General features: G+C 55.4%; 54 protein-coding genes (1 of these 54 running past the window's edge). 24 read left to right on the plus strand and 30 right to left on the minus strand.

Features of this window, described 5'->3' with window-relative positions; genetic code table 11:
- Positions 1–210 precede the first annotated feature (210 nt).
- The 4 genes from yqaB (at position 211) to luxS (ending at position 3,497) form a co-directional block, all read left to right on the plus strand.
- Positions 211–777 (plus strand): fructose-1-phosphate/6-phosphogluconate phosphatase, encoded by a 567-nt coding sequence (gene yqaB, locus OGX75_RS14495; protein ID WP_012134803.1) that lies wholly within the window; start codon positions 211–213, stop codon positions 775–777.
- On the plus strand, positions 774–1,202 hold the full coding sequence (locus OGX75_RS14500; protein ID WP_071257946.1) for a YqaA family protein: 429 nt from the start codon (positions 774–776) through the stop codon (positions 1,200–1,202). Before yqaB ends, OGX75_RS14500 begins: the two co-directional genes overlap by 4 nt.
- 73 nt (positions 1,203–1,275) lie before the next feature.
- Positions 1,276–2,832 carry a glutamate--cysteine ligase gene (gshA, locus tag OGX75_RS14505; protein WP_286451350.1) on the plus strand — a complete coding sequence of 519 codons (1,557 nt, stop codon included), beginning with the start codon at positions 1,276–1,278 and terminating at the stop codon, positions 2,830–2,832.
- A 149-nt stretch (positions 2,833–2,981) separates the two neighbouring features.
- Positions 2,982–3,497, plus strand: a complete 516-nt coding sequence (luxS, locus tag OGX75_RS14510) for an S-ribosylhomocysteine lyase (RefSeq protein ID WP_012134800.1) — start codon at positions 2,982–2,984, stop codon at positions 3,495–3,497.
- Here the strand turns inward: luxS and OGX75_RS14515 are convergent.
- From OGX75_RS14515 to OGX75_RS14585, 15 genes are all read right to left on the minus strand, one after another.
- The gene (locus tag OGX75_RS14515) at positions 3,494–3,847 is read right to left on the minus strand and encodes a hypothetical protein (protein ID WP_286451351.1); all 354 of its coding nucleotides are present in this window, start codon (positions 3,845–3,847) and stop codon (positions 3,494–3,496) included. The genes luxS and OGX75_RS14515 overlap by 4 nt on opposite strands.
- A 15-nt stretch (positions 3,848–3,862) precedes the next feature.
- Entirely contained in the window at positions 3,863–5,401 is a 1,539-nt protein-coding gene (gene emrB, locus OGX75_RS14520; RefSeq protein WP_012134799.1) for a multidrug efflux MFS transporter permease subunit EmrB, read from the minus strand.
- 16 nt (positions 5,402–5,417) lie between these two features.
- Entirely contained in the window at positions 5,418–6,590 is a 1,173-nt protein-coding gene (emrA, locus tag OGX75_RS14525) for a multidrug efflux MFS transporter periplasmic adaptor subunit EmrA (protein ID WP_024130884.1), read from the minus strand.
- A 128-nt stretch (positions 6,591–6,718) separates the two neighbouring features.
- Positions 6,719–7,249, minus strand: a complete 531-nt coding sequence (gene mprA / locus OGX75_RS14530) for a transcriptional repressor MprA (protein WP_012134797.1) — start codon at positions 7,247–7,249, stop codon at positions 6,719–6,721.
- A 90-nt stretch (positions 7,250–7,339) separates the two neighbouring features.
- Positions 7,340–7,675: an L-valine transporter subunit YgaH gene (gene ygaH / locus OGX75_RS14535; protein WP_047461737.1), complete on the minus strand. Its 336-nt coding sequence runs from the start codon at positions 7,673–7,675 to the stop codon at positions 7,340–7,342.
- Complete coding sequence (locus OGX75_RS14540; protein ID WP_286451352.1) at positions 7,665–8,402, minus strand: AzlC family ABC transporter permease; 738 nt, start codon at positions 8,400–8,402, stop codon at positions 7,665–7,667. Before OGX75_RS14540 ends, ygaH begins: the two co-directional genes overlap by 11 nt.
- Before the next feature lie 124 nt (positions 8,403–8,526).
- Positions 8,527–9,711, minus strand: a complete 1,185-nt coding sequence (locus tag OGX75_RS14545) for an MFS transporter (RefSeq protein WP_012134794.1) — start codon at positions 9,709–9,711, stop codon at positions 8,527–8,529.
- Positions 9,712–9,902: 191 nt separating this feature from the next.
- Positions 9,903–10,898, minus strand: coding sequence for a glycine betaine/L-proline ABC transporter substrate-binding protein ProX (gene proX, locus OGX75_RS14550; RefSeq protein ID WP_012134793.1), 996 nt, complete (start codon positions 10,896–10,898; stop codon positions 9,903–9,905).
- Between the two features lie 189 nt (positions 10,899–11,087).
- Positions 11,088–12,152, minus strand: a complete 1,065-nt coding sequence (proW, locus tag OGX75_RS14555; protein WP_115181240.1) for a glycine betaine/L-proline ABC transporter permease ProW — start codon at positions 12,150–12,152, stop codon at positions 11,088–11,090.
- Positions 12,145–13,347, minus strand: a complete 1,203-nt coding sequence (proV, locus tag OGX75_RS14560; RefSeq protein WP_012134791.1) for a glycine betaine/L-proline ABC transporter ATP-binding protein ProV — start codon at positions 13,345–13,347, stop codon at positions 12,145–12,147. Before proV ends, proW begins: the two co-directional genes overlap by 8 nt.
- Positions 13,348–13,701: 354 nt before the next feature.
- On the minus strand, positions 13,702–14,661 hold the full coding sequence (nrdF, locus tag OGX75_RS14565) for a class 1b ribonucleoside-diphosphate reductase subunit beta (protein WP_286451353.1): 960 nt from the start codon (positions 14,659–14,661) through the stop codon (positions 13,702–13,704).
- A gap of 10 nt (positions 14,662–14,671) precedes the next feature.
- Positions 14,672–16,816, minus strand: a complete 2,145-nt coding sequence (gene nrdE / locus OGX75_RS14570) for a class 1b ribonucleoside-diphosphate reductase subunit alpha (RefSeq protein ID WP_286451354.1) — start codon at positions 16,814–16,816, stop codon at positions 14,672–14,674.
- The gene (gene nrdI, locus OGX75_RS14575) at positions 16,789–17,199 is read right to left on the minus strand and encodes a class Ib ribonucleoside-diphosphate reductase assembly flavoprotein NrdI (protein WP_012134787.1); all 411 of its coding nucleotides are present in this window, start codon (positions 17,197–17,199) and stop codon (positions 16,789–16,791) included. Before nrdI ends, nrdE begins: the two co-directional genes overlap by 28 nt.
- Complete coding sequence (gene nrdH / locus OGX75_RS14580; RefSeq protein ID WP_024130882.1) at positions 17,196–17,441, minus strand: glutaredoxin-like protein NrdH; 246 nt, start codon at positions 17,439–17,441, stop codon at positions 17,196–17,198. The genes nrdI and nrdH overlap by 4 nt, the downstream gene beginning before the upstream one ends.
- A gap of 262 nt (positions 17,442–17,703) precedes the next feature.
- Positions 17,704–18,135, minus strand: a complete 432-nt coding sequence (locus tag OGX75_RS14585) for a carboxymuconolactone decarboxylase family protein (protein WP_024130881.1) — start codon at positions 18,133–18,135, stop codon at positions 17,704–17,706.
- 103 nt (positions 18,136–18,238) lie between these two features.
- Here OGX75_RS14585 and pdxR point away from each other — a divergent pair, with 103 nt between their 5' ends.
- Positions 18,239–19,591: a MocR-like pyridoxine biosynthesis transcription factor PdxR gene (gene pdxR, locus OGX75_RS14590; protein WP_199977582.1), complete on the plus strand. Its 1,353-nt coding sequence runs from the start codon at positions 18,239–18,241 to the stop codon at positions 19,589–19,591.
- Between the two features lie 33 nt (positions 19,592–19,624).
- On the opposite strand, the gene OGX75_RS14595 is transcribed toward pdxR, so the two are convergent.
- Positions 19,625–19,951, minus strand: a complete 327-nt coding sequence (locus OGX75_RS14595; RefSeq protein WP_024130880.1) for an ElaB/YgaM/YqjD family protein — start codon at positions 19,949–19,951, stop codon at positions 19,625–19,627.
- A 162-nt stretch (positions 19,952–20,113) separates the two neighbouring features.
- Here OGX75_RS14595 and OGX75_RS14600 point away from each other — a divergent pair, with 162 nt between their 5' ends.
- A complete protein-coding gene (locus OGX75_RS14600) occupies positions 20,114–20,470 on the plus strand; it encodes a DUF2002 family protein (RefSeq protein WP_012134782.1) in 357 nt (118 codons plus the stop codon).
- A gap of 39 nt (positions 20,471–20,509) precedes the next feature.
- On the opposite strand, the gene alaE is transcribed toward OGX75_RS14600, so the two are convergent.
- Positions 20,510–20,959, minus strand: a complete 450-nt coding sequence (alaE, locus tag OGX75_RS14605) for an L-alanine exporter AlaE (protein WP_024130879.1) — start codon at positions 20,957–20,959, stop codon at positions 20,510–20,512.
- 508 nt (positions 20,960–21,467) lie between these two features.
- Between alaE and stpA the strand changes: the two genes are divergently transcribed.
- Entirely contained in the window at positions 21,468–21,869 is a 402-nt protein-coding gene (gene stpA / locus OGX75_RS14610; RefSeq protein WP_130028078.1) for a DNA-binding protein StpA, read from the plus strand.
- Between the two features lie 107 nt (positions 21,870–21,976).
- Here the strand turns inward: stpA and OGX75_RS14615 are convergent, their stop codons facing one another.
- A complete protein-coding gene (locus OGX75_RS14615) occupies positions 21,977–22,504 on the minus strand; it encodes a rhodanese family protein (protein WP_115181245.1) in 528 nt (175 codons plus the stop codon).
- A gap of 190 nt (positions 22,505–22,694) precedes the next feature.
- Here OGX75_RS14615 and lysM point away from each other — a divergent pair, with 190 nt between their 5' ends.
- A complete protein-coding gene (gene lysM / locus OGX75_RS14620; protein WP_012134776.1) occupies positions 22,695–23,144 on the plus strand; it encodes a peptidoglycan-binding protein LysM in 450 nt (149 codons plus the stop codon).
- Positions 23,145–23,150: 6 nt separating this feature from the next.
- On the opposite strand, the gene csiR is transcribed toward lysM, so the two are convergent.
- The 6 genes from csiR to glaH all read right to left on the minus strand — a co-directional run bounded on the left by csiR (position 23,151) and on the right by glaH (position 30,483).
- Entirely contained in the window at positions 23,151–23,843 is a 693-nt protein-coding gene (gene csiR, locus OGX75_RS14625; RefSeq protein WP_012134775.1) for a DNA-binding transcriptional regulator CsiR, read from the minus strand.
- A gap of 56 nt (positions 23,844–23,899) precedes the next feature.
- Positions 23,900–25,300: a GABA permease gene (gabP, locus tag OGX75_RS14630; RefSeq protein WP_024130878.1), complete on the minus strand. Its 1,401-nt coding sequence runs from the start codon at positions 25,298–25,300 to the stop codon at positions 23,900–23,902.
- Positions 25,301–25,429: 129 nt separating this feature from the next.
- Positions 25,430–26,713, minus strand: coding sequence for a 4-aminobutyrate--2-oxoglutarate transaminase (gene gabT, locus OGX75_RS14635; protein ID WP_012134773.1), 1,284 nt, complete (start codon positions 26,711–26,713; stop codon positions 25,430–25,432).
- 24 nt (positions 26,714–26,737) lie between these two features.
- Positions 26,738–28,186, minus strand: coding sequence for an NADP-dependent succinate-semialdehyde dehydrogenase (gene gabD / locus OGX75_RS14640; protein WP_286451356.1), 1,449 nt, complete (start codon positions 28,184–28,186; stop codon positions 26,738–26,740).
- 23 nt (positions 28,187–28,209) lie between these two features.
- Positions 28,210–29,478, minus strand: coding sequence for an L-2-hydroxyglutarate dehydrogenase (lhgD, locus tag OGX75_RS14645; protein ID WP_134769130.1), 1,269 nt, complete (start codon positions 29,476–29,478; stop codon positions 28,210–28,212).
- A 27-nt stretch (positions 29,479–29,505) separates the two neighbouring features.
- Positions 29,506–30,483 (minus strand): glutarate dioxygenase GlaH, encoded by a 978-nt coding sequence (gene glaH / locus OGX75_RS14650; protein ID WP_058667993.1) that lies wholly within the window; start codon positions 30,481–30,483, stop codon positions 29,506–29,508.
- A 254-nt stretch (positions 30,484–30,737) separates the two neighbouring features.
- Here glaH and OGX75_RS14655 point away from each other — a divergent pair, with 254 nt between their 5' ends.
- Positions 30,738–32,213: an alpha/beta hydrolase gene (locus tag OGX75_RS14655; protein ID WP_225622018.1), complete on the plus strand. Its 1,476-nt coding sequence runs from the start codon at positions 30,738–30,740 to the stop codon at positions 32,211–32,213.
- 36 nt (positions 32,214–32,249) lie between these two features.
- Here the strand turns inward: OGX75_RS14655 and OGX75_RS14660 are convergent, their stop codons facing one another.
- From OGX75_RS14660 to OGX75_RS14670, 3 genes are read right to left on the minus strand one after another with little or no spacing between them, the layout of a single operon-like run.
- Positions 32,250–33,764 (minus strand): tripartite tricarboxylate transporter permease, encoded by a 1,515-nt coding sequence (locus OGX75_RS14660; protein WP_012134767.1) that lies wholly within the window; start codon positions 33,762–33,764, stop codon positions 32,250–32,252.
- Positions 33,765–33,774: 10 nt separating this feature from the next.
- Positions 33,775–34,209 carry a tripartite tricarboxylate transporter TctB family protein gene (locus OGX75_RS14665; protein ID WP_160880288.1) on the minus strand — a complete coding sequence of 145 codons (435 nt, stop codon included), beginning with the start codon at positions 34,207–34,209 and terminating at the stop codon, positions 33,775–33,777.
- Positions 34,210–34,220: 11 nt separating this feature from the next.
- On the minus strand, positions 34,221–35,198 hold the full coding sequence (locus OGX75_RS14670; RefSeq protein WP_012134765.1) for a Bug family tripartite tricarboxylate transporter substrate binding protein: 978 nt from the start codon (positions 35,196–35,198) through the stop codon (positions 34,221–34,223).
- A gap of 152 nt (positions 35,199–35,350) precedes the next feature.
- On the opposite strand from OGX75_RS14670, the gene tctD reads away from it, so the two are divergent.
- Both tctD and OGX75_RS14680 read left to right on the plus strand, forming a co-directional pair.
- Positions 35,351–36,025, plus strand: a complete 675-nt coding sequence (gene tctD, locus OGX75_RS14675; protein ID WP_012134764.1) for a transcriptional regulator TctD — start codon at positions 35,351–35,353, stop codon at positions 36,023–36,025.
- Positions 36,012–37,424, plus strand: a complete 1,413-nt coding sequence (locus OGX75_RS14680; RefSeq protein WP_286451357.1) for a sensor histidine kinase — start codon at positions 36,012–36,014, stop codon at positions 37,422–37,424. The genes tctD and OGX75_RS14680 overlap by 14 nt, the downstream gene beginning before the upstream one ends.
- Positions 37,425–37,515: 91 nt before the next feature.
- On the opposite strand, the gene OGX75_RS14685 is transcribed toward OGX75_RS14680, so the two are convergent.
- The gene (locus OGX75_RS14685; RefSeq protein WP_012134762.1) at positions 37,516–37,872 is read right to left on the minus strand and encodes a KPN_00521 family repetitive protein; all 357 of its coding nucleotides are present in this window, start codon (positions 37,870–37,872) and stop codon (positions 37,516–37,518) included.
- 273 nt (positions 37,873–38,145) lie between these two features.
- Between OGX75_RS14685 and OGX75_RS14690 the strand changes: the two genes are divergently transcribed.
- Together OGX75_RS14690 and OGX75_RS14695 are read left to right on the plus strand one after the other, a co-directional pair.
- Positions 38,146–39,447: an AAA family ATPase gene (locus tag OGX75_RS14690; RefSeq protein ID WP_012134761.1), complete on the plus strand. Its 1,302-nt coding sequence runs from the start codon at positions 38,146–38,148 to the stop codon at positions 39,445–39,447.
- 15 nt (positions 39,448–39,462) lie between these two features.
- Complete coding sequence (locus OGX75_RS14695) at positions 39,463–40,149, plus strand: RloB family protein (protein WP_047461777.1); 687 nt, start codon at positions 39,463–39,465, stop codon at positions 40,147–40,149.
- 126 nt (positions 40,150–40,275) lie between these two features.
- On the opposite strand, the gene OGX75_RS14700 is transcribed toward OGX75_RS14695, so the two are convergent.
- Positions 40,276–41,109, minus strand: a complete 834-nt coding sequence (locus OGX75_RS14700) for a MurR/RpiR family transcriptional regulator (RefSeq protein WP_047463948.1) — start codon at positions 41,107–41,109, stop codon at positions 40,276–40,278.
- A 213-nt stretch (positions 41,110–41,322) separates the two neighbouring features.
- Between OGX75_RS14700 and OGX75_RS14705 the strand changes: the two genes are divergently transcribed.
- The 10 genes from OGX75_RS14705 (at position 41,323) to iolB (ending at position 54,470) form a co-directional block, all read left to right on the plus strand.
- Entirely contained in the window at positions 41,323–42,828 is a 1,506-nt protein-coding gene (locus OGX75_RS14705; RefSeq protein WP_012134758.1) for a CoA-acylating methylmalonate-semialdehyde dehydrogenase, read from the plus strand.
- 11 nt (positions 42,829–42,839) lie between these two features.
- Positions 42,840–44,765 (plus strand): 3D-(3,5/4)-trihydroxycyclohexane-1,2-dione acylhydrolase (decyclizing), encoded by a 1,926-nt coding sequence (gene iolD / locus OGX75_RS14710; protein ID WP_286451358.1) that lies wholly within the window; start codon positions 42,840–42,842, stop codon positions 44,763–44,765.
- 315 nt (positions 44,766–45,080) lie between these two features.
- Positions 45,081–46,067 carry an inositol 2-dehydrogenase gene (gene iolG / locus OGX75_RS14715; RefSeq protein WP_286451359.1) on the plus strand — a complete coding sequence of 329 codons (987 nt, stop codon included), beginning with the start codon at positions 45,081–45,083 and terminating at the stop codon, positions 46,065–46,067.
- Positions 46,068–46,106: 39 nt separating this feature from the next.
- A complete protein-coding gene (locus OGX75_RS14720; RefSeq protein WP_115608930.1) occupies positions 46,107–47,036 on the plus strand; it encodes a substrate-binding domain-containing protein in 930 nt (309 codons plus the stop codon).
- 54 nt (positions 47,037–47,090) lie between these two features.
- Positions 47,091–48,638 carry a sugar ABC transporter ATP-binding protein gene (locus OGX75_RS14725; RefSeq protein ID WP_047461783.1) on the plus strand — a complete coding sequence of 516 codons (1,548 nt, stop codon included), beginning with the start codon at positions 47,091–47,093 and terminating at the stop codon, positions 48,636–48,638.
- A gap of 11 nt (positions 48,639–48,649) precedes the next feature.
- The gene (locus OGX75_RS14730; RefSeq protein ID WP_047461785.1) at positions 48,650–49,678 is read left to right on the plus strand and encodes an ABC transporter permease; all 1,029 of its coding nucleotides are present in this window, start codon (positions 48,650–48,652) and stop codon (positions 49,676–49,678) included.
- Between the two features lie 10 nt (positions 49,679–49,688).
- A complete protein-coding gene (locus OGX75_RS14735; RefSeq protein WP_047461787.1) occupies positions 49,689–50,822 on the plus strand; it encodes a Gfo/Idh/MocA family protein in 1,134 nt (377 codons plus the stop codon).
- A 12-nt stretch (positions 50,823–50,834) separates the two neighbouring features.
- Entirely contained in the window at positions 50,835–52,739 is a 1,905-nt protein-coding gene (locus OGX75_RS14740; protein ID WP_012134750.1) for a bifunctional 5-dehydro-2-deoxygluconokinase/5-dehydro-2-deoxyphosphogluconate aldolase, read from the plus strand.
- 15 nt (positions 52,740–52,754) lie between these two features.
- Positions 52,755–53,645, plus strand: coding sequence for a myo-inosose-2 dehydratase (gene iolE / locus OGX75_RS14745; protein ID WP_112001714.1), 891 nt, complete (start codon positions 52,755–52,757; stop codon positions 53,643–53,645).
- 9 nt (positions 53,646–53,654) lie between these two features.
- A complete protein-coding gene (gene iolB / locus OGX75_RS14750) occupies positions 53,655–54,470 on the plus strand; it encodes a 5-deoxy-glucuronate isomerase (protein WP_198448573.1) in 816 nt (271 codons plus the stop codon).
- A 57-nt stretch (positions 54,471–54,527) separates the two neighbouring features.
- On the opposite strand, the gene OGX75_RS14755 is transcribed toward iolB, so the two are convergent.
- Positions 54,528–56,069 (minus strand): methyl-accepting chemotaxis protein, encoded by a 1,542-nt coding sequence (locus OGX75_RS14755; RefSeq protein WP_071257965.1) that lies wholly within the window; start codon positions 56,067–56,069, stop codon positions 54,528–54,530.
- 504 nt (positions 56,070–56,573) lie between these two features.
- On the opposite strand from OGX75_RS14755, the gene OGX75_RS14760 reads away from it, so the two are divergent.
- A protein-coding gene (locus OGX75_RS14760; RefSeq protein WP_286451369.1) for a sugar ABC transporter ATP-binding protein crosses the window boundary here: on the plus strand, positions 56,574–57,671 show its 5' portion. The gene runs 405 nt beyond the window's last position; the window shows 1,098 of its 1,503 coding nt (coding positions 1–1,098); its start codon is at positions 56,574–56,576; the stop codon falls past the right edge of the window.

Here is a 57,671-nt window from a genome sequence, read left to right on the forward strand (position 1 = left end):
GCACCAGGGAGGATAACGTTGCTTCAGCAACGGCCCGTAGGGCGAGGCGCAGCCGAGTAATCCTCCCGGATGCACCATCTTCTTCTCCACCATCTTCTCCTGAATACCTCTATTACCTCTCTACCCTGAACAATCCTCATTTCTCTGCCAGCGACAAAATCAGTCAATTACGATAAAGTAACATCTGGTCATTTGGTTTGTGAGAACACGATGTACGAACGTTATGCGGGTTTGATTTTTGATATGGATGGCACCATCCTGGATACCGAGCCGACGCACCGTAAGGCGTGGGACGAGGTATTAGGGCGCTATGGCCTTCGCTTTGATCTGCAAGCGATGGTGGCGCTTAACGGTTCTCCAACCTGGCGTATCGCGCAGTCGATTATCGAACTGAATCACGCCGATCTTGACCCTCATGCGCTGGCGCAAGAAAAAACTGATGCAGTGAAAAGCATGTTGCTGGATAGCGTAGAGCCTCTGCCGCTGGTTGAGGTGGTCAAAGCCTGGTATGGCCGTCGACCTCTGTCGGTGGGAACGGGCAGCGAAAGCGCAATTGCCGAAGCGCTATTGACCCATCTGGGGCTGCGTCGTTATTTTGATGCGGTTGTCGCTGCGGATCATGTTCTGCACCACAAACCCGCGCCGGATACGTTCCTGCTGTGTGCGGAGCGTATGGGCGTTGTGCCGACGCAATGCGTCGTGTTTGAGGATGCGGATTTCGGCTTGCAGGCAGCACGCGCGGCGGGAATGGATGCCGTGGACGTTCGACTATTGTGAGTGACGGGCTGTCGCTCCTGTCACTGTTTGCCAGCAGTTTTCTCAGCGCCACGCTGTTGCCCGGTAATTCCGAAGTTGTTTTAGTTGCCATGTTAGTCTCCGGGGTAAGTCATCCCTGGGTCTTAGTCTTAACAGCAACAATGGGTAATAGCCTTGGAGGGTTAACTAACGTTATCCTTGGGCGTTTTTTTCCGTTGCGCAAAACATCGCGCTGGCAGGAAAAAGCCACTGGCTGGCTTAAGCGCTACGGTGCAGTCACACTATTATTAAGCTGGGCGCCGGTTATCGGTGATTTGCTGTGCCTGTTAGCGGGATGGATGCGCATCTCGTGGGGGCCAGTGCTCTTTTTTTTATGCCTTGGTAAAGCGTTGCGTTACGTTATCGTCGCAACCGCTACGGTTCAGGGCATTATGTGGTGGCACTAATTGTGGGATAGACATTTACCGTCACCATTACAATTATGCTAATTAAAACGATTTTGACAGGCGGGAGGTCAATTTGATCCCGGACGTATCACAGGCTCTGACCTGGCTGGAAAGGCATCCTCAGGCACTAAAGGGGATTCAACGCGGGCTGGAGCGCGAAACGCTGCGTGTTAACGCTGATGGCACGCTGGCAACCACAGGTCATCCTGACGCGTTAGGCTCGGCGCTGACGCACAAATGGGTCACGACAGATTTTGCTGAAGCCCTGCTGGAGTTTATTACCCCGGTAGACGGCGATATTCAGCATATGCTCACATTGATGCGCGACCTGCATCGCTATACGGCCAGAAATTTGGGTGATGAGCGGATGTGGCCGCTGAGTATGCCTTGCTATATTGCTGAAGGGCAGGATATTGAGCTGGCGCAGTACGGTACGTCAAATATTGGTCGTTTGAAAACGCTTTACCGGGAAGGGTTGAAAAATCGTTACGGCGCGTTGATGCAAACCATCTCCGGCGTACACTACAATTTTTCGCTGCCGATGGCATTCTGGCAGGCGAAGTGTGGCGTCGTGGACGGGGAAGATGCGAAAGAGAAAATTTCCGCAGGCTATTTCCGCCTGATCCGTAACTATTACCGTTTTGGGTGGGTCATTCCGTATCTGTTTGGCGCCTCTCCGGCTATTTGTTCCTCATTCTTGCAGGGCAAACCCACCACGCTGCCGTTTGAAAAAACGGACTGCGGTATGTACTACCTGCCGTATGCAACGTCGCTGCGTTTGAGCGACCTGGGTTATACCAATAAGTCGCAAAGCAATCTTGGAATTACGTTTAACGATCTGCATGAATATGTGGCAGGATTGAAGCGCGCGATCAAAACGCCGTCCACGGAGTATGCGGAGATCGGTCTGGAGAAGGACGGTAAACGCCTGCAAATCAACAGCAACGTGCTACAGATTGAGAACGAGCTGTATGCGCCGATCCGCCCTAAACGCGTGACGCATAGCGGAGAAACGCCGTCAGATGCGCTTCTGCGCGGCGGGATTGAATATATCGAAGTGCGTTCGCTGGATATTAACCCGTTCTCGCCTATTGGCGTGGACGAACAGCAGGTGCGTTTCCTGGATCTGTTTATGGTCTGGTGCGTACTGGCCGATGCGCCGGAAATGAGCAGCGACGAGCTGCTGTGCACGCGCACGAACTGGAATCGGGTGATTCTGGAAGGGCGTAAACCAGGGCTGACGTTAGGGATTGGCTGTGAAACCGCGCAGTTCCCGCTGCCGAAAGTGGGTAAAGATCTGTTCCGCGACCTGAAACGTGTGGCGCAAACGCTGGACAGCATCCACGGGGGAGAGGATTATCAGAAGGTATGTGATGAACTGGTTGCCTGTTTCGACAACCCGGAGCTGACGTTCTCAGCGCGTATTTTGCGCTCGATGATTGATACCGGGATTGGCGGCACTGGCAAAGCGCTGGGCGAGGCTTATCGCAATCTGCTGCGCGAAGAACCGCTGGAAATTTTGCGTGAAGAGGACTTCATTGCTGAGCGTGAGGCGTCAACGCGTCGTCAGCTTGAGGTTGAAGCGGCGGATACCGAACCGTTTGATGCGTGGCTGGAAAAGCACGCCTGACAGAAAAGAAAAAGGCCACTCGTGAGTGGCCAAAATTTCATCTCTGAAAACAGGGATGATGATAACAAATGCGCGTCTTTCACATACTCAGACTCGCCCCGGAACGAAGAGTTCAGTTTATTTTAAAAAATATTATCGGAGGTGGCTAAATGCCGTTGTTAGATAGCTTCACAGTCGATCATACCCGGATGGAAGCACCAGCAGTCCGGGTCGCGAAAACGATGAACACCCCGCATGGCGATACCATTACCGTGTTTGACCTGCGTTTCTGCATCCCGAATAAAGAAGTGATGCCTGAGAAGGGTATCCATACGCTGGAGCACCTGTTCGCTGGTTTTATGCGTAATCATCTGAACGGCAACGGTGTTGAGATTATCGATATCTCCCCGATGGGCTGCCGTACCGGTTTCTACATGAGCCTGATCGGTACGCCTGACGAACAACGTGTGGCAGACGCCTGGAAAGCCGCGATGGCTGACGTGCTGAAAGTGAAGGAGCAGAATCAGATCCCGGAGCTGAACGTTTATCAGTGCGGTACGTATCAGATGCACTCTCTGAGCGAAGCGCAGGATATTGCACGTCATATTCTGGAACACGACGTTCGCATCAACAGCAACGAAGAGCTGGCCCTGCCGAAAGATAAATTGCAGGAACTGCATATCTAGTCGAATGCAATGCCCGGTGGCACGATGCTTACCGGGCCTACAATGTGCGCGTTCTGTAGGCCGGATAAGGCGCCGCCGCCATCCGGCATTATGCCCGGTGGCGCGATGCTTACCGGGCCTACAATGTGTGTGCTCTGTAGGCCGGATAAGGCGCAGCCGCCATCCGGCGTTATGCCCGGTGGCGCGATGCTTACCGGGCCTACAATGTGTGTGCTCTGTAGGCCGGATAAGGCGCAGCCGCCATCCGGCGTTATGCCCGGTGGCGCAATGCTTACCGGGCCTACAATGTGCGTGTTCTGTAGGCCGGATAAGGCGCCGCCGCCATCCGGCAAAAAAAGCCAGTTCATCATGAACTGGCTTTTTTATTAATGCGCGCCTCCACCGCCGCCGCCCGCGCCGAAAGGTGGTTTGGCGAACCAGACCAGCCCAAGCAGCACGAGGAAGATCCCGGCCGACATCCAGAAGATCTCATTGGCGGAAATAATCAGCCCCTGATTGGTAATCTGCTGGGCGATCCAGCCTGACGCCTGCTGCTGCGTCATCCCCAGCCCCTGTAGCTGATCGTACATCGCCTGGGCATTGGGGTTGTACGGATTCACCGACTCGGTCAATTGCGAATGGTGCATCGCTTCACGGTTGGTCCACATGGTGGTGGTGATTGATGTACCAATTGACCCCGCCAGCGTTCGCGTAAAGTTAGACAGACTCGACGCCGCCGCCAGACGCTCAGGCGGCAAGCCGGAGAGCGTGATGGTGGTGAGCGGCATAAAGAAGCAGGCTACGGCGAAGCCCTGAATAAACTGCGGCCAGGCCGATGCGCCGAAATCCATACCCGGTTCAAACGTCCACGCACGCCAGTAAAAGCAGACGGCATACATGATAAAGCTGAACGTGACCAGCCTGCGCATATCCAGCTTGTGGGCGAAACGTCCGATAATCGGCGACAGGATCACCGGGATTACCCCGACCGGCGCTGAGGCCAGGCCGGCCCACGTCGCGGTATAACCGTATACCTCCTGCAACAGCTGCGGTAACAACACAATCGCGCCGAAATAGAGCATATAGGCGAGACTGATACACAAACAGCCAATCGTAAAGTTACGCGACTTGAACAAGGAGAGGTCAACGATTGGGTTATCGTCGGTCAGCTCCCAGACAATCAGGAAACTGATGGCAATGACGGCGACCACGGTCAGGATGATAATCTCTTGCGAGGCGAACCAGTCCAGCTCTTTCCCGCGGTCAAGCATGATCTGTAGACTGCCGATACCAATCACCAGCAGCGCCAGGCCGATAGCGTCGATACGTCGCTGCTCGGTGCGGGTCTCGCGACCGCGCAGGGTTTGCAGCGTCATCAGCACGACCGCAACCCCAATCGGCACGTTGATGAAGAAAATCCAGCCCCAGTGATAGTTATCGCTGATGTAGCCGCCCAGTATCGGGCCGCAGATCGGCGCGACAATCACCGTCATCGACCATAGCGCCAGCGCGATAGAACGTTTTGCGGGAGGATAGTTATTCAGCAACAGGCTCTGTGAGAGCGGGATTAACGGCCCTGCGACGACACCCTGAACCACGCGGAAGAAGATCAGCATGTTCAGACTGTTGGAGACCCCGCACGCCCATGACGCAATGGCAAAGGCGACGGTTGACCACATGAACAGCTTCACTTCCCCGACGCGTTTCGCCAGCCAGCCGGTAATCGGGATGGAGATCGCGTTCGCCACCCCGAATGAGGTGATAACCCATGTCCCCTGGCTCAACGATGAGCCAAGGTTCCCGGCGATGGTGGGGATCGCCACGTTAGCAATGGTGGAGTCCAGCACCTGCATGAATGTCGCCAGCGACAGCGCAATCGTCATAATGACCAGCTGCGCGCCTTCCAGCGGTTTTTGCTGTTGCATTACACGCACCTCAGGATTATCCCGCGTTGGCCTGCACAATCTCTTCGATCAGCTTATTGACCGGAGCGAGATTAATTTCTCGTGCGTTACTCTCAGAAACCGGGGTACTACGAACCTGGCTTGCCAGCACCTGTCCGTCGCGGTTCGACGTATCCACGGTGACGAGGGTTGATAAGCCGATACGCAGCGGATGCTGCGCCAGTTGCTGCGCATCCAGTTCAATACGTACAGGCAAGCGCTGCACGACCTTGATCCAGTTGCCGGTCGCGTTTTGCGCCGGAAGCAGGGAGAAGGCGCTGCCTGTCCCCATATCCAGGCCGACAACCTTACCGGTGTATTTCACGTCATCGCCGTAAATATCGCTGATGACCGTTGCCGGTTGGCCGATACGCATATGGGCGAGCTGCGTCTCTTTGAAGTTCGCGTCTACCCACAGGTTGGTGGCAGGCACGACCGCCATCAGCGGCGTGGTCGGGCTAATCTGCGCGCCAGGCTGTACGGCGCGGCGGGAGACGTAGCCGGTCATCGGGCTGACGATTTTGGTACGTTCCAGCGCCAGCCAGGCGTTGCGCACTTCCGTGGCCGCCTGTTGCACGGCAGGCTGATCTTCCAGCTTGCTGCCGAGGATCATCGCCTGGTTTGCGTTATATTGCTGAATTGCCACATCCAGCTGCGCCTGCGCGCTGGCGACGGCATCACGCGCGTGTTGCAGCTCTTCGCGACCGATCAGGTTCGCATTGCCCAGCGGCACGCGACGATTAAAGTCGCTTTGCGCCTGCGCCAGTGCGGTTTTCTGCACTTCAATGCTGGCCTGGAGCTGCTTGCTATTGATCATCAACTGGTGCGTCTGGCGAACGCTGGAGGCCAGCGCCGTTTTCGCTTTTTCGAATGCTTGTCTGGCATCCGTCTGGTCGAGCGTGACCAGCACGTCGCCCTGTTTTACAAAGTCAGTGTTATCAGCCCAGACTTTCGTCACGCTGCCTGATACCTGCGCCATGATTTGAACCTGGTTCCCTGCCACGTACGCATCATCCGTCTCTTCGATATGACGCAGTACTAAAAACCAATAAATCCCATATGCCACGGCAATTGCGATAAAGAGCAAGGTTAAAAGGATTAGCGCGCTTTTACGTTTGCCATTCTTCTTAACCGGTTGCTGCGGGGTTTGAGTCTCCGCATTTGCGCTCATGTTGTTCTCCACGATCTTATTTTTCATATCGGCTGGGCCGACGTTTTTGTCAGAAAGGCCAGCAGTATGACGTGCTGGCCTGTCAGTTTTTTCTTTTATAAATCTGGATGATTGAGCGTGTCGACGCGTTAGCGTAGCGCCTCAAGAACGGCGCCATCCTGATCCATCTGATCGAGACGCGTCAGGAGCTTACGAGTGATGTGCTCAAGTTGATCTTTTTCGGCGGTGCTGAGAGAGGACCATAGCTGGTGCAGGCAGTGATGCTGAGGCGGTAACACCTCGCGCAAAAACGCGTGACCTTTCTCCGTCAGTTGCAGATGCAGGCAGCGACGATCGTTATCGCTTTCACGACGTTCGATCCAACCGCGTTTCTCTAACTCATCTGCGATACGTGTTGCGTTGGTACGGGACGAGCCCAGCGCGCAACTCAGTTCAGATGGCTGAATACTGTGGTTTTCCTGAGACTCCAGCGTAATCAACGCCATAAACAACGTCTCGTTAATCCCTTGAGCTTTCAGCATCTTATTGCGGTTTTCCAGCAGTTTGCCTTGCATATGCATGCAAAGGCGGGTCAGAAGGATCTCCTGGTAAGGAAACTCTTCGTGGCGGCTGGCGCGAAATTTTAGCATTTGTTCAATGGGCGTAAACGAACTATCCATTTGGGCATGACCTCATTAATTTCAGCCGATATAGTAACGACAGTGACAAATAAAGTAAATGTATTATTAATTTAAAATGATTCTTTTGGGTTATAAAATGACCCCTATCTTCCAGGCGAGTCCATAGCCCAGAGCGCTCAGTAGCGTTGGGATGATGATGCTGCGCGTCTTGTAGAAACTGACGCCCAGGACGGCAAACCCGACCAGCGTCGGAATGAACCGGCTGGCGTCGTGCATCACTTCGGGAGCCGTAGACACCACCAACAGGGCGCAGATGGACGCGATGCCAATGGTGTCGAGCAACACGCCCGTTGCCCCGCGCCTGGCGGGACGGGTGTTTCCCATTCGCAGACGAAGCGGTAAATAACGAAAACAATAATTGGCGCAGCCAACCAGCAGCCCCAGCAGCAAAACCTCATAACTCATCGGGCGCTCCTTGCCAGAACGACTGGATCAAGGCGGTCAGACACCCGCTGGCGATACCCGCCAGGATAGCCGCAGGAATGGAAAATAGCGTGACGCCTGCCAGCGCGCCGATTAACGCCGCCGTGACGCACAGCGTTTGTTTGCGTTGAAAAGAGGCGAGCAAAAAGCTCATAAACAGGGCTGGCAGCATAAAACCTAATGCCGCCTCAACGGCGGGGAAGCCTTTCAGCAATCCGCTCCCGGAAAATGCGCCAATGACCGTGCCGAGCACCCAGGAGACCCAGGAGCAGAACGCGATGCCGATCATCCAGTTTTCACTCCAGCGACGGTTATCCCGCACCAGTTTGGCCGTGGCGGCAGCAAACACTTCATCGGTGAGGCCAAATGCCCACAGGGCGGTTTTAGGTTTACTGAGCCGTTGGCTGATGCGACTACGCAGGGAAGGGCCGTACAGCACATGACGTACGTCCATCGCCATTACGGTCAACGCGGCGACCCATAATGTGCTGCCCGCCGCGAGCATGGTGGTGATGACGAACTGGCTGGCGCCTGCGTAAATAATGCAGGAGAAAAAAACGCTTTCGAGGGGAGTAAAGCCCAGACGGGTGGCGTTGAGGCCAAACGCAAACGCCACCGGAATATAACTTATGACTATCGGTAAACTGTCTTTGAATCCTTCCGTTAAGGTTGCCGGACGGAGCTCAGACTGGGGTGCAGGGCTTTCCATAAGATTATCTGATTCGTCACCGATGTTAAAATAACCAGCATAAATGAATCATATAACCTTAACAGAGTGGGGGACGCCTTAACACCCTGGGGAGCTCAATCAAAGGTAAACGCTTGCCATCTGCTTAATTTGCGGCTTCTTGTCGGTGAAAACCTCGCCACCAGACCAGCAGATTGAGTGCGGCGACGGTGGTACCGGCCAGACAAACGCCGGCCCAGCCGGCATGCTGCCAGGCCGATGCCGAAATCAACGAACCGGCGGCGCCGCCGATAAAGTAGCTGGTCATATACCCGGCGGTGAGCCGGTTACGCGCATCCGGGTGGACGCGGTAAATCACCGTCTGATTGGTGATGTGTACGCCCTGCACGGTGAGATCCAGCACCAGGATGCCAATAATCAGCGCCAGCACGGAGCTGTGTCCGTACCAGATAGCCAGCCAGGAGAGCAACAGCAACAGCAGGCCGAAAGTCGTGGTGAGATGAGACTTCCCTTTATCGGCAAAACCGCCCGCTGGACGTGCGCCCAGCGCGCCAGCGGCTCCCGCCAGACCAAACAGCCCAATCATCCCTTCGGAATAGTTAAACGGCGGCGCGGCCAGTAAAAAGGCCATTGATGTCCAGAGAATGCTGAAGTTGGCGAACGTCAGGCAGCCTAACAACGCGCGGGTGCGCAGGAGGCCGTCGTGGATAAACAGGCTGAACACGGAACCCAATAGCTGCGGATAGTTAAGATGCGTTTCTGATTTCACCTTTGGTAAACCGCGCCACAGCGCGACGGCCATCAGCGCCATCAGCACAGAAGCGACCCAGAAGACGGTGCGCCAGCCGCCAAGATTCGCCAGCAATCCGGCAACGGTACGCGCCAGTAAAATCCCCAGCAGCAGGCCGCTCATGATGGTGCCGACCACTTTGCCGCGCTTATCCGGCGTGGCGAGCGTCGCCGCCAGCGGCACCAGGATTTGCGCCACGACGGAGAACAGCCCGGTGAGCGCCGTGCCGAGAATCATCATGCCGAGCGACTGACTGCTGGCGGTAATCAGCATGCCGCCTGCGGCCAGCAGCGTCATGGAGACGATGAGCGTCCGGCGCTCGAACATATCGCCCAGCGGCACCAGAAAGAGCAATCCGGCGGCATAGCCCAACTGAGCGGCGGTAACGATAAAGCCCGCCGAGCTGGCGGAAAGCGAGAAATTGTTTGCGATAGTATCGAGCAACGGCTGGGCGTAATAGTTACTGGCGACGGCCAGACCGGTTGCCACGGACATTAAAACAATCAGCGCCGGGCTAAGCCCGTGAGTGGATTTAGTCATTATTTTGAGTCAGATATGATTTCCTGGGGTATCAATCATAGCGGATGTTTATGAATGTGAGTGGTTTGTTGAGTGATGGATTGTGCGGTTGAGGTAGGGCGTATAGGCCGGATAAGGCGCATCGCGCCACCATCCGGCATTGGTGTGGTTACTGCGCCTGATGGCGCGCAGCTTTAAGGCCGACGAGTGGGTTATTTCTGCGCGGCCAGCGCTTCTTTTACCCAGCCGTCAAACTGCTGCTGGTGGGCTTTGATCCAGCCGTCAACGTGACCCTGAACATCGGCCTCGGAAGATTTGCCTTCATGCATCATCGCGTTCTGCGCGTTGATATCCGCCAGCGGCACCTTCATGATGGCGAACAGCTTCGCCGCCGCCGGGTTTTTCTCTGCCCAGGCTTTGTTGGCGACAATGTGCATGGTGTTCACCGGGAAGCCATAGTTCGCGCCGTTCGGCAGTTTGGTATCAATGTCTTTCTGCTCGCCCGGCAGGGAAGAGAACGGCACCTGTAACCAGACAACATCTTTACCCGGCTTCATCACGTCGCTCACCCAGTACGGCGTCCAGGTGTAGTACAGAATCGGCTTGCCTTCTTTGAAGCGGGTGATGGTGTCGGCCATCATCGCGGCATAGTTACCGTGGCTGACGTCGACGGTTTTTTCCAGATCGAACGCTTTGTTCTGGTGGTTAATCACCGCTTCACAACCCCAGCCTGGCGAACAACCCATCATGTCAGCTTTGCCGTCGCCGTTGGTATCAAAGATTTTGGCGATTTTCGGGTCTTTTAACTGGGCGAGGTTAGTGATCTTGTACTGCTCAGCGGTTTTCTTGTCGATCAGATAACCCTGAGCGGCGCCCGTCACGAATACCCCCTCGCGATAGAACTTTTTGTCTCCGCCCGCAGCGGCGTACATATCATCATGCAGCGGCTGCCAGTTCACGGCGGTAAAAGTTGCATCGCCAGAGGCAATGGAGGTGTAACCGACGTTGTAATCAACTTCGCTTGGCTTATTAACGGTATAACCCAGTTTCTCCAGCGCGCGGCTGACCAGCAGCGTCTGGAAGGTTTCTTCGGTGATGGTACTCTGCACCGGCTGTACGGTAACGCCTTTGCCCGGCAGGTCGGCAGCGAATGCGCTGGTAGAGACAAGGGTGGCAAACGCTGTGGCAAATAGAATGTTATGTCGCATCGTTGTTCCTTATTACACTTCATCTTTCAAGCTGCCTCTTTGTTGGCTGCACTCATGCACCCCGGTCACGTACTGCGTGTTCGCTCCTGGGGATACATTCGTTTGCCGCCGCGATGCAGATTGAACGATTTTGTGTAAGCTAATGAATTGTAGGCCCGGTAAGCAATGTGCCACCGGGCAACGGGTGAATTACTTAACGAAAGGGCGAGTGATAAGCCCAACGGGACCGGTGGTATACCAGCGGCGGTTGCCACGGCTGCGTGAGTCGCGACCAACGGCCTGGGTCAGGCGGTCCAGAATGATAGCGAGGATCACAATACCGACCCCGCCGACGGTCGCCAGCCCCATGTCGAGGCGGCCAATACCACGCAGCACCATCTGACCAAGCCCGCCGACGGCAATCATAGAGGCGATCACTACCATGGAGAGGGCAAGCATGAGCGTCTGGTTAACACCCGCCATAATGGTGGGCATGGCCAGCGGTAGCTGTACTTTGAACAGCATCTGACGCGGACTGGCGCCAAATGAGCGCGAGGCTTCGATCAAATCCGCCGGAACCTGGTTAATCCCCAGAATGGTCAGACGCACAATCGGCGGCAGGGCAAAGATAATGGTCACTACCACCCCCGGCACGTTACCGATACCGAACAGCATCACGATTGGCACCAGATAGACGAACGCAGGCGTCGTCTGCATCGCATCCAGCAGCGGGCGGACAATCTTCGCCGCACGCGGACTGCGCGCCAGCCATATCCCCAGCGGCAAACCGATGACCACGCAGAACAGCAGGGCGGTCAGCACCAGCGCCAGGGTAATCATCGCCTGTGACCAGGCGCCAATCGCGCCGATGGCAATCAGGGACACCAGCGTGGCGGCCCCCATCCCCAAACCGGAGATCTGCCAGGCGATCAGTGCGAAAATGATAATCGCCACCGGAGCTGGCATACCCAGCAACAGCTGCTGGAAGCCATTGAGAATGTAATCCACCGGTACACGGATGCCCTGGAAAACGGGGCGGAAATGCGTAACGACCCAGTCGATCCCTTCAGTGACCCAGCTGTCCAGCGGGATCAGCGTCTTATGGAACGGGTCCATAATATTAAAATGTTCTGGCGCAGGCGCGGGCGCGCTGGTCAGCCAGTCTGCGCCGCCGCCGTCGGCAGGCGCGCCCGAAGGCGCTCCCCAGGCGTCGGCGGATTGCGCGGCGCTATCCGCCGCTGGCGCGGTATCCCACGGATTAGTTTGTTCAGCCATTGTTTGCCCCCTCGCGATCTAAAGCCTGTAGCAGCATGCGTTTTGAAATAATGCCGACATACTGTTGTTCCTCGTCGACAACCGGCACCGCACAAGGCGCCTGGCCAACATGAGAGAGCAACTCGCTAAGAGGTGTTTGCGCATCCACCGCCAGTGACTCGTCAATAAGTGCTGCTTCAATACCTTGCGCCTGGCTTAATGCCGCTTTTAATGAGTCGATGGAAACAATGCCGACAAACTTATTACCGCGTTCAATCACATAACCAAACTCACGGTCTTCATCCTGCAATAATTTCAGTGCGGAACGCGGACCAAAACCTGGCGTTTTACGAATTAATCCCACCGGGCTGCGGCGGGCAATATCTTTGGCGCTGAACACCTGGCTAATATCGACCCCACGGAAGAAGGTGCGGACATAATCATTCGCCGGGTTATTCAGAATTTCATCTGGCGTTCCCACCTGAACGACTTCGCCGTTTTGCATAATGGCAATACGATCGCCAATACGCATCGCTTCATCGAGATCGTGGGAAATAAAAACGACGGTACGCTGATGTTTTGCCTGTAGTTTTACCAGCTCATCCTGCATCTCGGTACGAATTAAGGGATCGAGCGCCGAGAAGGCCTCATCCATTAACAGAATGTCAGGGTTGATCGCTAATGCGCGGGCCAGACCGACACGCTGACGCATACCGCCGGAGAGTTCATCCGGGTAGCCGTGCGCATAATTCTCCAGCCCCACCTGGCGTAAGGCATCCAGCGCTTTTTCACGGCGCTCTTCAGCGGCAACGCCGGCTAATTCCATGCCGAATGCCGTATTATCCAGTACGGTCATGTGCGGCATTAATGCAAATGACTGGAAAACCATCGCAATTTTCTTTCTGCGCACCTCGCGAAGTTCGGCGTCAGATATTTTTGCAATATCAACGCCGTCGATCAGCACTTGCCCGCGGGTGGGTTCAATCAGGCGATTGAGAAGGCGTACCATTGTGGATTTACCCGAACCGGATAATCCCATGATGACAAAAATCTCGCCTTCTTCAATGGCCAGACTGGCGTCTTTAACGCCAAGCGATAGCCCTGTTTTATCCAGAATTTGCTCTTTCGAAAGTCCTTTTTCAATATATTTGAAAGCTCGCTGCGGATGCTCACCAAATATCTTATAGAGATTCTTAACTTCTAATTTAATTGCCATGCAATAGAAAGATTCCTGTTATTTATTATGTCGATACGATACCTGATAGAAATAGTCACCTTTTTCTACCCTAACATACTGAGAATCTGAGACAACCCTGAATTTTCCTCAGACACAAATATTGCCGGAGGCCATTTGCCGGGATTTCCCATGATATAAGGGCTGAGGGGGAGTGGGGGGAGAGCGATATTTTTTGTAACGACCACCGAAAATGCGCCTGAATTGCTGAAATTCAGGCGAATAATGTGGCAGATATTGAGTGTAGATCACACGGAAATAATTGTGTGATAAAAACGTGATCCCGTTAAAATATTATCGCGGAAGTGTGATCGATATTTACCGCGATAATCGCCGTCAAAAATTCCAGTCTTCATCTTCGGTTTCAATGGCTTTTCCCATCACATAGGAGGAGCCTGAACCGGAGAAGAAATCATGGTTTTCATCCGCATTCGGTGACAGCGCAGCAAGTATGGCAGGATTGACCTCCGCCATTTCTGCGGGGAATAACGCTTCGTAGCCCAGGTTCATCAACGCTTTATTGGCGTTGTAACAGAGAAAGGCGTTAACGTCTGCCACCCAACCGGTTTCGGCATACAGTTCTTCCGTATAGCGAGACTCGTTGTCATACAGCTCCATCAGCAAATCAAGGGCGAAATGCTTCAATTCGTCGCGTTCGGATTCCGACAGTTTCTCCAGCCCTTTTTGGTATTTATAGCCGATGTAATAACCATGTACCGCTTCGTCACGAATAATCAGACGAATCAGGTCGGCGGTGTTGGTCAGCTTGCCCCGGCTGGAAAAATACATTGGCAGCCAGAAGCCGGAATAGAACAGGAAAGATTCCAGGAATACGCTGGCGATTTTCTTTTTCAGCGGATTGTCGGCGGTGTAATGTTGCAGGATAATCTGCGCCTTGCGTTGCAGCGGCGCATTTTCCTCACTCCAGGCATAGGCCGCGTCTACGTCTTTCGTCTGGCAAAGCGTAGAGAAAATCGAGCTGTACGAGCGGGCATGTACCGCTTCCATAAAGCTGATGTTTGACAGCACCGCCTCTTCATGCGGCGTCAGCGCGTCCTGCATCAACGCGGGGGCCCCGGCGATATTCTGAATGGTGTCGAGCAGCGTTAATCCGGTAAACACGCGGATGGTAAGCTGCTGCTCGGCGGCGCTCAGCGTCTGCCAGGCGGGGATATCATTGGAAAGCGGCACCTTTTCCGGCAGCCAGAAGTTGCTGGTCAGGCGGTTCCACACTTCCAGGTCTTTATCATCCTGAATCTTGTTCCAGTTGATGGCGCTCACGCGTGATGGTTTCATCCTGCTCTCCTTATAGCGCGCATGATACGCAGCCTTCTATTTCAGTACCTTCCAGCGCCAGCTGACGCAGACGGATGTAATACAGCGTTTTGATCCCTTTTCGCCACGCGTAAATCTGGGCTTTGTTGATATCGCGGGTTGTCGCGGTATCCGGGAAGAACAGCGTCAGCGACAGTCCCTGATCAACGTGGCGTGTGGCTTCGGCATAGGTATCAATGATTTTTTCCGGGCCAATTTCATAGGCGTCCTGGTACATGTCCAGGTTCTCATTGGTCATAAACGGGGCCGGGTAGTAAACGCGTCCGGTTTTTCCTTCTTTGCGGATCTCTATCTTCGACACGATCGGGTGAATGCTTGACGTCGCGTGGTTGATATAGGAAATGGAACCGGTCGGCGGCACCGCCTGTAAATTCTGGTTATAGATGCCGTAGCGTATCACCTCATCCCGCAGCCGCGCCCACATTTCGCGGCCCGGAAGCGTAATGCCGCTACGGGCAAAGAGCGCACGAACCGTGTCGGTTTTCGGCTGCCAGTCGCCCTGCAAATATTGTTCGAAATACTCGCCGCTGGCATAGCGCGATTGTTTGAATCCGGCGAAGGTTTTACCGCGTTCACGCGCCATCATCATTGAGGTATTCAGCGCGTGCCAGGTCACGGTGTAGAAATAGAGGTTGGTGAAATCCAGCGCCTCCGGGCTGCCGTAGGCAATGCCTTCTCGCGCCAGATAACCGTGCAGGTTCATCTGCCCCAGGCCAATCGCGTGTGACGCGGCGTTTCCGGCTTCAATTGACGGTACGCTGCGGATATGGCTCATATCCGATACCGCCGTCAGGCCGCGAATCGCCGTTTCCACCGTGCGGCCAAAATTCGGGGAGTCCATCGTATGGGCGATGTTCAGCGAACCGAGGTTGCAGGAGATATCATGCCCGACCTGCGCATAATCCAGATTTTCATCATAGGTGGAGGCGCTGTTGACCTGCAAAATCTCCGAGCACAGGTTGCTCATGTTGATGCGACCGGCAATCGGGTTTGCGCGGTTTACCGTATCCTCATACATGATGTAGGGATAGCCTGACTCAAACTGGATTTCCGCGAGCCGCTGGAAAAATTCGCGCGCGTTGATGTACTGCTTGCGTACGCGTTCGTCGGCGAGCAGCTCATCGTACCGTTCGCTAATGGCGATATCTCCGAACGGTTTGCCGTAAATGCGTTCGACATCGTAAGGCGAGAACAGCGCCATCTGCGCGTTTTCTTTCGCCAGACGGAACGTTACGTCCGGGATCACCACGCCCAGCGACAGCGTTTTAATGCGGATTTTTTCATCGGCGTTTTCGCGTTTCGTGTCGAGAAAACGCAGGATATCCGGGTGGTGCGCGTGCAGATACACGGCGCCCGCCCCCTGACGCGCCCCTAACTGATTGGCGTAAGAAAAGGCGTCTTCCAGCATCTTCATTACCGGGATCACGCCCGAGGACTGGTTCTCAATACGCTTGATCGGCGCGCCCGCTTCACGAAGATTCGAGAGCAAAAACGCCACGCCGCCGCCGCGCTTGGAAAGCTGTAGCGCCGAGTTAACCGCCCGACCAATGGACTCCATATTGTCTTCAATGCGTAACAGGAAGCAGGAGACCAGCTCGCCACGCTGTTGTTTGCCGCAGTTTAAGAAGGTCGGCGTGGCCGGCTGAAAGCGCCCGGAGAGGATTTCATCGGTAAGCTGCATCGCCAGCGCTTCATTACCCTGCGCCAGCGTCAGCGCCACCATTGTCACCCGGTCTTCAAAGTCTTCAAGGTAGCGTTTGCCGTCGAACGTTTTCAGCGTATAGCTGGTGTAATATTTCCACGCGCCAAGGAACGTCTGGAAGCGAAAACCGCTGGCGTGGGCGTGAGCAAACAGCTTCACCACGAAAGCGCGATCGTAGCGGGTTAAAACGCTTTCGTCGTAATAGCCTTCGCGAAGCAGATACTCCAGGCGCTCGTCCTGGCTGGCAAAGGCGACGGAATTGGGGCGGACATGGGTGGCAAAGAACACCTCCACCGCCTGCCGATCCTTGTCGAACTGAATATGGCCTGCTTTATCGTACAGATTCAGCATGGCATTCAGCGCGTGATAATCCATCGTTTCTTGCTTTACACGTTCTGCGGTTGTCGTTGCCAAAATTCGCTCACTCCTTTTCGGACGTTGTCGATGTCGCTTTGCGTTCCCATCAGTTCAAAGCGGTACAGCCAGGGGACGCCGCATTTTTGTGAAATGACCTCGCCAGCGCGACCGTAAGCCTCGCCAAAGTTACGGTTGCCGGAGGCGATCACGCCGCGAATTAATGCCCGGTTATGTTCATCATTTAAAAAGCGGATCACCTGTCGTGGAACCGCGCCTGCCGTACCGCCGCCGCCGTAAGAGGGGACGACCAGAATGTAAGGTTCGTCTACCCTGATTCGCTCGCGTTCATTAAGCGGAATGCGAATAGCGGGCAGCCCCAGACGCTGCATAAAGCGGTGCGTATTTTCGGAGCTGCTGGAAAAGTAGACGAGTTGGCTCATGCGCTGGCCACGCGCGCATCAGGATGCAGACGGTTGATCATATCCGGGCGGAAGCCTGACCAACTGGTATCGCCCGCGATGACCACCGGCAACTGGCGAAAACCTTTTTCCCGCAGGGTGTCTGCCGCGTCGGGAACCAGATCGACGTTCACCATCTCAAAGTCAAATCCACGGCTTTCCATCGCCCGTTTGGTGGCGTGGCACTGAACACAGTCGTTACGAGTGTAAATAGTAATGCGCATGATTCGTATTTCCATTTAAAATGAGAGAACGGCGCAATGATATGCGTCGGGTTGTGTGTGTCTTGATAGAGAGAATACTAGATGTAGATGAATAAAGTTTCAACCATACAAGATATGGGAAATATCGATTAATTTGCTTCTGCTGATTAGCTCAGCGGGAATGGGGGGGTATGGTTAAACGTCGTCCGATGGCGCTTACGCTAACCGGGCCTACGGTGTAGGCCGGATAAGGCGTTTACGCCGCCATCCGGCAATAGCGGGTTTACATCCGCATCCCAACGGCCAGTCGGTTGAAGCAGTTCATCAGACTGATAGCGAAGGTCAGATCGCTGATTTCACGGGCGCTGAAACTTTCGAGTAGCGGCAGATACGCGTCATCTTCGGCATGCGTTCTTGCGATATCCGTGACGGATTCCGCCCAGGCCAGCGCCGCACGCTCCTGTTCGCTGAAGTGATGGCTTACCCGCCACCCGGCCAGTGCATCCAGTTTGCTTTGCGCCACGCCGGATTTACGCAGGGCTTTGCTGTGCATCTCCAGACAAAATGCGCAACCGTTGATCTGTGAGATACGCAGATAAATCAGTTCCATCAGCGTGGTGTCCAGCGCGCTGTTTTCCAACGCTTTTTTGGCCTGGCCCAGCGCACTATAGACTTCAGGGCTAAGTTCGTAATAGGGCTGACGTAATGTCGTCATCATACTTCTCCTCGTTTAGACGTCAGCAATGTAGCACTATAATGGACTGCTAAAGAGAGCCATATTTTTATGAAAAAAGCAGACCATAAAGGATCGTTCACCTGTGCCACGCTACCAGCAAATCGCCCGTCAGTTAAAAAACGCCATTGAGCATGGCGAACTCAAGGCCGGGGCGCGTTTGCCGTCCAGCCGGACATGGTCGCAAGAGTTAGGCGTTTCACGCTCGACGGTCGAAAACGCGTACGGCGAGCTGGTGGCGCAAGGCTGGCTGGAGCGGCGCGGGCAGGCCGGTACGTTTGTCAGCGGGCATGTACGTCCAGAAAAAACGGTCGCTACGCCTGCCGTTTTCGCCGGAGAAAGCCAGACGCCCGATCCATTTCAAATGGGATTACCTGCGCTGGATCTTTTCCCGCGTGAGATTTGGGCGCGGGTGATGGGGCGTCGCCTGCGTACGCAGACCCGTTTTGATCTCGCGTTGGGCGACGTCTGCGGCGAAGCGATTTTGCGCGAGGCCATTGTCGATTATCTGCGGGTGTCGCGCAGTATTGAATGCCTGCCGGAACAGGTGTTTATCACTTCCGGCTATGCGTCCTCAATGACCCTTATCCTGCGCGCGCTGGCGAAACCAGGAGAAGGCATGTGGGTTGAAGATCCCGGGTTTCCCCTTATTCGCCCGGTGATTGCCCAGGAAAATATCGGGCTGATGCCGGTTCCGGTCGATGATCATGGATTGAATGTGGCGGCAGGCATTCACGATTACCCGCAGGCGCGTTTTGTGTTGTTAACGCCGGCCCACCAAAGCCCGCTCGGCGTGGCGCTCTCTTTAACCCGTCGCCGCCAGTTACTTGAATGGGCGGCGAGCGCGCAGGCATGGATTATCGAAGACGATTATGACAGTGAATTTCGTTACCACGGCAAGCCGCTTCCGCCGCTGAAAAGCCTCGATGCGCCGCAGCGGGTGATCTATGCCGGAACGTTCAGCAAGTCGCTGTTTCCGGCGCTGCGTACCGCATGGCTGGTGGTTCCGCTTAATCAGGTGGCGCGTTTTCGTCAACTGGCGGGGCTGATGGCCTGTAGTGTGCCGGTGCTGTGGCAGCAGACGCTGGCGGATTTTATCCGCGATGGTCATTTCTGGCGGCATTTGAAAAAGATGCGCCAGCATTACGCCAGGCGACGGCTTTGGATGGAAGAGGCGCTGCGTGAGCAGGGATTCGCCGTTGTCCCGCAGGAAGGCGGCATTCAGCTGGTTGTTGCAGTGGATGCTGATGACCGGTTGCTGACGGCGAAAGCCAATCAGGCCGGATTAGCGGTGCAGGCATTGAGCCGCTGGCGGCTTAAGTCAGAAGGAAGGGGAGGACTGCTGCTGTCGTTTACCAACATCACTTCAGCGGAAATGGCAAAACAGGTCGCACGTCAGCTACGGGAAGCCATAACCGACACGCCGTCGGCCGGATAAGACGCTCTGCGTCGCATCCGGCAAGATTCCCCGTTAACGGCGTAAACTTAACAGCGCCCCGACAACGATGCCGACAGCGGCGGCTGTCCCCATGCTGCACCAGGGTTTTTCTCGCACAAAGGTATCCGCGCATCCTACGGCATCACGCGCCGCCTGTTCTACTCGCGTGCGGCCATGCATACGGGCACGGGTTTCTTTCAGCAATGCCTGCGCTTTGCGCCGCGCGGTTTCCGCTTCATCTTTGGCATCGCTTCCCCATGATTTCAGCACGTCTTCAAGGGTATCGGCTAATTGACTGACATCGTTCTGAATATCCTGAACATTTTCATCGGCGTCTTTTCGGCTCGGTCGGTTAAACATATGATCCTCCATTGATTTCGATGTGAACTTCAGTGTAGTCCATATTTTTTATCTTCTGAGGCGCGTCACGGTATATTCGCGAGTTTATGGATTTTTCTGAAAGCGTTGCTAATGCTGGATCGGGTAAGGTAAGCCCGCAGTAAAGGATAACGAGGATAAAATATGTATTTACGACCCGATGAGGTGGCGCGCGTACTTGAAAAAGTGGGTTTTACCGTAGATGTGGTAACACAGAAAGCATACGGTTATCGACGTGGCGAAAATTATGTGTACGTTAATCGTGAAGCGCGTATGGGGCGTACCGCATTAGTGATTCATCCGACGCTAAAAGAACGCAGTTCTTCACTGGCAGAACCCGCTTCGGAAATTAAAACCTGCGATCATTATCATCAGTTCCCGCTTTATTTAGGCGGAGAAATTCACGAACATTACGGCATACCGCACGGCTTTAGTTCACGGATTGCGCTTGAGCGCTATTTGCATGGACTGTTTGGCGAAGCAAAACCAAATTCAAACTAATGAAGCGACTGGCCTTGCCAGTCGCGAAGAAAGCGGATCTCAGGCTTTGGCCTGGTGGTAGCTGCTGACTTTGAACAGGCGGCGGCAATAATCAAGGAAGTAGCCGTAAACCGCGCCCATCAGCATGGATATCACGATATTCGAACTGACTGCCGCTGTAATCTGGTGCCAGTCTGCGCCGACCGTCAACAAAATCGCGACATAAACCGGAGACTGGAAGGTGACGTAAGCCAGTACATCCGCCAGATTCTTCACCCAACTCGCCGGGCTCGCCTTACGCGCGACGCGCATAATCGCATCACGATACATTCCATAGGGCCACGCGATCAGAATATTGACCGGAATGGCGACCAGACGGGAAGACAGCGACTGTTCAAAGGTCATTCCAGAGAGGAATATCTCGATCAACATGTTCACGACAGAACAATAAACAACCATCGCGAACGTGTCTGCGACTGCATGACGCAAGCGTGACTGCGGTGAGAACATGTTAATGCTCCTTGTAAAAGGGTAAAAATCGCCATTGAACGTGTGGTTGTAGTGATTTAGCGTAGTACTTTCGCTAATGCATAGCGTATATCTCTACATAATAACTAGCAACTAGTGTAAAATTTTTATTTATTGCCTTTTTGTCGATAAAATACTCTGCCGATGTCTGTTTTTTGTTCGTTTCGGGATTTTCGTTGTCCGCCGTGACTAATGTTTTCCAAATCAATGGCTTAACTTTTATTGGTTTTTTCGGCGTTTTGCGCAAGCAAGGCGGGAGTGAAAGGGCATCGACGGTTGCTGTTGTGTACGCCAGGGAGGGGCCGCTTTTTTAATTTCGCAGGCGTGCGTTATTCAGGCTGAATATATAACGGCGAAGGCGAATAAATATAAGCGGCGGTGTGCAGGCCGGATATTGCTGTATATCCCACTCTCTGGAAATATAATCAATAATCGAATATACTTTCTGGCGTAATACTTGTTTTCCCCTGCGTTAAAAGGTTTTATTGTTATGACTTTGATGTTACAGAATTTAAATAATATCCGTACACTGCGCGCAATGGCCCGCGAATTCTCCATTGACGTTCTTGAAGAAATGCTCGAAAAATTCAGGGTTGTCACTAAAGAAAGACGCGAAGAAGAAGAAGAGCAACAGCGTCTGCGCGCTGAACAGCAAGAGAAAATTAATACCTTTCTGGAGATGATGAAAGCCGACGGCATCAATCCAGAAGACTTATTAAATATGGGGGCGGCAACGCCGCGTTCAGGTAAAAAACGTACACCGCGCCCGGCGAAATATCGTTTTACCGATTTTGATGGTGAGACGAAAACATGGACTGGTCAGGGGCGTACGCCTAAGCCGATTGCCCAGGCGCTGGCGGCGGGGAAATCTCTGGATGATTTTCTGATCTAATTTCGCGGTATCTTGCCGGATGAGACGGTGCTTATCCGGCTGATATCAACCTGGTCAGTACAAACCACCCGGCCCGCCGGGGACTGCGGCGATTCTGGCGCCACCGCTTAATGCGTTCGCCGGTTCCAGGGCATCTTTTCGAGCAGTCGCGCCATGCCGCAGAAACCCGTGAATCCCGCCAGCATTAACCCGGCGCCAACAAAGCCGCTGATCAGGAAGAAACCGCTACTGACGGTGTAACCCAGCGCAACGCCCAGTAAAACCAGTCCTCCGGCGGCAATTTGCACCTGACGCATCAGCGGCAGCGGCTGAGACTTATCTTCCGCCACGGGCAGGCCCGCAGCTTTCCAGCCTTCGATTCCCCCCTCCAGCAGCCAGACTTCTGCGGGGGCGGCGACCGCCTGGAGCGTTGCGGCATTGCCGCTGGTACGCCTGCCGGACTGACAGTGAAAGATGACGCGTTCAGCCCGTAACGCCGCCGGAAAAGCGCCGTGCTCAAGCGTGGAGAGCGGCGCCAGCTGCGCGTCGGGAATATGTTCGCGCAGGTATTCATCGGCGTCACGGATATCAATCAGCGTTGCCCCTTGTACTATCAGCGCCTGTGCTTCGCGCGGGGAAATCGTCCCGGTTGTCATGGTTTCTCCTGGTGGACAATACGGTGTATTTAGCAGCGTAAATCAGCTTCCTGGCAGCGTAAAGGGTGTAAATGAGGAATGTCTTGTTCGCCTTACAGTTTGCGCCAGCAATATGTCATGCCGTTTCCCTGTTAAGCCGCTTCCCTCTGCTACACTCTCTGGGTGTCTATTGTGTACAACCGAGGTAAATATGGGTCTCTTCAATTTTGTGAAAGATGCGGGCGAAAAGCTCTGGGATGCCGTAACCGGAAATCATGATAAAGATGATCTGGCGAAAAAGGTGCAGGAACACTTAAACAAAACCGGTATTCCTGATGCCGATAAAGTCAATGTGCAGGTGACGGACGGTAAAGCGACGGTAACGGGCGACGGTTTAAGTCAGGAAGCGAAAGAAAAAATCCTCATTGCGATCGGGAATATTTCCGGGATCGGCAGTGTGGAAGATCAGGTTAAAACGTCAGCGCCTGCGGCGGAGAGTCAATTTTATACGGTGAAATCAGGCGACACGTTGAGCGCTATTTCAAAACAGGTTTACGGTAATGCCAATCTGTACAACAAAATCTTTGAAGCGAATAAGCCGATGCTGAAAAGCCCGGATAAAATATATCCCGGGCAGGTTTTACGTATCCCGGAAGAGTAACCGGACTCAGCTCTGTTCCTGCTGAAGTTTACCGGCCATCGCCTGTTGAATAATCGGAATTGGCGTCAGTAAATGCTGGCGCATTAATTCGCTGGCGCGTGCGGCATCGCGCGCCAGAATAGCCTCCATAAGCGCCCGATGCTGAATATGTTTATCTTCGAGCATTTCAACGGACAGAACCGTTTTGCGCAGCCAGATAAAACGGTAGCGTGCCGCCAGATCGAAAAGTCGCTCGCGCATTTGCAGCAGATAATGTGAGCCGCAACCGGCAACAATGGCCGTATGAAATGCCTGATGGCGCTGATCCCACTCGTCCAGCATACGTTCGCTGGCATCGCTCGATTCCAGTTTGTTGAGCATATGCGCCCTGGCGAGAATATCGGCTTCCCACTCATCGCCGCCACGCGCAATAGCCAGTTGCACCAGCATGGCTTCCATATTGGCGCGGGCATCGAAAATATCGAGCAATTCCTGCTCCGACATTGACGCCACGCGATAGCCTTTCTGGTTCACCACCGTGACCAGCCGTTCCGCCACCAGTTGAGAAAGCGCCTCCCGCAACGGCCCCACGCCTAACTCATAGCGTGATGTTAACAGACTCATGCGCAGCTTCTCATCGGGCTGATAAACGCCGCGAATAATATCGTTTTTGAGCCATCGGTATCCATCTATGGCCGTCGGTTGGGCAGAGGCGGTCATGGTACAACTCCTGAATAGCATTGGGCTGATATCCCGGCGCGCGCCGGGACACAGGTCTAACGCGTATTTTGCAACGGCGTTTTTTGCCACAATACCAGTTTTTTCCAGCGGGACATAATCGGCACGGTGCAAATGATCCCCAGTCCTAACAGCCCGGTAGAAATCACCTCCAGCTGTTGCGCCGGTCGGAATAGCATCACCACCAGCACAAAGCAGATAAAAGCGATAACCAGCCAGGTCAGCCACGGATAGAGCCACATTTTCAGCTTAATTTCGCTCCCTTCCGCCAGCAGGATTTTCCGCATTCTGAGCTGGGAAACCGCAATCACCAGGTAGACGAGCAGGGCGATCGCGCCGGAGCTGTCGATCAGGAATTTAAACACTTTCGCCGGGGCGTAATAATTTACCACCACCGTGAGAAATGCCGCCCCCGTGGATAACAGCACCGCCACATACGGCGTCCTGCTGCGGTTGAGTTTGCCCATAACGGCGGGCGCATCGCCACGACGGCTGAGGGAGTAGAGCATTCTCGACGCCGTATACAGCGCGGAATTCAGGCAACTGGTGACTGACAATAAAATCACGCAGTCCATGATCGCTTTGGCATAAGGAATATTCAGCAATTCCAGTACCGAACGGTAGGAACCAACGTCTTTGAGTCCCGGCATGTTCCACGGGATGAGCGCGACCACCACGAAAATAGAGCACAGGTAGAAGATTGAAATACGCCAGATCACCGAGTTGGTGGCGCGCACGATATGCTTATCCGGCGTGTCGGACTCGGCGGCGGCAATCGTGACAATCTCTGCGCCCATAAATGAGAACATGGTGATCAGCATCGCGCTCAGTACCGCGCCGAAGCCATTGGGCATAAAGCCGCCATGATCCCACAAGCGTGAAACGCCGCTCACGTCTGCGTAGGGATAAAAGCCGCTAATTGCCGCCGCGCCCAGCGCGATAAACGCCAGAATGGCAATCACTTTGCACAGCGCCAGCCAGAATTCGAACTCGCCGTAATTTTTGACGCTCAGCAAATTACTGCCGGTTAATGCGATGGTGATCGCCAGAGAGAACAGCCAGATGGGGACGCCCGGTATCCATGAATGCAGGATGATGGCGGCAATATTGGCCTCCAGTGGGATAACCAGCACCCAGAACCACCAGTACAGCCAGCCGATGGTGTAGCCCGCCCAGGGGCCGATGGCTTTATCCGCATAAGTTGAGAAAGAGCCGGTATCCGGCGTGGCGACGGCCATTTCGGCCAGCATTCGCATAATCATAACGACCAGCAACCCGGCAAACAGGTAAGCCAGCAGTACCGCAGGCCCGGCTTGCGCAATCGCGACGCTGGAACCGACAAACAGACTGGCGCCAATGACGCCGGCGATAGACAGCATGGTGACGTGGCGGGATTTCAGTCCGCCACCTAAAGCATGTGATTCTGACAATTGCCCCATCTTCTTACCCCGTTATTGTTATTGAAGCTGTTGGCTGCTCTTGATGCGTAGGCCCGGTAAGCGGAGCGCCGCCGGGCATCACAACATTGCCGGATGGCAGCGCAAGCGCCTTATCCGGCCTACAACGACCTAACCTTGCTTCGCCTCATCAAAACACTGGGCGATGATGTCCAGCCCTTGCTGAATTTGCGCTTCTTCGATAGTCAGCGGCACCAGAATGCGCAGCACGTTGTAGTACGGCCCGCAGGAGAGCAGGATCAGCCCTTTATCACGGGCGCGGGCGACGATGTCGGCGGTCAGCTTCGCGTCCGGTTTGCTGCGATCGCCATTTTCAAACAGCTCAATGGCGATCATCGCTCCCGGGCCGCGCACGTCGCCAATCTCGCGGTGCGTTTCAGCAATATTCAGCAGCCCTTTACGCAGGGTTTGCCCCAGGTCTTTGGCTTTTTGCAGCAGGTTTTCCTGCTCGAAAATGTTCAGTACCGCCAGCGCGGCGGCGCAGGCGAGAGGATTACCGGCGTAGGTGCCGCCCAGACCGCCTGGCGGGATGGCGTCCATCACATCGGCGCGACCGGTTACTCCCGCCAGCGGAAAGCCGCCAGCAATCGATTTGGCGAAGGTGGTGAGGTCCGGCGCGACGCCCGTCTGCTCCATCGCAAAAAGCGTACCGGTACGCCCCGCGCCGCTTTGCACTTCATCGGCAATGAGCATGATCCCGTGTTCGTCGCAGAGTGCGCGCAGACGTTGCATAAAAGCGGGCGAAGCCGCATAAAAACCGCCTTCTCCCTGTACCGGTTCAATGATGATGGCGGCAATATCTTCCGGCGCGGCATCGTTTTTAAAGATGCGCTGGATGCTGGCAATCGCGTCATCATCACTGATGCCGTGCAGGGCGCAAGGGTAGAGCGCGCGGTAAACGTGGCCTGGCATCAGCCCCATTCCGGCAGAGTAGGGATTGACTTTTCCGGTCAGCGACAGGGTGTAGTGGGTACGGCCATGATAAGCGCCGCTAAAAGCGATGGCGCCGCTACGCTTTGTCGCCGCTCTGGCGATTTTCACCGCGTTTTCCACCGCTTCGGAACCGGTAGTCACCAGCAGGGTTTTCTTCGCGAAATCGCCTGGCACCTTCTGGTTCATGAGTTCGCACAGCTCCAGATACGGTTCGTAGGCGAGCACCTGAAAACAGGTATGCGACAGCTTTTTCAGTTGTGCTTCGACCGCCGAGACGATCTCCGGGTGCAGGTGCCCGGTATTCAACACCGCAATACCGCCTGCAAAATCGAGATACTCGCGGCCTTCCACATCCCAGACCCGGCAGTTTTCCGCGCGATCGGCAAAAATAGGGTGGATCTGTCCTACGCCGCGAGGGACGGCGTTACTGCGGCGATGCATTAATTCTTTATTGCTGCTCATCAGGTGTTCTCCAGTATTGTTTTTTTAAAGGCCGATGCACATGTATTTGATTTCTAAATAATCTTCGATGCCGTACTTAGAACCTTCGCGGCCTAGACCGGAGGCTTTAATCCCGCCGAATGGCGCGACTTCGTTGGAGATAATGCCGGTATTGATGCCGACAATGCCGTACTCCAGCGCTTCGCCGACGCGAAACACGCGGCTTAAATCGCGGGCGTAGAAATAGGCCGCCAGACCGAACTCGGTATCGTTCGCCTGCGCGATCGCGTCAGCTTCATCTTTAAAGCGGAATAGCGGGGCGAGGGGGCCGAACGTCTCTTCTTTAGCCACTTTCGCGTTATTGGGGACGTCCACCAGGATGGTGGGCTGGAAGAAGTTGCCGCCGAGCGCATGCGCCTTACCGCCGCAGAGCACTTTTGCGCCTTTCTCCAGCGCGTCGGCGATGTGCTCCTGCACTTTGGCTACCGCTTTTTCGTCAATCAGTGGCCCGGTGGTGACGTCTGCTTGCAGGCCGTCGCCGAGATGCAGCTTGCTCACCGCCTGCTGGAGTTTTTCCGCAAAGCGGTCATACACGCCGTCCTGTACATACAGGCGGTTAGCGCAGACGCAGGTCTGCCCGGCATTGCGAAACTTAGAGGCCAGCGCGCCTTCCACGGCGTTATCCAGATCGGCGTCATCAAAGACGATGAACGGCGCGTTGCCGCCCAGCTCCAGCGACACCTTTTTGATGTCTTTCGCACACTGTTCCATCAGTTGACGGCCAATTTCGGTTGAGCCGGTAAACGACAGTTTGCGCACCAGCGGGTTGCTGGTCAGTTCATTGCCGACCGCTCCCGCAGAACCGGTGATGACGTTAAAGACGCCTGCGGGAACCCCGGCGCGGTTCGCCAGTTCAGCCAGTGCCAGTGCGGAAAACGGCGTCTGGCTGGCGGGTTTCAGAACCATCGTACAACCGGCCGCCAGCGCCGGGCCGGCTTTGCGGGTAATCATCGCCGAGGGGAAATTCCACGGCGTGATGGCGGCGGTAACGCCAATCGGCTGCTTGATAACGATCAGGCGCTTATCGGCCTGGTGGCCTGGAATCGTGTCGCCATAGATGCGCTTACCTTCTTCGGCAAACCATTCAATAAAAGAGGCGGCATAGCTGATTTCTCCTTTTGCTTCCGCCAGCGGCTTCCCCTGTTCCAGCGTCATCAGGCGGGCGAGATCGTCCTGGTGCTCCATCATCAAATTGAACCAGCGACGCAGAATATTCGCCCGCGCTTTGGCGGTGAGCGCGCGCCAGGCGGGCAGCGCGCGGTTAGCGGCGTCAATGGCTTCGCGGGTCTCTTCTGCCCCCATTTTCGGTACGCTGCCTAACGGCTGGCCGTTCGCTGGGTTGGTTACGGCGATTGTGTCGCCGCTTCTGGCGTCGTGCCATTGCCCCTCAATAAACGCCTGCTGGCGGAACAAGGTGGGATCGTTAAGTTGCATGATTGCTTCCTGTCTTAAAAGGGTTAACGGGTGAATGCGGCGTTTAATGAGTCCACGCGACGCGCCGCACGTAGCGTGCGTCCGGGATGACTCTGGCTTGCCAGCAGCGTCTGCACTTTGCTGACGATATGCGCCCCGATGGGAATGGCTGATGTGGCCGCCGGAGAGGGCGCATTGCAGGTGTGAATGGATCGTGGCGTGGTAACAAACAGGAAATCGTCGATCAGCTTGCCATCCGGCGACACCGCCTGCGCCCGCACGCCAGCAGGCCACGGCTGCAAATCTTTTAAGGTCAGGCTGGGGCAATATTTTTGCACCAGCCGCAGATAGCCGCTTTTGCACAGTGAGTTCTTCATCTCGCCAAGCCCTGAGCGCAGATTGTTTTGCAGCACGCGGCGGATGCCGGACGAACCGAAAATTTCCAGCGTATCGGATAATGAAAAATCGCCTTTCCGGTAGCCTTCTCGTTTAAAAGCCAGCACGGCGTTAGGCCCGACGGTAACGCTGCCGTCGATCATCCGGGTGAGGTGGACGCCCAAAAACGGCATCGCCGGATCGGGAATGGGGTAGATCAAATGGTTAACGATTTGATTATGCTGCGACGCCAGGCGGAAATATTCGCCACGGAACGGGCAGATGATAAAACCGGGATCGACCCCCAGCATTTTAACCAGCCGGTCGGCCATCAGCCCGGAACAGCTAATCAGGGTTGAGGCTTCGTATATCTGCCCGCTCCGGGTTGTGATCACCACGCCCGCCGCATGTTCCTTCAGCGCGCTGACCTCCGCGTTGTAGACAATCTCACCACCTTTGGCCTGGAAGATTTTCGCCATTGCCGCCGTCACGTCCCGGTAGCTGACAATCCCGCTGGAGGGGACAAAAATCCCGCCCAGACCGGTGATGTTCGGCTCCCGCTCCCGCAGTTCCGCCGCGCTTAACCACTCGCGTTCCAGACCGTTTGCCGCCGTGCGATCCCACAGCGCCCGCATCCGCGCCATTTCCAGTTCGGATGTCGCCACCAGCATTTTCCCGCAGGTGTCGTAGCGAATGCCGTTTTGATCGCAAAAGGCTTTGGTGGCGCGATTTCCGGCGAGGCAAAACTGCGCTTTGAGGCTACCGGGAGTGTAGTAGACCCCGGCATGGATCACGCCGCTGTTGTGACCCGTCTGATGACAGGCCGGTTCGGACTCTTTTTCCAGCAGGGCGATGCTGGCGTCTGGATACACATCAATAAGCTGCATGGCGGTCGACATGCCGATAATGCCGCCGCCAATAATTACAAAATCATACATCCGCTCAATTCCTTCGTCTGACCGCGCTTATTGATGAGTCTGGTAGCAATGGGTGGAATAAGCGAAATAACCGCGCTGGCGCATCAGTTCACGGCGCAGATCCGGGTGTGGCGTAAAACGATCGCGCCCGTGCAGCCAGAACAGGTTGTTAATCAACAGGAATTTACCGACCGGCACCGGAACAGAGAGGATGTTTTTGCTGGTTTCCAGCGCATCGGAGAGATCGCTGAGCCAGACGCCCTCTTCAAAATCTTTTGGCTGGACGAACTGGTCGATATAGCGCATGACCGGGCGCCCCTGCTGGTCAACGTCAAATACCGGATGATAAACATCGTGGCTGACGTTTTTGCTCGGCGGCGCGGCAAAACGCATGGAGCGACGTGCCAGCGGGTGGCTGAAAAAGCGCTCCAGATGTTCCCAGTCATCAAGGTGTAGCAACAGTGAGTTTCCGCCCGCCATATTTTGTTCGTCGATTTTCATCATCAGCACGTAGTCGGTAACTTCCTCAACGTAGGTGCCGTCGTTATGCAGCTCCATCACGCGGTGCGGTTGTCGCAGGTAGCTGTCTGAATTATCGACGTTCTTCACCACAAAGCGCGCGTAGTACTGGCCGCTCATCGCATCGTAATTAGAGCGCCCGATAAGGTGCGCCACCGCCGTCGCCAGCTTGACCATCTCGTCAGCCTGTTCTACGTTGTCGATCCCTTCGGCGTTGATCAGCAGTGCGCCTTCGGCGCGATCCAGCAGCGTTTTAATAAGCAGCGGCTGTAGCTGGTTGCCACATAGGGCGTCGAGGATCTGACCGACCTTAAAACGTAAAAAGGATTTGTATTCCAGCGCCTGTACCGGCCACTGTTCCACCTGCTGCAAAAATTGCGCCGTCGTTTTTGCGCTAAAGGTCAGTTCCAGCAGACGCGGCGACTGTACGGAAGGGGCGAAGGTAAATCCGGCGTCGCTGCGGGTGACACTATCAGCATTTGTTTTTACGGCGGTCAGTGCATTCATCAGAATCGATCCTCTCAGTAAATGGTCAGGGAGACATGGCGATGCTCATTTCGTAGCCATAAACTAAAAATATCTACATTTTTGATAAACGCATACAAAACTGACGATTTGTTTAATTTTTGTGATCAAAAGCAACAAATATTTAACATTATAAATATCAGGGATTAAGAAATGAGACAGGATTTACATCCGCAGCCTAAACTGATTCTGTTTGTGAAATAGCAGATGAGCGGGAGACAGGGATTAAGCCATTGATAAAAAATCTATTCCGACGCCTTAAATGGATGAGTACCGGACTGGCATCGCTCATCAGGCATGTGGCGTTGACGCTGCTTGTGGTTCTGATCGTTTTTCTTGGCGTGCGGGTTTACCAGACAGAAAGCGGGCCCGATCTTCATCTCTGGCATACCTGGACCGGTAGCGAAATGTCTGCCAACGCGCTGGATAAGGCCACTTTTTCGCAGTACCTGGCGCGGGAAGAGGCGCTGTTTAGCCATCTGAAAACCGGGGTGACGGATAAGCTGAAGCCGGATGAGCAGACGCCCATCAACCGTTTTTACCATAACAGCCGGGTCTGGCCGCCGCAGTTTTCGCCCAACGGCAATCGCTCGTACGTACTCATGCCGCAGGGTAAACCGCGTGGCGTCGCCGTGTTACTGCATGGCTTAACGGATTCGCCCTACAGCATGAAATACGTTGCTAAGGATTATCAGCAGCGTGGCTTTATCGCCGTTGTGCCGCGTTTGCCTGGGCACGGCACTGCGCCCGGCGCGTTAACGGCGGTGGAGTGGGAACAGTGGCTTGCCGCCTCGCGGCTGGCGGTTCGGGAAGCGACGCGGCTTGCGGGGCGAGATGTGCCATTGCATCTGGTGGGCTACTCAAACGGCGGGGCGCTGGCGCTCAAGTACACGCTGGACGCGCTGGAAGACAACACGTTGCGGCGTCCTCAGCAGCTTATCCTGCTGTCGCCGATGATCGGCGTGACGGCATTCGCCCGTTTTGCCGGACTGGCGGGTTTACCTGCGCTCTTTCCAGCGTTTGCCAAAGCGGCGTGGTTGAACGTCACGCCAGAATATAATCCGTTCAAATATAACTCGTTTCCGGTTAACGCCGCGCGTCAGTCTTATCTGCTGACAAAAGCATTACAACAGCAGATTTCGCGGGATGCGCGAAGCTCCCGCCTTAACGAACTGCCGCCGGTGTTGACCTTCCAGTCAATTATGGATTCCACGGTGAGCACCCGTGCAGTGGTGGATTCGTTTTATCGTTATCTTGGCAATAACGGCAGTGAGCTGGTGCTGTTCGATATCAATCAGGCCGCCAGTCTGCGTCCGCTGTTGCGCACCTCATCGTATACCGCCATTACTCAGTTGTTACCGCCTGCGCCGCGCAACTATCGCACGACAATTATCACGAATGCGACGCCGGAAACGCTGAATGTCGTGGCGCGCGATACCCCGGCCGGGGAGCATGTGGAGCAGGTTCAGCCGTTACCGTTGGCCTGGCCGCAGGAGATGTATTCGCTGTCGCATGTGGCGGTGCCGTTTCCGCTCAGCGATTCGCTGTATGGTCTGCAACCGGACGAACTGAACCGCTATGGAATCAGTATCGGGACTATCGCGCTGCGCGGGGAAACGTCCACGCTGGCGGTGGGGCTGGATACGCTGATGCGCGTGACGTCGAATCCTTTCTTCCCGTATATGCTACAGCGGATTGAAGCGCGACAGTGATGATTGCCGGATGGCGCAACACCATCCGGCAATCCGTTAGCCGATATCCACCTGTGGCTTATTGTTGCGTTTGCGGAGCAGGCGCAGCAGCGGCGGGATGATAATCACCGCTATCGCCATCGTCAGCAGCGCTTTCGTCACACCGCTCTCCCACAAAATCGCCATATTGCCGTTGCTGATAGAGAGCGCGCGGCGCAGGTTCTGCTCCAGCATTTCGCCCAGCACAAAGCCGAGGATCAGCGGCGACATGGGGAAGTGCATTTTGCGCAGAATGTAGCCCAGTATGCCGAGCGCCACCATCAGCACCAGATCGAACGTGGTGCTGTGTACCGCGTACACGCCGACCGCAGACACGGCGGCAATCGCCGGGACAAGGAACCACAGCGGGATGGTCAGCATACGGGTGAACATGCCAATCAGCGGGATGTTCATGACCAGCAGCATCACGTTGGCGATCAACAGCGCGGCGATCAGCCCCCAGACGATATCCGGCTGTTCGGTGAACATCGCAGGCCCTGGCGTGATGTTATACAGCGTCAGCGCTCCCATCATTACCGCCGTGGTGCCGGAACCCGGTACGCCGAGGGTCAGCATGGGGATGAATGAACCGCAGGCCGACGCGTTGTTAGCGGCTTCCGGTGCCGCCACGCCACGGATATCGCCTTTACCGAAGCTGTCGCTGTTGCCGCTGATCTTCTTCTCGGTCATGTAGGTGATGGCGCTGGCGATGGTGGCGCCTGCGCCCGGCAGCACGCCGACGAAGAAGCCAATCACCGATGAGCGTAACGTTGCGCCCACGCACTGCGCTCCTTCTTTGGCGTTAAATAACATGCGCCCGGTTTTGCGTACCAGTTTCTGGCCGCTGCTGGTATGTTCCAGCATTAATAGAATTTCTGAGACAGAGAACAAACCGATCACCACCACGATGAACTGCACACCGTCGGAGAGATGTACGCTGTCAAAAGTAAAGCGATAAACCCCGGTGTTGGCGTCTACGCCGACGGTCGCCAGACCCAGACCGATCAGCGCTGCCAGAAATGATTTCAGTGGATTTTGCGCCATCATGCTGCCGAGGCAGGCGATGGCAAAGACCATCAGCGCAAAGTATTCCGCCGGGCCAAACGCCAGCGACCATTGCGCCAGCAACGGCGCGAACAGGATGATCCCGCCGATGGCGATAAGCGATCCAAAAAATGAACTGACCGCCGAGATGGAAAGCGCGACGCCGCCGCGCCCCTGTTGCGCCATCGGATAACCGTCGAGCGCGGTCATGATCGCCGCCGCATCGCCGGGCACGTTGAGCAGAATCGACGAAATACGCCCGCCGTATTCACAGCCGATATAAACCGTAGCCAGCAGGATCAGCGCGGACTCCGCAGGCAGATGCAGAGCGAAAGCCAGCGGCAGTAAAATCGCCACGCCGTTAATCGGGCCAAGACCCGGCAGCAGGCCGACAATGGTGCCGACGAAGCAGCCGATCAGCGCGATCACCAGGTTTTCCGGCGTCATTGCCACCGCAAAACCCTGAGAAAGATATATCCAGGTATCCATCGTTTCTCCGTTAACTCAGCCAGGCGCCGAGAGGTAAGGTGACGTCAAGCAGACGGTCGAAGGCATACCACAGCAGGATGCCGAGAACCGCGCCGGAAATGCCCGCAGCCGGGATTGTTGCGCCGAACAGAATGCCGATGACCAGGGTGAGAATGGCGGTGGCAACCGGGAAGCCCAGCCACTCAAATCCCCAGGCGTACATCAGCAGGACAATCACCATCGTGAGCAGCTTTTGCAGCACATGGTGGTGAGGCCAGCTAACGGTATCGGGATGACGCAATAACAGCGCCAGCGCGCAGAGCGCCATCAGACCGATAATGCCCAGCGGAAACGGGCGAGGGCCGACCGGTTCGTAGCTGTATTCACTCTGAATCTGCCAGGCGATGAACAGCCCGGCAACGCAGAGCAACAGCCAGATACCTGCAAAAATACGATCGCTCATGATTGCCTCCAGGTTTATTTCGCGAGGCCGAAGGCTTTCGCCTGCTCGCGGTAATCGGCGACCTGCTTTTTGACGTAGTCGTCAAGCTGCTTGCCGGTCATGTCGAATGCAAACAGGCCGCGCAGCTCACGCTGCTTTTTAAACTCGTCGGTCTGCTGGAGCTTTTGGAAGGTCTCTACCCACCACTGGTAGTCGGCATCGCTGACTTTTGGCCCCACGTAGAAGCCGCGAATGATCGGCCAGACCAGGTCGTATCCTTGCTCTTTGGCGGTCGGGACGTTGGCTAACTGACCCGGCAGGCGTTCTTCAGAAAATACCGCCAGCACGCGAATTTTATCGCCGCTCAGGTAAGGCACCATTTCACTGAGATCGCCGGAAACTACCTGCACATGGTTGCCCATCAGCGCAGTGACCGGCTCGCCGCCGCCTTCAAACGCCACGTAGCGCATCTTGTGCGGATCGACATTGGCTTTTTGCGCCAGCAGCGCCGACTTCATCCAGTCCTGGCTGCCAATCGATGCGCCAGCGCCAATCACCACGCTGTCAGGATTTTTCTCCATCGCGGCGAGCAGATCTTTTAGCGACTTCCACGGGGAGTCGGCGCGCACGGCGATCATGCCGTAATCAGTACCGGCGCTCGCCAGCCAGCGCACGTCATCCACGCCGTAACGACCAAATTTCCCCTGCGACAGATTAAGCAGCGAGCCGCCGGAGAAGGCGACGACCGTCCCCGGTTCGCCAGGTCGCTGGGCGACGATAGCGTTATAGGCGACCGCGCCGACGCCGCCCGGCATGTAGGTGACGCGCATCGGTTTTTCGATAGCGCCGGTTTCCATCATGCTCACCTGAATCAGCTTACAGGTGAGGTCAAACCCGCCGCCGGGTTTGGCCGGGGCGATACACTCAGTACGCGACGGCGCGTCCTGCGCCAGTACAGCGGTGCTCATCAGTAAAACGCTTGCAGTAAGGGCACGAAGTAATTGTTTTTTCATTGTTTATCCTCACGCGGACGTCCGAGTTTTCAGATACGGAAGAAGATTTTTGTGATTATGTGAGCCGACATGTAGCAGTTCGGTTGCGTGATTGTTAAAACAATAACCTTTCAATTCCCTTTCAATGCGGCAGAAACTTTACAGGATGTGATATGCGTCTCTTATTAGCGGAAGATAACCGTGAACTGGCTCACTGGCTGGAAAAAGCGCTGGTGCAGAACGGTTTTGCCGTGGACTGCGTATTTGATGGCCAGGCGGCCGATCATCTTCTGCACACTGAGACCTATGCGCTGGCGGTGCTCGACATCAACATGCCGGGGCTGGACGGACTGGAAGTAGTGCAGCGCCTGCGCAAGCGTGGACAAACGCTGCCGGTGCTGCTGCTGACGGCGCGCAGCGCGGTGGCGGATCGGGTGAAAGGGCTGAACGTCGGAGCGGATGACTATCTGCCAAAACCGTTTGAGATTGAAGAACTTGATGCGCGGCTGCGGGCATTACTGCGGCGCAGCGCGGGTCAGGTGCAGGAGTTGCAGCAGCTTGGCGATCTGGCGTTTCACGATGAGGGTTACTTTTTGCTTCAGGCGCAGCCGCTGGCGCTGACCCCGCGTGAGCAGGCGTTGCTGACGGTATTGATGTACCGCAGAACGCGACCGGTGTCGCGCCAGCAGCTGTTTGAACAGGTCTTCAGCCTGAGCGATGAGGTCAGCCCGGAGAGCATCGAACTCTATATCCATCGTCTGCGGAAAAAATTGCAGGGCAGTAACGTGCGGATCACCACCCTGCGTGGGCTGGGTTACGTGCTGGAGTGCGGCGATGAGGTGGGCTAAACCCCAGTCGCTGTACCTGCAACTGTTGCTGTTCCTCGGATTGCCGCTGGTGCTGCTGTGGGGATTGTCGGCATTTAACAGCTACGTTAGCGCGCTACAGGCGGCGACGCAGGCCTACGACAGGACGCTGCTCTCTTCTGCGAGAACGGTGGCGGAACGGCTGGTGGTGCGCCACGACAAACTGGAGGTGAATGTCCCCTGGGTGGTGCTCGACAGCTTTGAACTCAACATGAACGACCGTCTCTATTACAAAATCGTAGACCCGGGCGGCAAGGTGATCTCCGGTTATGACGATCTGCCCGCGATGCCGCCTTCCACCTCGCGAACCCGGCTCTACCCGGCGCTGGCGTGGTTTTATCACACCCAGTATCGCGGACAGGCGATCCGCGTGGCGCGTCTGCTCCAGCCGGTAAATGAAGGGGCGATATTCGGGATGGCGGAGATCTACGTTGCCGAGACGCTACAGTCCCGGCGCTATCTGGCCGGGCAACTGCTGTTCTCCTCATGGGTGTCGCAAGGGCTGCTGGTGCTGCTGACATTGATTCTCGTTGGCTGGCTGCTGCGACGCATTCTGAAGCCGATGCGCCAGCTCTCCTCGCTGATGGTGCGTCGTGAACCGGGCCTGCTGACGCCCTTGCCGGAACTGCTGCCCTGGTCAGAGACCCGGCTGCTGATCGTCGCCTTTAACCGCTACATTGATCGCCTGCGCGCGCTGATCTCCCGTCAGGAACGCTTTAGCGCCGATGCGTCCCATCAGTTAAAAACGCCGCTGGCTGTGTTGAAAACGCAGGCGGCGGTGGCGTTAGCCAGTCAACAGCCGCAGCAGTGGCACGAAAGTTTGCGGGCGATGAGCGCGACGCTGGATAGCACGATTTTGCTGACGGAGCGGCTGTTGCAACTGTCGGCGGTGAAACGTAAAGAGCAGGGGGAGCGACTGTTCTTGCCGGTTAATCTGTATGAGGTGGTGCAGATGAGCTGTTTTAGCCGTCTGGCGCAGGCGCGCAGCAAGGCTATCGATCTGGGGTATGAAGGTGAGCAAGAGGCGGTGTGGATTGAAGGGGATGACGTTTTGCTCGGCGAGCTGTGCGCGAATTTGCTGGATAATGCGCTGAAATATACGCCGTCGCAGGGAACGGTAACGGCACGGCTATTGCGGGATGGCGAGGCTGTTGTGCTGGTGGTGGAAGACAGTGGGCCAGGGATTGACGCTGAGCAGATCCCGCAGGCGCTGATGCCGTTTCATCGGCTTGCTAACGTGGGGAATGAGAGCGGGGCGGGGATCGGTCTGGCGCTGGTCAACGACATCGCCCGCCTGCACCGTACCCATCCGCAGCTGTCGCGCAGTGAAACGCTGGGCGGTCTGCGTGTGCGGGTGCGGTTTTTAACGACGGCGCAGTAAATAAAAATGTCATCATCGCAGGCTGGATAAAGGGTGATTCGCGGGAATAAAAAAAGCCGCATTAGCGGCTTTTTTCTCATGTCAGGCAAAATTATTCGCTGACTTTTTTCTCAAGTTCTGCTGCGCCTTCTTTGGTTTTGTTCCAGCCTTTCTCAGCACCTTCTTTCGTGGCATTCCAGCCTTTTTCGGTGCCTTCTTTGGTCTTATTCCAGGCCTTCTGCGAGCCTTCACTCACTTTACTGCTCAGGTTGTCGCTTTTACCTTCAGCGGCATGTTCAGATTTCAGTTTCAGCTCTTCACCCTGATTCTGCGCCTGGTGCAGTTTCTCTTTGGCGGTATTTGCGCTTTCATGAGCCGCTGCAACGTCGTTATCGGTCGCGTGTGTGGTCGCAGCAAAAACAGGGGAAGCCAGCAGAAGTGCAGATAAGGCGATCATTGTTTTTTTCATAAGAACCTCGCTTAACGTTATCAGTTATATGCGTGGTTAAGCATGACACGGCAGAAAGGCGGTGGCTTTAGGAATAAACTGTAATTGAATCAATGAGGTCTGGATGTGGGAGAGACGGGGGCTCCGTAGGGGGTCGTGAATATTGTAGAAACTGTCGTGATAAGCGGTCATATGGGTTGACAATCAGACAACGTTGATCTGGCAATCGGGAAGGTTGCGTGATAGGCTTTAACCGGAAAATTTGTGATTTTTTCACAAAAAAAGGAGTTATAAATGCTTATTGAATTTTCAGTGCAGAATTTTAAAGTTTTTAGCCAAAAACAAACTTTATCGATGGCTGCTAAAAAATCTTATAAAGAGCATCCAGAGACGACGGCAACAGCTGAGCATTTTGATGATCTGCTGATTAATAAGGTCGCAGTAATTTATGGTGCTAACGGCGCGGGCAAAAGTAGTTTTGTTGAAGCTTTAGATTTTCTGCAATCCTATATCCTTAGAGGGTTTGCTGATAGTTCACAGAATGATTCAATAAGAACGCGGTTTATCGACAGAGAAATACCTAAATTTATTTTTGATGAGGAACAGTTAACCGCGCCTACTGATTTTGAGATCAGTTTTATCGGCACGACCGGTGAACGGTATCAGTATACGTTATCTATCGGTACAGACGCGATAGAAGCTGAAGGTTTATGGGTTTACTCAAAAAAAGGGGTAAGACCAAAGACGATTATCTCCAGAGTATATAATGCTGAAACCAATGAGTTCGAATACTACTGCCCATCGTTGCAGATAGATAAAAAAACGTATGAAGTGGCGATAGAAAAAGCCAATAACAGCAAACGCTCGCCATTCGTATCCATTCTGCATGCTTATGATGTCTCACAACTGGATGAGTTTATTAACTGGTTCAGAGGCGATTTAATTGTATCCAGTAATCGCAATGATGATGTTTTTCGAATGGCATCCAGATACTCTTTTTTAGACGATCTGGCTGATGGCGATGAACAGAAAAAAAATAAAATACTTGAGTTTTTAAACAAGTTTGATCTTTCTATTTCTGATATTTCGGTAACGAAAAAGAATGTGACGTTACCTGATGAGATGCCAGAAGAAATGAAAAAAATGATATTGAGCGATGTCGGTTTTCAAATTGTTTTAGAACATACGACGTCCAGCGGTATCAAGAAAAACATCCCTTATGAAAGATTATCTTCGGGAACGAAGAAGTTATTCGATCTATCAGGCATTCTTTTACTGTGCTGTGAGGCCGGTGAAAAAAGCGTACTGGTTCTTGATGAGTTTGAATCATCGCTCCACCCTTATATCGTCAGAGCGATTTTTGAGTTAATGGTCAAACACTCTGAACGTCTTTTGCAGCTGATTCTCACAACGCATTCAAACGTTCTATTAGATACGGAAAAACTCGTCAGACGGGATCAAATATGGTTCCTGGAGAAAAATAGCGAGCTTGAAACCGTGCTTTATCCACTGAGCGATTTTGCCCCCAGGTTTGAGGACTCTATTATAAAAGGCTGGGATTTGGGTAAATTTGGTGGCGTTCCTTTTTTGGGGTGAATGATGGCCAGGAAAATGAAAGAGTTAATTTCTCCTTCTGCATTGAAAAAACGAGGCAGCGGTAAAGTTAAATCTGAGCGCAAGAAAACCCTGATCGTTTGCGAAGGTACGGAGACCGAACCAACCTATTTTAAGGATATGGTTAAAGACCTTAAAATAGCGAATACAGACGTTTATATTGAACCTGGGCGCCATTCAAACCCAAGTAGCGTTGTACGCACCGCCATTGATCTTTATGAGCAGGATCTTGAATTTGAGCTGATTTATTGCCTAATTGATACGGATGAGTTTGGGAAAGATATTGACCTGGCATCCAGTATGTTAAAAGAACATACTTTTTCACGGCGTAAAAAGTCCCTTGGTGGCGACCGGTATCCTCAGGCGAAGATCCTGCGTTCTGATCCCTGCATCGAGGTCTGGTTTTTACTCCATTATGAAGTATTAAGGCGGCCATTTGTTAAAGCAAATAAAAGCGCGGCACAGAACTGCAAGGAATACCTTAAAAATACGCATTTGAAAGATTATAGCGAAAAGTATAATGGACTCTATAGCCTAATAAAGCAAAATGGTCTTAAGGCGTGTGAGGAAAGCGCCAGGCTCAGAGCATGGCTTGAGAAGAACGATTGTATCAATCCGTTTACGCAGATTGATGAGTTATATCTGGATTTACATGAAAAAGTTTTCGCGCCAGCGAAAAGATAAATAAAGAGTAACACTGCACACGAAAAGCATTGCGTTTGTGCCCCTGTAAAGGGGCATTTTGAATTAACGCATGATCAAAAAATAACGCTATTTTAAGCAATATTATCTTCGTCCACGCCTTAACGATTATTTATGACTGTTTCCCTGCCTGTAAGCCAGAGCGACAACCAATGACTGCACCAGACAAAGCGTTGCGGACTGTGAGCGAAAAGCGTCTACCTGCGCTTCTTTGACTACAAAGCAGAGATCGCTGAAGGTCGCCAGTGGGCTTATCTGACTGTCGGTAATGACAATTTGCTTTGCGCCGACGCTGGCTGCGGTTTCGCTGACCATGACCGTCTCTTCTGCGTAAGGGGAAAAGCTGATGGAGATAACGATATCGCGACTCTTGATTCGGCTGATTTGCTCTCGCAGCATACCCCCCATGCCATCAAGCAGTATTGGGCGGCATTCAAGGTGGCTGAGCGCGTAAGTCAGATAGGCGGCCACGCTAAAAGAGCGCCGCAGGCCAGCGATATAAATCGTGTCGGCCTCCGCCAGTAATTGAACGGCGCGTTGCAGCATGTCGGGATCGGTACGCGACGCCAGCTGTTGCAGCGCCTGAGCATTCGAACGGGCAAATTCTTGCAGGATGTCTAACGGCGTTTCCGGTACGGATTCGCTCTCCATCTCTCTGAACAGCCGCGCGCGATCGCTGTAGCTGGCCGTTTCTTCCACCAGGTTCATACGAAACAGTTGTTTCATTTCGTTGAAACCGGTGAAGTCAAACGCGTTGGCGAAACGGATAAGCGTCGATGGCGGCACGTCCGCCCGCTCGGCGATGACGGCGACGGTATCGAACGCTACGCTGTTAGTGTTATCCAGCACATAGCGGGACACCTGCTGCAATCGTTTACTGAGACTATCGTAACGGTCGCGAATTTGCTGCTGTAGCTCGCTCAGACTGGATGCTGTCGTCATGTTATCCCCCATACTTAGTTTTCTGATTCTAAACGCAAAACCGTACATTTTAAATGTTAGCGATACATCCAGCCTGACGATGTAGCCTGTTAACATAAAAATCCATTCCTGATCACAATAATCAATATTTATTTTATTTCAACTTAAAATAGAATGTTTGTTTCATATACAGTGTTCGGGTAACAGTCACGTATTAACAGCGAGAGGTTCAGGATGGAGACGGTAGCGAATTTTATTCACGGCGAATGTGTTACGGGCTCAGGCCAGCGCATTCAGGCGATCTTCAACCCCGCCACGGGCGAGCAAATTCGTCAGGTGGTGATGAGCACGGCGCAGGAAACGGAGCGAGCCATTGCCGCTGCGCAGCAGGCGTTTGCCGCCTGGTCAAGGCAGTCGCCGCTGAAACGCGCGCGAGTGCTGTTTCGTTTTAAAGCGCTGCTGGAGCAGAACATGGATTCGCTCGCCCGGCTGGTCAGTGAAGAACATGGCAAAGTGTATTCTGATGCGGTGGGCGAACTGACGCGCGGTCTGGAAGTGGTCGAGTTTGCCTGCGGCATTCCACACCTGCAAAAAGGCGAACATTCGGCGAATGTCGGCACCGGCGTTGACAGCCATTCACTGATGCAGCCTCTGGGCGTGTGCGCCGGGATCACCCCGTTCAACTTCCCGGCGATGGTGCCGATGTGGATGTTCCCCATCGCGCTGGCTACCGGCAATACCTTTGTGCTTAAGCCGTCGGAAAAAGATCCCTCGCTGCCGCTTGCGCTGGCAAAACTGCTGAAAGAGGCCGGTCTGCCGGATGGCGTTTTTAACGTCGTGCAGGGCGATAAAGAAGCGGTGGATGTTCTGCTGACCGATCCGCGCGTTCAGGCCGTCAGCTTTGTCGGCTCGACGCCGATTGCAGAATATATTTATCAGACGGCGTCGGCGCACGGCAAACGCTGTCAGGCGTTGGGCGGGGCGAAAAACCACTGCATTCTGATGCCAGACGCAGACATGAATATGGCGACCAATGCGATTATGGGCGCGGCGTATGGTGCGGCGGGCGAGCGCTGTATGGCACTCTCCGTGGTGCTGGCGGTGGGGGATAACACGGCGGACGAACTTTGCGCGCGGCTGGAAACGCAGATCGCCGCGTTACGCGTTGGGCCGGGGCTTGATCAAACGCCGGAAAATGAGATGGGCCCGCTGATCTCCGCCGCACATCGCAGTAAAGTGCTGGGCTATATCGACAGCGGCGAGGCGCAGGGCGCGCGGCTGCGGGTGGATGGTCGCGGCTTTAGCGTGAAGCGCCACGAACAGGGCTTTTTCGTCGGGCCGACCTTGTTTGATAACGTCACGCCTGAGATGACGATTTACAAAGAAGAGATCTTTGGCCCGGTACTCTCCGTGGTGCGGGTGAAGGATTACGCCAGCGCGGTGGATCTGATTAATCGCCACGAATATGGCAACGGGACGGCGATCTTTACCCGCGACGGCGGCTGCGCGCGTCGTTTCTGTGAAGAGGTGCAGGCCGGGATGGTTGGCGTTAACGTGCCGATTCCGGTGCCGATGGCGTTCCACAGCTTCGGCGGCTGGAAACGGTCTATTTTTGGTCCGCTTAACGTTCATGGTAATGACGGCGTGCGTTTTTATACCCGCATGAAAACCGTTACCGCCCGCTGGCCGGAGATGCAGCAGGATAGCGGCGCCGCGTTCTCCATGCCAACGCTGGGCTGACGGAGGGACTTATGACAACCGTACGTATGACCATGGCGCAGGCGCTGGTCAAGTTTCTCAATCAACAGTACGTCGATGTAGACGGGCAGGAGATGCCGTTCATTGAAGGCGTGGCGACCATCTTCGGCCACGGCAACGTACTCGGCATCGGGCAGGCGCTGGAGCAGGACGCCGGGCATTTGCGGGTGCATCAGGGCTGTAATGAACAGGGAATGGCGCACATGGCGACAGGGTTCGCGAAACAGCACTGTCGCCAGCGCATTTACGCCGTCACCTCTTCGGTAGGGCCCGGCGCGGCTAATATGGTGACGGCGGCGGCCACGGCGACGGCGAACCGTATTCCTCTGCTGCTGTTGCCGGGCGATATCTACGCCAGCCGCCAGCCGGACCCGGTATTACAGCAAATCGAGCAGTACCACGATCTCAGTATCAGCACCAACGACTGCTTTCGCCCGGTTTCGCGCTACTGGGATCGTATCAACCGCCCGGAACAGTTGATGAGCGCGATGCTTAACGCCATGCGCACCCTGACCGATCCGGCTGATACCGGCGCGGTGACGATCTGTTTACCGCAGGATGTGCAGGGCGAAGCCTGGGATTACCCGCAGAGTTTCTTTGTCCGTCGCGTTCACCATATTGAAAGACGACCGCCGGACCCACACCGGCTGGCGCAGGCGCGGGCGCTGATTGCCCGTAAACGCCGCCCGCTGGTGGTTTGCGGCGGCGGGGTGCGTTATTCCGGCGCGCACGACGCGTTTCGTCAGTTTGTGGAAAACCTGCACCTGCCGTTTGCGGAAACCCAGGCCGGGAAAGGCGCGCTGGTCAGCGACCATCCGCTGAATCTGGGCGGTATTGGCGTTACCGGCGGGCTGGCGGCAAACCAGCTGGCGCCACAGGCCGATCTGGTTATCGGCGTCGGCACGCGTCTGACCGATTTCACCACCGGTTCGAAAGCGCTGTTTGCACACCCGGACGTAGAATTTCTCCTGCTGAATGTCGCCGAGTTCGACGCCCTCAAACTGGACGCCACGGCGCTGGTGGCCGATGCCCGCGCCGGTCTGACGGCGCTGACGGAAGGGCTTCAGGATTATCGCAGCGGCTGGGGAGACGAGGTGGCGCAGGCGAAATCGGCCTGGGACGAGGAGTGCCGCCGGCTGTGGTCTCGCCAGTGGCGCCCGGATGACGCGCCGGAAATTGCCGGGCACCTTGATGCGCAACTGGCGGAATACAGTGAAGCGCTGAACACGCGGCTGACTCAGACTCGCGTTCTGGGGATTATCAACCAGCACATTGAGGATGACGCCATTGTGGTCGGCGCGGCGGGATCGCTGCCGGGCGATTTGCAGCGTCTCTGGCAGGTGAAAACGCCCGACAGCTACCACCTGGAGTACGGCTATTCCTGTATGGGGTATGAAATTGCGGCCGCGCTTGGGGCGAAACTCGCGAAGCCGCAGCAGCCGGTCTATGCGATGGTGGGCGACGGTTCGTACATGATGCTGCATTCTGAGCTGCAAACGGCGGTGCAGGAGGGGATAAAAATCACCATCCTGCTGTTTGATAACGGCGGGTTTGGCTGCATCAATAACCTGCAAATGGGGCATGGGATGGGCAGTTTTGGCACCGAGAATCGCGCCCGTCAACCACAATCCGGCCAGCTGGACGGCCCGCTGGTGGCGGTTGATTTCGCCCAAAATGCGCAAAGCTACGGCTGCCGGGCGTGGCGGGTGCATGATGAGCAGAGCCTGCTGACGGCGCTGGAGGCGGCGCGCGCGCATCCGGGGCCGACGCTGCTGGATATTAAAGTGCTGCCAAAAACGATGACTCACGATTACGCCTCATGGTGGCGCACCGGCGATGCGCAGGTGGCCGATTCACCGTCGGTGCGAAAAGCCGCCGAGCAGACGTTCGATCAGGTGAAAAAGGCGCGTCAGTATTGAGTGAGTAATGCCGGATGGCGCTAACCCGTAGGCCGGATAAGGCGTTCGCGCCGCCATCCGGCAACCTGCGACAACGAAATTTTCATTTCATTTTTCCTGTTTTTTCATTCCTCGCCCTCTTTCTGAATGAAAGGGGGCCAATCCCTGCATCTTCTCCATCGTTGTGTTGTGAGATTGATAACAAAATTTACCTCAATCATCACAAGAATGTTAACTTGCGCGCAAAAACATAATTTTCACTATTTATAAAAATGAAATAAATGTTTTATTTAAGGGGTCGTTAGTTCACCGCATTCACCAACACCGGGAGCCGTTATGTTTAACATTGCTTTACTGGGAGCTGGCCGAATTGGTCAGGTACATGCCGCTAACATCGCAACCCACAAAGAGACTACCCTGTGGTCTGTCGTTGATCCGAATGAGACCTTTGCCTCCCGCCTGGCTACGCAATATCAGGCCCGTCAGCAAAGTCTTGATGAGGCGATGACCGATCCTGATGTTCATGCCGTGCTGATTGCCTCCGCCACGGATACCCACGCTGATTTGATTGAACTGGCCGCCCGCCACGGCAAAGCCATTTTCTGTGAAAAGCCCGTACATCTTGATCTTGCCCGCGTGCGCGACTGCCTGAAAGTGGTCAAAGAGTTCGACGTGCCGCTGTTTATCGGTTTTAACCGTCGTTTCGACCCACAGTTCCGCCGCGTTAAAACCGAGGCGCAGAGCGGGCGCATCGGCAAGCCGGAATCATTGCTGATTATCTCCCGCGATCCTTCTCCGCCGACTGCGGAATATGTGCGCGTCTCCGGCGGGATGTTCCGCGATATGACCATCCACGATTTCGATATGGCGCGTTTCATCATGGGGGAAGAGCCTGTTTCGGTCTACGCCCAGGGAAGCAATCTGGTCGATCCGGCAATTGGCGCGGCAGGCGATATCGACACCGCGTTTATCGTGCTCAAGTATGCCTCCGGCGCGCTGGCGACCATCGTTAACAGCCGTCGCTCGTCTTATGGCTATGATCAGCGTCTGGAACTGCACGGTTCCGAAGGTCTGCTTACGGCGGGCAATATTCTCGAAAACCAGGTGCAGCACTTTGGCCAGAACGGCTGCACCAGCGCGCTGCCTGAGCATTTCTTCCTGCAACGTTATCAGGCTGCCTATGCCGCCGAGTGGGAGCACTTTGTCGCCATCTTGCGCGGCGAGGCAGTGCCGGAGTGCAGCGGTGATGACGGTGAGCGTGCGCTGTATCTGGCTGATAAAGCGCTGGAGTCATTGCACAGCCAGCGTGAAGTTCTCCTCTGATTTTCCATAACAACACACCCTACACAGAGAGACATAACAATGAAAAAGCTGATTTTAGCCGCCTTCATCGCCATGACAGCCGGGGCGGCAATGGCCGAGAACGAACAAATTGTTTTTAGCACGCCGAACCTGGCAATGCCGTTTGAAGTTCACATGCAGCGCACGGCGGTGAAAGCCGCGAAAGAGATGGGCGTCAGCCTACAGGTTCTGGACGGGCAGGGAAGTTCGCCGAAGCAGGTTGCCGATCTGGAAAACGCCATCACCCGTGGCGCCCAGGGATTCATCGTCTCCCCGAATGATGTCAACGCAGTTTCCAGCGCGGTGGATGAGATTCAGGACGCTAATCTGCCGGTGGTGACGCTCGATCGCTCCGTCGATAGCCAGAAGCAGGTTCCGCATTTTGGCGCGAACAACTACAAGGGCGGCCAGGCCATTGGCGACTTTGTCAAAAGCAAATTTCCTGACGGCGCGGACATTGTGCTGCTGACCGGCCAGCCGGGTTCTTCTTCCAATATTGAACGCACCAAAGGCATTCGCGACAGCCTGAAGGCGGGGGGCGATACGTACCGCATTGTTGCTGACCAGACCGGTAACTGGATGCGTTCGGAAGGAATGCGCATTGTTGAAAGCGTGCTGCCGTCGTTGAAAAAACGTCCGCAGGTCATCCTCTCCGCCAACGATGATATGGCGCTGGGCGCGATTGAAGCGTTGCAGGGGCAGGGGGTGAAACCGGGCGAAATTCTGGTGACGGGATTTGACGCGGTGCCGGAAGCGCTGGCGCGGGTACGCGACGGCTGGATGGCGGCGACGGCGGATCAGCGTCCGGGCTTCGCGGTACAGACGGCGATGAGCCAACTGGTTGCGAACGTGCGTGAGAAGAAAGCCATCACCGGTGCGGATTATCCGCCGACGTTAATCACCAAAGAGAACCTGCAACAGGCCGAGCGTATCGGCGAAGCCGGTAACTGATTTGCCCGGAGCCGCCGTCGCTGCGGCGGCTCGCATTAAAGGAGGAGCAGACCGATGTTGCAACCCTTACTGAACGTTACCGATCTGGCAAAGAGTTTTTCCGGCGTCTGGGCGTTGAGCAACGTACAACTGACCGTCGGGACGGGGGAGATTCACGCGCTGCTTGGCGAGAACGGCGCGGGGAAGTCCACGCTGCTGAAAGCGCTGGCAGGGGCGCAGCCGCAGACCCGTGGGGACATCTGGTTCAATGGCGAAACGCTGCCGGTGGAGGATTCGCCGGTTGAGCGGCAAAACAAAGGCATCATTACCATCTATCAGGAATTTAATCTGCTGCCCAACATGACCGTTGCGGAAAATATGTTTCTCGGGCGCGAGCCGCGTAAACGTAATGTGATCGTCGATGCGAAGGCCGTGAACCAGGAGGCGCAGGTGGTGCTGGACTATCTGCAACTGAATGTCGCGCCGACCACGCCGGTTGCCCGCCTGAGCGTGGCGCAGCAGCAAATGGTGGAGATCGCCCGCGCGCTGACCCTGAACGCGAAGCTCATCATTATGGATGAACCTTCCGCCGCGCTGAGCGACAGCGAAGTGGAAAGCCTGCACCGCGTCGTGCGGGAACTTAAAGGCCGGGGCGTGAGCATTATTTATGTCACCCATCGCCTGCATGAAGTTTTCCAGCTCTGCGATCGCTTTACCGTGTTTCAGGATGGCCGCTTTACCGGCAGCGGCGCGGTCGCGGAAACCAACGTGGAACAGCTGATCCGCCTGATGGTGGGACGAGACGTGGCCTTTAATCGTCGCCCCCCCAGCGAAACCCATCATGAAGACAAACCGATTCGCCTTGCGGTGAAGGGGCTGTGTCGCGAAAAGCCGCCGCTGGACCCGCACGGCATTGCGCTGCACGACATCAGCTTTCACGTTCACGCCGGGGAGGTGCTGGGGATTGCGGGGCTGGTCGGCGCCGGGCGTACCGAAGTGGCGCGCTGTCTTTTTGGCGCTGACGGCTTTACTTCCGGGACGTTCGAGCTGGACGGTGCGGCGTATCACCCCCGTGACCCGATGTACGCGCTGGATCAGGGCGTGGCGCTGGTGCCGGAAGATCGCAAAAAAGAGGGGGCGGTGCTGGGACTGTCTATTCGCGACAACCTGTCGCTCTCCAGTCTCTCTTCGCTGCTGCGCTGGCGCTTTTTCGTCAACACCCGCAAAGAAGATGACCTGATCGAATCTTACCGCCAGGCGCTGCAAATCAAGATGGTCAACAGCGAGCAGGAGGTGCGCAAGCTTTCCGGCGGCAATCAGCAGAAAGTGATCCTCGCGCGCTGCATGGCGCTCAATCCACGGGTGCTGATTGTTGATGAACCGACGCGCGGCATCGATGTGGGCACCAAATCCGAGGTGCACCAGGTGCTGTTTGATATGGCGAAACAGGGCGTGGCGGTGATTGTGATCTCTTCCGATCTGCCCGAAGTGATGGCGGTTTCCGACCGGATCATCACCTTAAGCGAAGGCCGGGTAACCGGTGAAATCCACGGCGATGACGCCACCGAAGAGCGGCTCATGATGATGATGGCCATCAACCATAACGCCCTGAACGCGGCATAACGGAGTTTCACATGACGCAGATAGTGACTAAAACGCAACCCCCTGCCAAACGTAACGGACGTATCGATCCGATCGCTTTTTTCGAGCGCTTTGGAGTACTGATTTTTATGTTCCTGCTGCTGATTTTTTTCCAGACGCAGAACAGTAACTTCCTGTCAGAACGCAATATTTTCAACATCCTGACCGAGGTGTCGATCTACGGGATCATGGCCGTGGGAATGACGTTCGTCATTCTGACTGCCGGAATCGATCTGTCTGTCGGCTCCATTCTGGCGGTATGCGCCATGACGGCAGCATACGTGATTAAAGGCGACAACTTCACCACGGTAGACCCGAGCGCCTGGGGCGGGATGAGCTGGCTGATTGGCCTTGGCATCTGCCTGGCGATGGGGACGGCGATTGGCTTCCTGCATGGCCTGGGCGTGACCCGCCTGCGCCTGCCGCCGTTCATTGTCACCCTTGGCGGGATGACCATCTGGCGCGGCCTGACGCTGGTGATTAACGACGGCGCGCCCATTGCCGGTTTTGACCAGGGCTACCGCTGGTGGGGGCGTGGCGAACTGCTCGGTATTTCCATCCCGATCTGGATTTTTGCGCTGGTGGCGATCGGCGGTTATCTGGCGTTGCACAAAACGCGCTGGGGCCGTTTCGTCTACGCCATTGGCGGCAACCCGGAGGCGGCGCGTCTTGCCGGGGTCAACGTCAAACGTGTGCTGGTCAGCGTGTATGTCGTGATTGGCTGTCTGGCCGGGCTGGCGGGGTTTGTGCTGAGCGCCCGTCTGGGCAGCGCGGAGGCGGTGGCCGGGATCTCCTTTGAGCTGCGCGTTATCGCCTCGGTGGTCATTGGCGGGACATCGCTGATGGGCGGCTATGGTCGCATCGGCGGCACCGTTATCGGCTCGATCATTATGGGCATTCTGATAAACGGTCTGGTGCTGATGAACGTCTCCGCCTACTACCAACAAATTATTACCGGGCTGATTATTGTGCTGGCGGTGGCGTTTGATACCTATGCCAAGAGCCGCCGTGGCGCGCTGTGAGGGATAAATAATGAAACAAGTGCGAATTGGATTGATTGGGACGGGATACATCGGCAAGGCGCACGCCATTGCCTATGCCCAGGCGCCGACGGTGTTCAACCTGCAAGGCCAGCTGGTGCGCGAAATGGTGGCGGAAGTGACGCCGGAGCTGGCGGCGGAACGGGCGCAGGCATTCGGGTTTCGCCGTTCGACCGGCGACTGGCGCGAGCTGGTGGCAGACCCGAATATCGATGTGGTGGATATCTGTTCGCCCAACCATCTGCATAAAGAGATGGCGCTGGCGGCCATTCGCCACGGTAAGCACGTCTATTCGGAAAAGCCGCTGGCGCTGAACGCTCACGATGCCCGCGAAATGGTTGAGGCCGCAAAACAGGCTGGGGTGAAAACGCTGGTGGGCTTTAACTATATGAAGAACCCGACGGCGGCGCTGGCGAAAGAGATCATCGCGCGAGGGGAGATAGGCGATGTGATCCACTTCTACGGCACCCACAACGAGGACTATATGGCCGACCCGCTCTCCCCCATTCACTGGCACTGCTTTAAGGAGACGGCGGGGTTAGGGGCGCTGGGCGATCTGGCGGCGCATATCGTCAATATGGCGCACTACCTGGTCGGCGATATTCGCGAAGTCTGCGGCGACCTGAAAATTGTGGTGCCGGAGCGCCCGGCCAGCGCGGGATCGGCGCAGAAGGTGGCTGTGGAAAATGAAGATCAGGCGCACGCGATGGTGCGATTCGCCAGCGGCGCGCAGGGGGTGATCGAAACTTCCCGCGTGGCCTGCGGGCGCAAAATGGGGCTGTCATACGTGATTACCGGCACCAAAGGCGCCATCAGTTTTACCCAGGAGCGAATGGCCGAGCTGAAGCTCTATCTGCATGACGATCCGGTTAACCGCCAGGGATTTCGCACCCTGCTGGTGGGGCCCGCGCACCCGGACTATGCCGCGTTTTGTATGGGGGCGGGGCACGGCATCGGCTTTAACGATCAGAAAACGGTGGAAATCCGCGACCTGGTGAACGGCGTTGCCGCCGATGCGCCGATGTGGCCGGATTTTGAAGAGGGCTGGAAAGTGTCGCGCGTGCTGGACGCCATCGCGCTCTCGCATCAGGAAGGCCGCTGGCTGAATGTGAACGATATTGTCTGACGAGGTATCAACGTGGAAAAGCAGTTTGATGTGATATGCATGGGCCGCGTGGCGGTTGACCTCTACAGCCAGCAGATTGGCGCACGGCTGGAGGATGTCTCAAGTTTTGCCAAATACCTCGGCGGTTCCTCAGGGAATGTCGCCTACGGCGCCGCGCGTCAGGGGCTGCGTTCGTCGATGCTGGCAAGAGTGGGCGACGAACATATGGGGCGCTTTTTGCGCGAAGAGCTTAACCATGTTGGCTGCGATACCAGCCATCTGATAACGGATAAAGAACGCCTGACGGCGCTGGTGCTACTCGGCATTAAAGACCGGGACACCTTTCCACTGATTTTTTATCGCGATAACTGCGCGGATATGGCGATTACCGCCAGCGATGTTGACGAGCAGTACATCGCTTCATCCCGCTGCCTCGCCATCACCGGGACCCATCTTTCTCATCCGCAAACCCGCGACGCGGTGCTGACCGCGCTGACCTGTGCCCGCCGTCACGGCGTGCGCACGGTACTGGATATCGACTATCGTCCGGTGCTGTGGGGGCTGACCTCGCTGGGCGACGGCGAAACGCGCTTTATTGCCGCAGAGCAGGTCACTCGCCAGTTGCAGGCGGTGTTGCACCTGTTTGATGTGATCGTCGGCACCGAGGAGGAGTTTCATATTGCGGGCGGCGCTACCGATACCGTGCAGGCGCTGGCGCAGGTGCGTGAGGTAAGCGCGGCGACGCTGGTTTGTAAACGCGGCGCGCTGGGCTGCTCGGTGTATACCGACTCGATTCCGCCATCGCTGGATGACGGGCTGACGGTGACCGGCGTGCGCGTCGAGGTGCTCAATGTGCTCGGCGCGGGCGATGCGTTTATGTCGGGGCTGCTGCGCGGTTATCTCAATGATGAAGGCTGGGAGCAGGCCTGCCGCTACGCCAACGCCTGCGGCGCGCTGGTGGTCTCGCGCCACGGTTGCGCGCCCGCGATGCCGAGTAAGGTGGAGCTGGATGACTACCTCTCCCGCGAGCATCAGGTGCCGCGCCCGGATCTTGATCCACGGCTTAATCATCTGCACCGCGTCACGACACGTCGGCGTAACTGGCCGGAACTGTGCGTGATGGCGTTTGATCACCGCAGTCAGCTTGAAGAGATGGCGCTACAGTGCGGCGCCTCCCTGAAGCGCATTCCGGCGCTGAAAACGCTGATCTTACAGGCCAGCCGCGATGCGGCGAACAGCGCGGGGCTGGAAGGAAAAGCCGGTCTGCTGTGCGACGGAACGTTTGGCCAGGACGCGCTGAATGCGATAACCGGCGAAGGGTGGTGGATTGGCCGCCCGATTGAGCTTCCCGGTTCACGGCCGCTGGAGATGGAGCACGGCAACATTGGCACTCAGCTTATCAGTTGGCCGCAGGAACATGTGGTGAAGTGCCTGGTCTTTTTCCACCCGGAAGATGCCCACGGTCTGCGCCTGGAGCAGGAGCAGAAAATCGCCGAGGTGTATCACGCCTGCTGTCAGTCGGGGCATGAGCTGCTGCTGGAAGTGATTTTACCTGTGGGTATGCCGCGCAGCGATGAGCTTTACCTGCGGGCTATCTCCCGCTTCTACAACCTGGGCATTTACCCCGACTGGTGGAAACTGCCGCCGCTCTCCTCTGATGGCTGGACGGCGCTGAGTGACATTATCGAACGCCGCGACCCGCACTGCCGTGGCGTGGTGATTCTTGGGCTGGATGCGCCAGCCGAACAGTTACGCGCAGGGTTCAGAGCCGCTGCCGGACATGAGCTGGTGAAAGGGTTTGCGGTGGGGCGCACGCTGTTTGGCGAGGCTTCCCGCGCATGGCTGAAACATGACATTGACGATGCGCAACTGGTGACGCGCATTCGGGATAACTATCTGCAACTGATCGCCTGGTGGCGCGAGCGCGGGCAGGCATAACTTTAGGAGAACATTATGGCTGTGCAATTAGGCATTAATCCGCTGACATGGACCAATGATGATTTGCCCTCTCTTGGCGCGGAAACGCCGCTGGATACCTGTCTGAGCGAAGGTAAAGAGGCTGGTTTTGCGGGCTTTGAACTCGGTAATAAATTCCCACGCGAGGCGCGTCTGCTGGGGCCAATCCTGCAACGCCACGATCTGAAGCTGGTGTCGGGGTGGTATTCCGGTCGCCTGCTGGAGCGGAGTGTAGAAGAAGAGATTGCGGCGGCGCAGGCGCATTTGACGTTATTGCGCGAGCTGGGGGCGAAAGTGATGGTTTTCGCCGAGGTGAGCCATTGCATTCACGGCGAACAGCAGACGCCGGTTCACCTGCGTCCGCGATTCCCGCAGGCGCGCTGGGCGGAGTATGGCGAGAAACTCACCGCGTTCGCCCGCTATACACAGCAGCAGGGAGTGCAGATTGCTTATCATCACCATATGGGGACGGTGATTGAGTCCGCAGAGGATGTGGACAATCTGATGACCCATACCGGTGATGAGGTGGGGCTGCTGCTGGATACCGGACATTTGACCTTCGCTGGCGCCGACCCGCTGGCGGTGGCACAACGCTGGGCGAGCCGTATTAATCATGTGCACTGTAAAGACGTGCGCGCCGACGTGCTGGCAGATGTGAAAAACCGTAAAACCAGCTTTCTGGATGCGGTGCTCAGCGGCGTCTTTACCGTACCGGGCGACGGCTGCGTGGATTACCCGCCGATTATGCGATTGCTGAAAGAGCACGATTATCAGGGTTGGCTGGTGGTGGAGGCGGAGCAGGACCCGGCGATTGCCCATCCGCTGACTTACGCGCGGCTGGGATATAACAACCTGAGCCGCCTGGCGCGGGATGCCGGTCTTATCTGAGGAGGCGCTATGTCACGTTTACTGTCACGCTGGCAACAGCCTGACGCGCAGGGACGTACCCAGTCCGTCACCCCGGAGCGGGCAGGCTGGGGCTACGTCGGTTTTGACGCGTTTGAGCTTGAAGAGGGGCAGCAGTTGCATCTTCCCGCCGTTGCTGAAGAGCGCTGTCTGGTGCTGGTGGCGGGGAGGGCGTCTGTCACCACGCCAACCGCGCAGTTTTCAGAGATTGGCGAGCGGATGAGCCCGTTCGAGCGTATTAAGCCGTGGGCGGTATACGTTACGCCCGGAGAAACGGTACAGGTACAGGCGTTAACGAAGCTGGAGCTGGCGGTATGCGCCGCGCCGGGCAAGGGGACGTATCCCACCCGCCTGATTGCGCCGCAGGATATCGACGGCGAGGCAAGGGGCAAGGGGCATAACCAGCGCTATGTACACAACATTCTGCCGGAAGATAAACCCGCCGATAGTCTGCTGGTGGTGGAAGTGTGGACTCACGAAGGCTGTAGCAGTTCGTACCCGAGCCACAAGCACGACACTGACAATCCGCCTTACGAGACCCTTCTTGAGGAGACGTATTACCATCGCCTCAACCCGGAACAGGGATTTTGTATGCAGCGGGTATACACCGACGATCGCTCGCTCGATGAGTGTATGGCGGTCTACAATCGTGACGTCGTGATGGTGCCGAAAGGCTATCACCCGGTGGCGACAATGGCCGGGTATGACAGTTATTACCTGAATGTGATGGCAGGCCCGGTGCGCAAATGGATTTTCACCTGGGAAGACGATCACGCGTGGATTAACCGCGATTACCCTGCGCGTTGAGAACGCGATAAATAGAAAAGCCCCTGGCGTATGCTGAGGGCTTTTTGCTTTTCGCTGCTATCGTGAGGCGCCAAAAACCTGTACGGCCTGTTGCAGCCGTGACGCGCGTCCCGTTAAATCCCCCGCGGCATCCGTCACCTGTTCCACCATTTCCGCATTGTTGTCCGTCATGGAACCAATTCGTGAAATTGAATTGTTGATCTGTTCGAGCGCTAAAGTTTGTTCCCGCGTCGCCAGGCTTATCTCTTTGATCATGGTAGACATCTGCAACACGTCATCGATCATTCCGGTAAGGTGTGTTTCCGTCTGCTCGACCATTTGCACTCCCGTATTGACGTTGGTGACGTTTTTCTCGATAAGCTGTTTGATCTCTTTTGCCGCAGACGCAGAATGCTGGGCGAGGTTACGCACCTCTGCGGCAACGACCGCAAATCCGCGCCCGGATTCACCGGCGCGGGCCGCTTCGACCGCTGCATTCAGCGCCAGGATGTTGGTCTGAAAAGCAATACTGTCAATGACGCCGATAATGTCCACGATTTGACTGTTATCGCGCGAGATAGCCTGCATCATGGTGATGGTTTGCTTCATGATATGACCGCCTTCAGTCGCATTGGCGCTGGTACTGTCGGCCATCGTCATTGTCTGGGCCGCGGTATCCGCGGTTTGTTGCACAGCGCTGCCGATCTCTTCAATGGCTGCGGCGGTTTGTTGCAGGTCGGCAGATGTCTCTTCTGAGCGGCTCTGCAATGCCGTGCCTTCCTGAGACACGCGCTGGCTGATAGCCTGAATACCGGATATTTGCGTGCTGACATCATCAACCAGGGAGCGTAGATTAAGCCCCGATTGATTCACCAGTCGCATGAGCATCCCTATTTCGTCTACGCGCTGCAAATGGCAATTATCAGGTTTACGGCCCGAAACCACTTTTTGCATCTGCACCAGCAGCGTATTAACCGGCTGACAAATTTGAACCTTAAGGTAAATAGCCAGGAGCAAAAATAATACGACGATGCTGCCCCCCTGAATAGCAGGAGGAACAGGTAAGAAAATAAATAACAGGGCTGCCAGACTGGTGATGGCTAAAGCATAATTGACGCGTTGGCTAACAGACAGCCATTTAAACATCGAAAGCCAGGACAGCGCTCCGCGACGGATAATTATGCCTTTAAAAAGTCGAAACCCTTTAATTCCATTATTATTTATTTTCTGATAAAGCTGTTCGCTGTGCGAAACCTCATCCCGGGAAGGCACGGTGCGTACTGAAATATACCCCGTTAATTTTTCATTTTGCCAGACAGGGGTAACATTTGCGCGTACCCAGTAATGATCGCCGTTTTGTCGCCGGTTTTTGACCAGCCCGGTCCAGCTATCGCCTTGCAGTATCGTGTGCCACATGTCAGCGAAAGCGGCAGAGGGCATGTCCGGGTGGCGAATAATATTATGTGGTTTACCCATTAACTGCGTTTCATTAAATCCGCTGGCGTCGATAAATGCAGAGTTAGCATAGGTAATATGACTGTCTTTATCTGTGGTTGATAATAACGTTGTTTTATTGTTAAGCAAATATTCTTTTTGCGTGACAGCTGTGTTGTTTTTCATGAAAACTCCATGACGCTATTTATATGAAATGCAAATTTCACCCATTGTGCATCAGGTAAATAATAGTAAATGGCGGTTTTATCTGAGGTGTTACATTCTCTACTAATCATCATTTATATGAAAGCACTTCAAATGAATTTTTATTTTTAATAAACCTGGCGTGTCATAAATATGAAACACATAAATGCAGGTTGATAATCTGGAATTGATATATATCGACTTAAGCTAAATCTAAAAGATAAAAAGAGCTGATTTATTAGGGCTGATAAATGCCCGCTTTCCTTGATGGGTTTTAGTCCACCCGCGAAGCCCGCTGCCGCGTTGCGGTCAGTATTCTTACTCATGATGCGATCCCTTTGTGATGGGCTAACCCGATGTCATTTATAGACATCTGGATGGCTAATAATATTTTGCTTTATCTTATGCTTTTTATGTCGTTGTCAGTCAGGGAGAGCTGTGAAAAATTTCGTAAATCAAATGATTATCAGAAAGGATTTACAGCGGATGCTCTCCAGTCGCCTCGACATGCGCGGTATCAGCCTGGCCTTTTCCGGCTTTCAGGCGCTCTCCCGCGTTGATTTCACCCTGACGGGCGGTTCCGTGCACGCGCTGACGGGGGCGAACGGTGCGGGGAAATCCACGCTGATGGCGGTGCTCTGCGGCACGCACGATCATTACGAAGGGGAAATTGCAATTAATAACCAGCCGGTGCCGATACGCGAACCGCTGGACGCCAAACGGCTGGGCATTCATCTGGTGCAGCAGGAGGTGGATGTTGCGCTGATCCCGGGGTTGAGTATTGCGGAAAATATTATGCTCGATCAGCTGGCGCAGCCGGGACACCGCTACCGCTGGCGTGTTATTCGCCAGCAGGCGCGTGACGCGCTGGCCCAGCTCGATATTCATCTGGACGTGCGCCGGGTCATCGATGGTTGCACGCTCGCCGAAAAGCAGCAGATCCTGCTGGCCCGCGCGCTCTCGCACCACTGTCGTTTTCTGATCCTCGATGAACCCACCGCGCCGCTCGATCAGCATGAAAGCGAACGGCTGTTTGCAGTGGTGAAACGCCTGCAACAACAGGGGATCGGCGTGGTGTTTATCTCCCATCGCATTCATGAGCTGAAGGCCATTTGCGACACCTTAACCGTACTGCGCGATGGCAAGTTGATTGAGTCCGGGCCGATGGCGGAACTGAGCGCTGACGCCATCGTCGAGAAGATGCTGGGTCATGAGTTAAACGATATCTATCCGCCAAAACGCCCGCCGCATACTGATGAAACGCTGCTGCGCGTGGAAGGGTTGCACGATGAACGGCTGCTGAAAAATATCAGTTTGCACCTGCGTAAAGGTGAAATTCTCGGCATCGCCGGGCTGGCGGGAGCCGGGAAAACCGAGCTGTGCAAGGCGCTGTTCGGCGCGTCGAAAAGCCGCGTTGAACGCGGCGAACTCAATCATCAACCGTGGACGCCGTGCGACCCGGTTGATTCGGTGACGCGCGGGCTGGCGCTGGTGCCGGAGGAACGGCGCAAAGAGGGCATTTTTATTGATGAGTCCGTCGCCATGAACCTGGCGGTCGCCGCCGATAACCGTTTCTCGCGCTGG

Origin of the sequence: Citrobacter sp. CK199, assembly GCF_030333285.1 — a bacterium.
Taxonomy (GTDB): Bacteria; Pseudomonadota; Gammaproteobacteria; order Enterobacterales; family Enterobacteriaceae; genus Citrobacter_B; species Citrobacter_B koseri.

Excerpts from the sequence above, each read along its gene's own strand:
- iolD (WP_286451358.1), top strand. The coding sequence starts at position 42,840 with ATGACAACCGTACGTATGACCATGGCGCAGGCGCTGGTCAAGTTTCTC.
- OGX75_RS14660 (WP_012134767.1), bottom strand. The coding sequence starts at position 33,764 with ATGGATACCTGGATATATCTTTCTCAGGGTTTTGCGGTGGCAATGACG.
- gabT (WP_012134773.1), bottom strand. The coding sequence starts at position 26,713 with ATGAGCAGCAATAAAGAATTAATGCATCGCCGCAGTAACGCCGTCCCT.
- luxS (WP_012134800.1), top strand. The coding sequence starts at position 2,982 with ATGCCGTTGTTAGATAGCTTCACAGTCGATCATACCCGGATGGAAGCA.
- nrdF (WP_286451353.1), bottom strand. The coding sequence starts at position 14,661 with ATGAAACCATCACGCGTGAGCGCCATCAACTGGAACAAGATTCAGGAT.
- alaE (WP_024130879.1), bottom strand. The coding sequence starts at position 20,959 with ATGTTCTCACCGCAGTCACGCTTGCGTCATGCAGTCGCAGACACGTTC.
- ygaH (WP_047461737.1), bottom strand. The coding sequence starts at position 7,675 with ATGAGTTATGAGGTTTTGCTGCTGGGGCTGCTGGTTGGCTGCGCCAAT.
- OGX75_RS14515 (WP_286451351.1), bottom strand. The coding sequence starts at position 3,847 with ATGATGAACTGGCTTTTTTTGCCGGATGGCGGCGGCGCCTTATCCGGC.
- lysM (WP_012134776.1), top strand. The coding sequence starts at position 22,695 with ATGGGTCTCTTCAATTTTGTGAAAGATGCGGGCGAAAAGCTCTGGGAT.
- OGX75_RS14600 (WP_012134782.1), top strand. The coding sequence starts at position 20,114 with ATGTATTTACGACCCGATGAGGTGGCGCGCGTACTTGAAAAAGTGGGT.
- tctD (WP_012134764.1), top strand. The coding sequence starts at position 35,351 with ATGCGTCTCTTATTAGCGGAAGATAACCGTGAACTGGCTCACTGGCTG.
- gabP (WP_024130878.1), bottom strand. The coding sequence starts at position 25,300 with ATGGGGCAATTGTCAGAATCACATGCTTTAGGTGGCGGACTGAAATCC.
- proW (WP_115181240.1), bottom strand. The coding sequence starts at position 12,152 with ATGGCTGAACAAACTAATCCGTGGGATACCGCGCCAGCGGCGGATAGC.
- OGX75_RS14670 (WP_012134765.1), bottom strand. The coding sequence starts at position 35,198 with ATGAAAAAACAATTACTTCGTGCCCTTACTGCAAGCGTTTTACTGATG.
- OGX75_RS14685 (WP_012134762.1), bottom strand. The coding sequence starts at position 37,872 with ATGAAAAAAACAATGATCGCCTTATCTGCACTTCTGCTGGCTTCCCCT.
- OGX75_RS14720 (WP_115608930.1), top strand. The coding sequence starts at position 46,107 with ATGAAAAAGCTGATTTTAGCCGCCTTCATCGCCATGACAGCCGGGGCG.
- OGX75_RS14690 (WP_012134761.1), top strand. The coding sequence starts at position 38,146 with ATGCTTATTGAATTTTCAGTGCAGAATTTTAAAGTTTTTAGCCAAAAA.
- proV (WP_012134791.1), bottom strand. The coding sequence starts at position 13,347 with ATGGCAATTAAATTAGAAGTTAAGAATCTCTATAAGATATTTGGTGAG.
- OGX75_RS14615 (WP_115181245.1), bottom strand. The coding sequence starts at position 22,504 with ATGACAACCGGGACGATTTCCCCGCGCGAAGCACAGGCGCTGATAGTA.
- OGX75_RS14545 (WP_012134794.1), bottom strand. The coding sequence starts at position 9,711 with ATGACTAAATCCACTCACGGGCTTAGCCCGGCGCTGATTGTTTTAATG.
- emrB (WP_012134799.1), bottom strand. The coding sequence starts at position 5,401 with ATGCAACAGCAAAAACCGCTGGAAGGCGCGCAGCTGGTCATTATGACG.
- OGX75_RS14595 (WP_024130880.1), bottom strand. The coding sequence starts at position 19,951 with ATGTTTAACCGACCGAGCCGAAAAGACGCCGATGAAAATGTTCAGGAT.
- proX (WP_012134793.1), bottom strand. The coding sequence starts at position 10,898 with ATGCGACATAACATTCTATTTGCCACAGCGTTTGCCACCCTTGTCTCT.
- OGX75_RS14585 (WP_024130881.1), bottom strand. The coding sequence starts at position 18,135 with ATGACGACATTACGTCAGCCCTATTACGAACTTAGCCCTGAAGTCTAT.
- OGX75_RS14705 (WP_012134758.1), top strand. The coding sequence starts at position 41,323 with ATGGAGACGGTAGCGAATTTTATTCACGGCGAATGTGTTACGGGCTCA.
- OGX75_RS14755 (WP_071257965.1), bottom strand. The coding sequence starts at position 56,069 with ATGAAAAACAACACAGCTGTCACGCAAAAAGAATATTTGCTTAACAAT.
- csiR (WP_012134775.1), bottom strand. The coding sequence starts at position 23,843 with ATGACCGCCTCTGCCCAACCGACGGCCATAGATGGATACCGATGGCTC.
- glaH (WP_058667993.1), bottom strand. The coding sequence starts at position 30,483 with ATGAATGCACTGACCGCCGTAAAAACAAATGCTGATAGTGTCACCCGC.
- nrdH (WP_024130882.1), bottom strand. The coding sequence starts at position 17,441 with ATGCGCATTACTATTTACACTCGTAACGACTGTGTTCAGTGCCACGCC.
- iolB (WP_198448573.1), top strand. The coding sequence starts at position 53,655 with ATGTCACGTTTACTGTCACGCTGGCAACAGCCTGACGCGCAGGGACGT.
- lhgD (WP_134769130.1), bottom strand. The coding sequence starts at position 29,478 with ATGTATGATTTTGTAATTATTGGCGGCGGCATTATCGGCATGTCGACC.
- OGX75_RS14680 (WP_286451357.1), top strand. The coding sequence starts at position 36,012 with ATGAGGTGGGCTAAACCCCAGTCGCTGTACCTGCAACTGTTGCTGTTC.
- OGX75_RS14695 (WP_047461777.1), top strand. The coding sequence starts at position 39,463 with ATGAAAGAGTTAATTTCTCCTTCTGCATTGAAAAAACGAGGCAGCGGT.
- OGX75_RS14540 (WP_286451352.1), bottom strand. The coding sequence starts at position 8,402 with ATGGAAAGCCCTGCACCCCAGTCTGAGCTCCGTCCGGCAACCTTAACG.
- OGX75_RS14700 (WP_047463948.1), bottom strand. The coding sequence starts at position 41,109 with ATGACGACAGCATCCAGTCTGAGCGAGCTACAGCAGCAAATTCGCGAC.
- iolG (WP_286451359.1), top strand. The coding sequence starts at position 45,081 with ATGTTTAACATTGCTTTACTGGGAGCTGGCCGAATTGGTCAGGTACAT.
- mprA (WP_012134797.1), bottom strand. The coding sequence starts at position 7,249 with ATGGATAGTTCGTTTACGCCCATTGAACAAATGCTAAAATTTCGCGCC.
- OGX75_RS14725 (WP_047461783.1), top strand. The coding sequence starts at position 47,091 with ATGTTGCAACCCTTACTGAACGTTACCGATCTGGCAAAGAGTTTTTCC.
- yqaB (WP_012134803.1), top strand. The coding sequence starts at position 211 with ATGTACGAACGTTATGCGGGTTTGATTTTTGATATGGATGGCACCATC.
- emrA (WP_024130884.1), bottom strand. The coding sequence starts at position 6,590 with ATGAGCGCAAATGCGGAGACTCAAACCCCGCAGCAACCGGTTAAGAAG.
- iolE (WP_112001714.1), top strand. The coding sequence starts at position 52,755 with ATGGCTGTGCAATTAGGCATTAATCCGCTGACATGGACCAATGATGAT.
- OGX75_RS14730 (WP_047461785.1), top strand. The coding sequence starts at position 48,650 with ATGACGCAGATAGTGACTAAAACGCAACCCCCTGCCAAACGTAACGGA.
- stpA (WP_130028078.1), top strand. The coding sequence starts at position 21,468 with ATGACTTTGATGTTACAGAATTTAAATAATATCCGTACACTGCGCGCA.
- OGX75_RS14735 (WP_047461787.1), top strand. The coding sequence starts at position 49,689 with ATGAAACAAGTGCGAATTGGATTGATTGGGACGGGATACATCGGCAAG.
- gabD (WP_286451356.1), bottom strand. The coding sequence starts at position 28,186 with ATGCAACTTAACGATCCCACCTTGTTCCGCCAGCAGGCGTTTATTGAG.
- nrdI (WP_012134787.1), bottom strand. The coding sequence starts at position 17,199 with ATGAGCCAACTCGTCTACTTTTCCAGCAGCTCCGAAAATACGCACCGC.